This is a genomic window from Pseudothioglobus sp. nBUS_23, assembly GCF_051201565.1.
In the GTDB taxonomy this organism is placed as follows: Bacteria; Pseudomonadota; Gammaproteobacteria; order PS1; family Pseudothioglobaceae; genus Pseudothioglobus.
The window spans coordinates 1-57,375 of record NZ_CP179200.1 but is presented as its reverse complement, the minus strand read 5'-3'; the positions used below and the strand labels follow the sequence as shown (position 1 = coordinate 57,375).

Below are 57,375 nucleotides of genomic sequence, written 5' to 3'. Positions count from 1 at the left end.
AATATCATCCTGGATTAAGGTATCTTCAACAGTTTCCTCATTACTAGCGATAGGAGTATGGCCCATCTCTTCTACCACTAAGATTGCTGTATCTTGATCTATAACATCATTCAGAGTTGCCATGACACCCATACCCATCATAACTTTTAAAACCTCTCCAGCTTTGGTAGTCATCTTGAGGGCAAGTTCAGAGATCTTAATTTGTTCCGGTATCAGTATCTCATGCTTGATTGGCTCAACTGGCATATGGAAGCCGTGTTGTGCTTGCTCATCTTGAACTTTTTGAGATATTTGAGTTCTCTCTTTCTTCTTAAGCTTTCTATTCGGGTTGTGCTTTGCAACATGAAGCTCTTTTCTTTTCGGCGCAGTCTCTGGAGCAGATCTTAGTCTCTTTGGCCCCTTCTTCTTGTCTTTTTCCTTATCAGCCTCAATCTTTTCTTTTTCTCTTTTTTCCTTCTCTTCTTTCTCAGCTTGCTCTTTTAAAGTTTTCTGAGCTTGCAATTCTTCATTTTTAATTTTTTGTTGGCGAACCATATCGTTTCGCTTTGCGTCATGCTCTTCATCTTTTTGCTCAGCAATTCTGCCTGCTTCTAGAGCCTCTTTGGCTTTCAAAACAGCTGCATCATCAACCTCTATCGACTGGTTAGTTTGAGGAACTTCGCGCTTCTTTTTAACTTGGATTTTTACTCCTCCAGTGGAGGCGCTTGAGGAAGGCTTTGTAGTTTTTCTGGAAACAGAGATACTAGACTTTGTTGCAGATCGTTTGCTCAAACTCGACATTAAAACCTGTCTTTCCTCAGCAGAAATACTTGAATCTGCAGTCTTTCCATCAATTCCTGCTGCTGACAAGATAGTAATAACCTGATCAGGCGACTTTCTAAGTAATTTTGATAAAGTTTCAACTGTATGTGCCATATTCCTACCTATATTTGAGTATCGATTACTAAAACTATCCTGAGTGATTAGTCGAACCAGCCCTCTTTTTCTCTGGCTGCCATGATAACAGCAGATGCACTGTCATTTCCAATATCTTGAATCTCTAATAATTCAACAATTGAGAGCTCTGCTAAATCATCTACGGTACTGATTTCAGCGCCAACAAGTGCTGACGCAAGTGAATCATCTACTCCCTCAACCCCTAGTAATAATTCAGTAGCCTCTGCATCATTCAGAGCTTTGACGAGCTGAGCATCCTGAGCCCTCTCTTGGAGCTCATCAACCATCTCAGAGTCAAACTCCTCAATCTTTGAGAGAGTCTCAGCTTCTGCCTCAGCAATATCATCTAAGCTGGTGTATCCCTCATCAATCAAAACGCCGGCCACCTCTGCATCCACACCAAGTTTTTCAGCGAGTTTTTCGCCCGTTTTTTGAATCTCTTGAGCTTGCATTTCATCAGCGTCATTTAAAGACATGACATTAAGCTTCCATCCTGAGAGTTTGCTCGCAAGCTTGATATTTTGGCCACCTCTTCCAATAGCAAGCGCTAACTGATCTTCCTCGACAGCAATGTCCATAGATCTTTTGTCTTCATCCACAACAATTGAACTCACCTCTGCAGGAGCCATAGCGTTAATCACAAATTGTGCTGGATCATCATCCCAAAGAATGATATCAACGCGCTCACCATTAAGCTCATTAGAAACAGCCTGCACTCTTGCCCCTCTCATGCCGATACAGGAGCCAATCGGATCAATACGCTTATCTTTTGCTTTCACAGCGAGCTTTGAACGAAGGCCTGGATCTCTCGCCCCAGCCTTGATCTCAATAACTCCCTCACTGATTTCAGGAACCTCCATCTCAAATAGTTGAACCATCATGTCATTAGCAGTTCTACTTAAGAAAATTTGTGCGCCTCGTGGCGTTGACTTGACCTCTTTAATGAAGGCTCTCAGACGGTCATTTTTTCTTATCGACTCATTAGGAATCAGGTCATATTTTGAAATCATGCCATCAATTCCGCCCATATCAACATAGACATTTCCTCGATCAACTCTCTTAACAGTCACCATCACCACTTCGCCAACTCTTTCGGAATAGTTATCAACTACAACCGTTCTCTCTGCCTCACGAACCTTTTGAATAATGACCTGTTTAGCCACCTGGGCTGCAATTCTTCCAAACTCAAGAGACTCCATTGGCTCCTCAACAAACTCATCTACATTCAATCCGTTTGCATCAGCCTGATATATGTGTAACTCAGGATCAAACATGTTTCCATCATCATCAACAAATTCTTCTCCATCTTCAATGACCTGCCATTGCCTGAAAGTTTTAAACTCACCTGTGTGCCTATCAACCTCAACACGTACTTCTATATTGCTGCGCTTTTTCGTTGCAACCGCTAACGCCTCTTCCAAAGATTCCAGAACATCCTCTTTGGTGATATTCTTTTCATTTGAGATTGCCTCAATCATTAAAAATAATTCTTTGCCATCCATCGGCTTCTCCTAAAAATGAGCAACTAAATTTGCTTTTTCTATTAAATCTATTTCTAAGGTAACAGGGCCTAGCTCTGTCACCAACTCTATTGCATTACTTTTTTCGCTAACGCTTCCAATTGCACCAGTAAAGCTTCTTCTTCCATCTATTGGTCTATATGTTCTTATTCGAACATCATGCCCCAAAAAACGCATGTAATGAGAAACACTAAAAAGGGGTCTTTCAATTCCTGGGGAAGATACCTCAAGATTATATTGCCCACTAATTGGATCCTCAACATCCATTATCGAACTGACTTGACGGGAAACAACCTCACAATCATCAACCCCAATGCCTTTCTCTGAGTCTATATAAAGCCTCAAGACAGAGTGCTTACCACTAGGCACATATTCAACGCCCAACAACTCGTACCCCAGGGCATGGACACTAGGGTTAAGTATTGAAAGCACTTTGTCTGCTATCTTAGCCACAAAAAACTCCTAATAAAAACCCCCAAAAGAGGGGGTCTAAATTGGTAGCGGGGATAGGATTTGAACCTATGACCTTCGGGTTATGAGCCCGACGAGCTACCATGCTGCTCCACCCCGCACTAAAGAGGCGAAATTATACGCCCAAAACCTCGTCAATTCAACATTTTTTGCCCGTCATGCTCATTATTATTCAATCTGATTGCATTATAATATGCCGATGAAGCGAATTAGACTCGGCGTATTGATGGATGATATTTCCAATATTAAGCCAAACAAAGACTCGTCATTTGCAATGATGCTAGAAGCGCAGGCTCGTGGCTGGGAAATTCATACCTTTGATAGCCCTGATATGTATTATTCGGATGGCAAGGTTTTTGCCTCAACAAGAATTACAGAAGTTCAAGACTCAGAAATAAGCTGGTTCAGCTCAAAGCCCTCAAGCGTGGTCAATTTAAGCACCCTGGATGTGGTCTTTATGCGCAAAGATCCGCCCTTTGATATGGACTATATATATTCTACATACCTGCTTGAACAACTAGAATCAGAAGGAGTTTTGGTCATAAATAAACCAAGCTCACTAAGGGATGCCAATGAAAAACTATTTGCATTAAACTTTCCTGAGTGCATACCTAAAACGCTGGTGAGCTCAAAAATTCGTGAACTTAATAATTTTATTGATTCGTTAAGAACAGTTGTGGTCAAACCTCTTGATGGCATGGGCGGAACAGATATCTTTAAGCTCTCAAAAGGTGACAATGATATTGATGACATTCTCAAAAGGATCACCAACAATGAATCTCGCTACATCATGGCACAAGAGTTTTTGCCAGAGATTAAAGATGGCGATAAACGAATCCTTTTGATTAATGGAAATCCAGTTGACCATGCTCTTGCCAGGCTACCTGCAGAAGGCAGCTTTAAAGGAAATCTTGCGGCTGGTGCAAAAGGGGTGGGTCAGCCACTATCCGATAGAGATCGGTATCTATGCACTCAAATTGCTCCAACATTAATTGATAAAGGGCTTATCTTTGTTGGTCTCGATGTCATCGGTGATTTCATCACTGAGATTAATGTGACCAGCCCGACCTGCATTAGGGAACTGGACAAACAATATGGAATTAATATCTCTTCATCACTCTTGGACGAAGTTGAAAGAAGACTAGCCTTAAGCTAAATTAAATAAATATTTTGAAGCAACAACTCCCAAACTTGCAGCCATAAGAGAAAGCAGCAAGTTTAAAAGAATATTGATCAAGGCTTGAGAATAATGGCCTACACTTATCATTTCAACAGACTCTATTGAGAGTGCTGACATTGTCGTTAGTGAGCCTGCCAAGCCAACAAGCAGCATAAGCCTGTGGGTTTCACTCAGAAGGAGCTTTTCTAAAACCAAAACAATCAAAACGCCAGCTATAAAAGAACCAATAACATTTGAAATTAGGGTTCCATAAGGGAGGCTTTTGCCAAGGTATTGAGCAGAAATTATCCCAATATAGTATCTGCAAGATGCCCCAACCGTAGCGCCAATTCCAATACTTGCTATAGATAAAAATGTACTCATAAGACAGATCTAAGCTGCTCTAGTTTTTCTTTAATTTTAATCTCTAAGCCACGATCAGTCGGCTCATAGTAGATTTTTTCTCCCATCTCCTCAGGAAAGTAGGTTTGTCCCTTGCTGAAGGCATCTGGCTCATCATGGGCATAACGATAGTCCTTGCCATGCCCGAGCTCTTTGAGAAGTTTTGTAGGGGCATTTCTGAGATGAATGGGCACTTCAAGATCATTGCTCTCTTGTGCTGCCTCCATTGCAGAATTAAAAGCCCTATAAACAGCATTCGACTTAGGTGCGCACGCACAAAAAACTGCCGCCTGTGCGATAGCACGATTACCCTCTTTGTCGCCCAAGCGCTCATAGACATCCCAAGCATTAACACAAATCTGGAGTGCTCTTGGGTCAGCATTTCCTATATCTTCTGAGGCTATTGCGAGCAGCCTTCTAGCAATAACTTTGGGATCACATCCTGACACAATCATTCTTGCCATCCAGTAAAGCGCACCATCTGGAGATGAGCCTCTGACAGATTTATGAAAGGCTGAGAGCTGTTGATAAAAAATATCGCCCCCCTTGTCAAAACTGCCAAGCTTCTTTTGCAGAGTTTTAACTACGTCTGTTTTTTTAAGGGCCTTGCCTGAGCTGGTCGTCAACTGTTCAATTATATTGATCAGTCTTCTCGCGTCTCCGTCACTATTTTCGATGACTAGAGCCAAAGACCCATCATCTTCTAGGCTTATCTGCTGAGCTTTCATTGCTCTTAGAGCAATTACCTCAAGCTCTTCATTGCTGAGCTTTTTGAGAACATACACCCTTGCCCTTGAAAGCAATGCAGAATTAATTTCAAAGGACGGGTTTTCAGTCGTTGCACCAATCAAGGTTAATAGTCCAGACTCTATATGAGGCAAAAAACCATCCTGTTGCGCTTTGTTAAATCGATGAATCTCATCGACAAATAGAATTGTACTTTTATTGTTTTGTTTATAAAGCTCCGCATGTCTAATGATATCTCTGAGCTCTTTTACCCCATCAAGTACGGCTGACATTTGCTCAAAATGAGCGCCCATCTGGCTACAAATAATTCTCGCTAGAGTCGTTTTTCCAACACCTGAAGGCCCCCATAAAATCATGGAGTGGAGCTGATTGTCTTTTATTGCCTTCCCTATTGGCTTGTCAGAGTCAAGTAAATGTTGTTGGCCAATAAAATCACTCAGATCATCAGGCCTTAATGTTTCAGCAAGAGGCTTATAGGTCGACATCTCTTGCTAGATTAATTAAAATAAGAATGAATTTACTCATTATAATTCTCTCATGTTTTTAAGATTTTTTTGTCTAGTTTTTCTAACAACAAGCGTTTTTGCAAATTCAGATTCATTTGATGACTTTTTAGACCAAGTTCGTCAATCTGCAATCGAACAAGGCGTCTCCAAATCAACAATTGACCAAGCATTTTCAGGCCTTACCGCCCCTGACCCGTCAATTATTTCTAAAGATAGTGCCCAAGCTGAGTTCAGTCAAAACTTTTGGCGTTATTTCAATAAAAGAGTTAGCAAAACGCGCATCAATAATGGAAATGATACATTAAAACAAAACGCCTCATTGCTTAACAAAGCCTCCCAAAAATATGGCGTACCGGCTTATGTGATTGTAGCTTTTTTAGGGTTAGAGAGTAATTATGGAAACTATATGGGCAATGAACGCTTAGTACAGTCTTTGGCAACACTCGCCTATGACCCTAGGCGCTCTAAATTCTTCACACGAGAATTAATTGCTGCGTTAAAGCTTATGGATAACAAAACCATTCCAATCGATGCAACGGGCTCTTGGGCTGGAGCTATGGGTGCCGTTCAGTTTATGCCAACCAATGTTCTTGCTTACGGCGTTGATGCGAATAAAGACGGCAAGGTGAATCTCTGGGATGACAAAGAAGACATCTACGCTAGCGCCGCAAACTTTCTAAGTGAGCTGGGATGGAAGAAAGGAGAAAAATGGGGTCGAGAGGCACTCATACCCAAAAATTTTGACTATCGATTGACTGGCCTAAAAAATGAAAAAACAGTTAATGAGTGGGCTGCACTTGGAGTTCTGAGGGGTAATGGGGCAGCCCTTCCAAAATCTAACTTCAAAGCCTCGTTAATTGTTCCAATGGGTCACAAAGGCCCTGCTTTTCTTGTTTACAGAAACTTTGATGTGATTATGGGTTGGAATAGGTCAATTTTATATGCGCTTTCAGTTGCCCACTTATCCGACAGACTGAATGGGGCAGGTAGGCTTTCTGCAAAGCCGCTGGATGAGCCACTTCTGAGCAAAGAAGATATTATTCAAATTCAAAATACACTTAACTTGCTGGGTTATGATACGGGGACTCCAGATGGTATGGCGGGACCTAAAACACGTGAAGCGACCAGAAAATTTCAGTCTGACATTGGATTCGTTGCAGATGGGTATGTGGGATATGAGCTCTTTCAACAGCTCCAATGACAATTAAAACCTACCTTGGTTTTGATGTAGGCACAAAAAGAACGGGCATTGCTATAGCCAATAGTCTTACTACTCAAGCAAATGGATTAGCTACAGTTACCCACAACAAGGATGGTTCAACCAACTGGGTTCAGCTTGAGGAGATTATCAAGCAGCATAGCCCAAATAAGTTTATTGTGGGACTCCCATTAGACCAAGAGAATAAAGAACAAGAGATGACCTTCATCGCGAAATCGTTTGGCAGAAAACTTGAGAAACGATTTAGTATAGATGTTGTTTTTGTGGATGAGCATTTATCCTCTTCAGAAGCAAAAAACCAACTAAAATGGCACTACGCTCATAAGAACGCTGATAGAGGCGCAGTAGACAAAAAATCAGCTGAATTAATTTTGCAGACATGGCTCAATGAAACCACATACGATTAGCAATGATGCTCAACTTAACTCGAACGGACGTCTAATCCATCTTTTAGGGCTAGAGGGTCTTCCTAAAAATCAAATCGAAAAAATTCTTAATGTTGCTGATGATCTTATAGACTCCAAAGGAAATCTTCAAAAGTCGAAAATTTTAAGGGATATGTCTGTTGCAAATCTCTTCTTTGAGCCTTCGACTCGAACCAGAAACACTTTTGAGATCGCGGCAAAGAGAACCAGCGCCAAAACAATTAATGTTGACCTTGCAAACTCAGCTACCAAAAAGAATGAAACTCTTATGGACACCATGCATACCCTAAAGGCGATGCAGATTGATATGTTTGTTATTAGGCATAAACAAAACGGATTGCCTCATCGGGTCGCTGAAAATATAGAAGGAGTCGCAATACTCAATGCAGGCGATGGAATTAATGCGCATCCGACCCAAGCATTGCTAGATATGCTGACGATCAGGCAGCACAAAAAATCATTTGACAACCTTTCTGTAGCTATAGTTGGAGACATCAGGCATTCTAGAGTTGCTCGCTCTGGAATTCAGGCCATGAGAACTCTGGGCACAACTGATATTAGACTTATTGCACCAGAAACACTTCACTACAAAGAAGAAACTCCGGGCTTAGAGCGCTTTGACAGCCTAGAAAAAGGTATTGAAGGTGCTGATGTTATTATTTCGCTTAGACTTCAAAAAGAGAGGATGATTGCAGCTGACATTCCAGATGAACAAACCTACTTTGATGGATTTGGTCTCACTTCTAAAAACCTTAAGCTTGCAAAACCAGACGCCATCGTGATGCATCCTGGTCCAGTTAACAGAGGAATTGAACTCAGCTCTGAAGTTGCAGATGGACCTCAATCTGTCATATTGCAACAAGTCACCAACGGAATCGCTGTGCGAATGGCGGTGATGGAAATTTTGGCAGGGGCGTTTTAAATTAATGAGTCAATCTATCAATTATGAGCTCGCTAAAGACGCGCTCCATAAGCTCAATACTGATGACACTATCTCCTCTGCTCATGGCTTATTGTGTGGCTTTTATTGCGTCAAACAAAATATAGATCTTGATGACTGGCTCAATGAAATCCTAGTTAGCATTGATCTTAACAATCTGCTTGAAAAGGAAGCACATCAAATCCTTGCTGAAATATTCAATAACACAAGCGAACAACTTGCTGACCCAACGTTAAACTTTTGGCCAGTGATAGCCGACGATGATACGCCGCTCAGAGAGCAGGCGAATACTCTAATCGAATGGTGCCAAGGGTTTTTAGTTGGCTTAGGTCTGAGCTCAGTTGAAACCTCTGATGAAGAGGTAACAGAGATGATTAAGGACATCAGTGAGATATCTCAACTTGATGCAGACCTTCTAGATACTGATGACAATGCGGAGGATTTTTATGAAATCGTTGAGTTTGTTCGAATAGGCGTTCTCTTTATTCAAGAAACGCTACAGCCCTCAAAGCAAGACTTTATAAGCCCTACTCAACTGCACTGATAAAACCCTGATTGGCTAATAAATAAATATTTCACCATCTACAAACCTTATAATTATATTCGGCTTAACTTATTATGTTTGTTATAGCCAAAGAGAGCTACTTTAAATAATAACAAGGAGTATAGAATGAATTTAACAATTCTATTTAAGATACAAGCTGTTTACGTATGGTTTTATGCAGCAATGTTGTGGTTTGCGCCTGAATTTGCGGCAACTGGTCCTGGCTGGTATGTTGAGGGAACTGATATGGCTAGTAACTTTAAGGCCTTTGGGCAAGTTACTGCTGTCCCACTAATTGGTCTAGGTATTTTTGCTTGGATGTCACCAAGCTGGGTAGGAGATAATTTAAAGAAAGTCGCCATGATATTTGGTATTTATCTTAATATTGGTTTTCTTTTAATACAGGCTTATCAAGTTTATATTGCTGGAACAGCAAAACTTGACCCTATTGGAGTTGCTCCAACAGTTATTTTAATTGCTTTATTTTTCTGGCAAATTCGCGCTTCCGATTAAACGATTATCTACAAAAAAGCCGAATTAAACACTGGTCTAATTCGGCTTTAAAAATGGTGGCCACACCTAGAATTGAACTAGGGACACAGGGATTTTCAGTCCCTTGCTCTACCAACTGAGCTATATGGCCAAATCGCGTAATTATACACAAGGCAAATCAAAATTGAGTTTGAATTTATGCTCTGAAAGCCTTGTCTAATCTAGGAGTTGTCTAAAAACCTCTCAGCATCCAAAGCTGCCATACATCCGGAGCCTGCTGAAGTAACAGCCTGACGATATATGTGATCTGCAACATCGCCAGCAGCAAAGACACCTTCAACACTTGTTTGGGTCGCATTGCCCTCTAGACCTGCCTGAACCTTTATATATCCATTATTAATTTCAATCTGCCCTTCAAATACGCCAGTATTGGGAGTATGTCCAATGGCTATAAAGACTCCATGCACATCAATTTCCTTCTTGCTGCCGTCATTACCCCTTATTCGAAGCCCAGTGACTCCCATATCATCTCCCAAAACCTCTTCTAAATTATGATCCCACTCAATAGTAACGTTGCCATTTTTTGCTTTTTCCATGAGCTGATCTGACAAAATTTTCTCCGACCTAAATTTATCTCTTCGATGTACAACTGTAACGTGATCCGCTATATTTGAAAGATAGAGGGCTTCTTCAACAGCAGTATTGCCACCCCCAATAACTGCCACTTTCTGTCCTCTGTAGAAAAAACCATCGCAGGTTGCACAGGCAGAAACTCCCTTTCCCTTAAAAGCCTCCTCAGAGTCTAGTCCAAGATATTGAGCGGTTGCGCCAGTTGAGATAATCACTGCATCAGCAGTATAAGTTGTGTCACCGCCCTTTAATGTGAAAGGTCGTTTCGAGAAGTCAACACTTGTAATGTGATCATTAATTATTTCAGTATTAAATCGCAAAGCATGGTCTTTCATACGCTCCATCAAATCTGGACCTTGAAGCCCATCATGGTCACCGGGCCAGTTATCAACGTCGGTTGTTGTCATCAGTTGGCCGCCTTGTTCTAGTCCACTCACCATAACTGGATTTAAGTTGGCTCTAGCCGCATAAACCGCAGCAGAATAGCCGGCAGGGCCTGAACCAACAATCAAAACTCGGCAATGTTTGATATCACTCATAATGAAATACTTTATACTAATTAATCAAATGAGTATTATAAGCTGTCTTGAAAAAAAATAATAAACGAACCACTCAAAATACCCCTGTAAATAATCCGCGCTCTAAACTTGCCAGTGAGTCAATTTTTATTTTGCTTATAACAATTGGGGCTGTTTTCTTTGTTTCTCTTATGACGGGCTCAGCTTCTGAGGATCCGTGGACAGGGGGAGCTGAACTATCTAAACCAGTTGAAAATAGTGCTGGAATCTTTGGTGCCTACTTAAGAGATATAAGCTTTGGAGTCCTGGGCTATGTCTCGTATGTTGTTCCAATCTCGATAATTTGGCTAGGCTACAACTTTCATCGTGACGCCAATAAAGAGCGCCAAAATCAGCTGACCTTCCTCATTCGCCTCATTTCATATCTTGTTATGCTTTTTTTTCTTGCAGCACTTGCTCATCAATACGCTCCTGAAATAAAGGTAATGGAAGGCCTAAAAGAAACTTTTTTAGCTGGAGGAATGATTGGAAAGTCGATGCATGAACTGCTTTTTTATGAGCTTTTTGGAAGCTCATCAACTCTAATTTACATTGGAATTATTCTCGTTAGCTTCAGCATAGCATCTAGAGCCTCATGGAAAAATATTAGTGTTGCCTTATTTAAAAGGCGACCTCGTTTAGAAAAAACGCCCAAAAGCACTAAAAAAGAAAAAGTCAAACCAGAAATTATTAGTCCCAAAGTATCTTCAGCTCAAGAAACAGCAACAGCAAAACCTCTAAAAAATGAAGAGGCTGAAAAGCCAAAAAAAGTCATAAAACCTGAAAAGCAAAAAAAAGCTGAGAAGTCTCAAAAAGAACAAAGCAGCAATCTTTTTAAATCAGGTGCTTCAGCAGGACTTCCCGATTTAAAGCTTTTAGATGATGTTGATAATTCTGGGCTGGGCTACACAGAAGAACTCCTAGTAGAGATGGGTCAACAAGTTGAAATTAAGCTGAAGGACTTTGGTTTTGATGTGACGATAACTGCTGTTACGCCAGGACCTGTTGTTACTCAGTTTGAAATTTCTCTTGCGCCAGGAATCAAGGTGAGTCAAATTATGAACTTGAACAAAGACCTCGCCAGGGCACTTCTAGTTGAGAGCGTGAGGATTGTTGATGTTATTCCTGGAAAGCCGGTCATTGGTCTTGAGATACCAAACAATACGCGTGAGATGATTGGGCTTAAAGAGATACTCTCCAGCGACGCCTTTGCGAAGGCAAAGTCAACACTGTCAATGGGCCTTGGAAAAGATATTAATGGGCAGCCTGTTGTGGTTGATTTGGCTAAAATGCCTCATCTACTAGTTGCAGGTGCAACTGGAATGGGTAAGTCGGTTGGACTCAATGCAATTATATTAAGTATTCTCTACAAAGCCTCTCCAGAGCAAGTAAGGCTCATTATGATTGACCCTAAAATTGTAGAGCTTGCCTCATATGCGGACATACCTCATCTATTAACACCAGTGGTCACCAATATGAATGAAGCCGCAAGTGCGCTTTGGTGGTCAGTTAACGAAATGGAGCGGCGCTACAGCCTTTTGGCAAAGTTTGGCGTTCGAAATATTGAATCCTTTAATGAAAAACAAAGTCTAGCCAAAAAAGCTGGAAAACCTCTTTTGGACCCTTCATTTGATCCAGATACTGCTAAAGAAGGCGAGGAGCATCCTGAGCTTGAGGCTCTCCCGCTAATTGTAATAGTGATTGATGAGTACGCTGATATGCTCGGCGCTTTAGCACAAGAAGACAGAGCCAAATCAAAACGGGTCGAGGGCCTCATTGTAAGAATTGCACAAAAAGCGCGCGCAGCGGGCATGCACCTTATTGTTGCTACCCAAAGACCAAGCGTTGATGTAATTACCGGGCTAATTAAATCTAACATCCCCACAAGGGTATCTTTCAAAGTTTCATCAAAAACTGACTCAAGGACAATTCTTGATCAGGCTGGTGCGGAGCAGCTTCTAGGTATGGGCGATATGTTATATATGGCTCCAGGAATTGCTCACCTGACAAGGGTTCATGGCGCATTTGTTGAGGATAGCGAGATCTTAAGAGTCGTCAAACATCTTAAAAAGAATTCAAGCCCTAACTATCTCGATGGCATATTAAATCCAAAATCGGAGCCGGTTGGCGACAAGGATTCAGCTCAAAACACCGGTGAACTAGATCCACTTTTTGATGAGGCCGTCCAGATAGTGACATCAACTCGAAGAGCATCAATATCTAGCCTTCAGCGCAGGATGCGAATTGGTTATAACCGCGCTGCACGAATTATTGAAGACATGGAAGCCAGCGGAATTGTAAGCGCAATGAATAGCGCTGGAAATCGAGACGTCCTAGCACCAGAGCCTATTGAGCCTGATGATAATTAACCCATGAATAATCTATTCAAATGTCATGCCATGTAAGACTTGAGTCAAATTAATGAGGCCTTTAGAATTCCAATGATTGACTATCTTTCAGTTTTTTTATTATTGGATCTTGTTTTTTTTATAATCAAATTTAATAAAAAACTACAATAATAAAGCACTCAAAAAACGTTTGTAACACCTTTAAAATGTGTATTATTTGCAAATTCTGATAATCACGCATTGCCTACCATGAAAAAAGAATTTAGTTTCGGAACTCAAGTAAGAAAGTCACCCTATTTCGATGCAACTGTTCGCTGGGGAGCCCAAGGCTTTTCGGTCTACAATCATATGTATATACCCAGAGACTTTGGTGACCCAGTTCAAAACTTTTGGAATCTAGTCAACGATGCAATACTCTGCGATGTTGCAGTAGAGCGTCAAGTTGAAATTACTGGACCCGATGCTGCTCAATTTGTACAATTATTAACCCCTAGAAATCTTTCTGAATGCGCTGTTGGCCAATGCAAGTATGTTCTTATTACTGATGAGAATGGAGGTGTTCTTAATGATCCTGTTTTATTAAGACTTGCAGAAAATCACTTCTGGCTTTCTTTAGCTGACAGCGATATTCTGATGTGGGCTAAGGGAGTTGCGGTTAACTCAGGTCTCAATGTAAATTTATGTGAGCCTGATGTTTCACCGCTTCAGCTTCAAGGTCCAAAATCAGGCGAGATTGCTAAAGCCATCTTTGGTGACATAATTGATGATTTAAAGTATTACTGGCTTGAGGAATTTGAGCTTAATGGAATTCCGCTCATCATCTCAAGAACAGGCTGGTCAAGTGAGTTAGGCTATGAAATCTATCTTCGTGACGGTAGTCGTGGAAACGAGCTATGGGACCACATTATGAAAATTGGAGAGCCTATGGGATTAGTCCCCGGACATACCTCAACTATTAGAAGAATTGAAGGTGGAATGCTCTCATATCAGGCAGATATGGATTATACTGTAAATCCTTTTGAGCTTGGACTAGGCAGGCTAGTTGACCTTGAAATGGATGCAGATTATATTGGTAAAGAAGCGCTTAAAAAAATCAAATCAGAGGGTGTTAGGAGAAGCCAGGTTGGACTTGAAATATCATGTCCTCCTCTTGAGCATCCAAATACAACCTATTGGCCAATAATGTCTGACTCAAAAGAAGTCGGCTATGTAACTTCTGCAGTGTATACGCCGCGGCTTGATAAAAATATTGCGCTTGCTATTATGGATTTTGAATTTTCAACCCTGGATACAACTGGAGAGGTTAAAACACCTGGTGGTAGTTATCCCATCAAGATAGTGCAAAAACCATTCTATGATCCTAAGAAAAAAATCGCCTCTAAATCATAAAATTTCATTATTTATCCTGGAGAACATGAATGTCAGAACTGTCAGTTGATTTAACCTGGAATAGAAAAGAATCTGAACTCTTGCCTGGAAAATTTTCTAGTGAGCATGAAGTAAGTTATAACGTAAATTTTAAAGTGACTGCAGATACTGCTCCAGACTGGGGCGGCTCTTCAAGCAACACAAACCCTGAACAAGCACTTGCTGCATCACTAAGCAGTTGTCACATGATGACATTTCTCGCACTTGCAGCAAAAACAAAGTGGCCGGTCTCTTCATACAACGATCATGCCGTAGGTCACTTGGGCAAGAACAGTAAAAAACAAATGGTTGTTAATCGTATAGATTTAAATCCAGTAGTCTCATTTGATGCTGGGTTTGAAGTGAGTAGTGATGAGCTTGATAAAATGCATGATAGAGCTCATAGGTATTGCTTTATTGCCAATACATTAGACTCAGAGGTAGAAGTCAGCATTAACATTTAACAAGCTAGCGATCTGATTCTGCTAATATGTAGCTTAAATTATGAGCATCAGAAAAAATAACAATTCAGATATAGCGATTTTGCTTGAAGATACTCCTGCTGATGCAGTCCTTCGATTGACGCTTAATGACTCAAAAAGAAGAAACGCGTTGTCAGAAGAAATGATGGCCATACTCAGCTCTGCTCTAAAAAAAGCGTCCAGCAATAAAGATGTAAAGGCAATTGTCATTTCCGCCAATGGGCCTGCTTTCTGTTCAGGGCATGACTTGAAGCAAATGTCAGCAGGAAGGCAAAATGACGATGATGGGAAATTATACTTTACAAAGGTATTTGCATCATGCTCTGCCCTCATGCAACAAATTGTTAACCATCCAAAGCCTGTCATTGCTGAGGTTTCAGGGGTTGCTGCTGCAGCTGGGTGTCAACTAGTTGCATGCTGCGATCTTGCAATCGCAGCGGATTCTGCTCTATTTGTCACTCCTGGGGTAAATATTGGCCTGTTTTGTTCAACCCCGATGGTTGCCCTTTCAAGAAATGTGTCTAACAAGGCGGCAATGGAAATGCTACTCACAGGTGAAATGGTTGACTCAAAGAAAGCGGAGAAGATTGGACTGGTTAATCGAGTTGTTGCAGATGATGCATTGGACCAAGAAACTATAGATTTGGCCAGACTTATCGCATCTAAATCAAGTATGGTTCTAGAGACGGGCAAAAAAGCTTTCTATAGCCAAAAAGAAATGCCTTTATCTGAGGCTTATGAGTTTGCCTCAAAGGTTATGGTGGATAACATGCTAAAGCATGATGCCAAGGAGGGCATAAATGCCTTTATTGAAAAACGGCAACCAGAATGGAAAGATAAGTAATACTTAGTATGAGCAATCCATATAACACTGACTTAGATCGTAACCCCGCCAATTACCAACCACTCACCCCTCTTAGCTTTCTTGAAAGGGCAGCAGAGGTTTATCCTGAGCATACCGCTATAATTCATGGGTCCATAAGACGAAGCTATCTTGAGTTTTATAAGCGCTCCCTGAGACTAGCATCAGCATTATCAAAACAGGGCATTATTAGAGGGGACACTGTTTCAGTTGTTTTGCCAAATACTCCTGCTATGCTTGAGTCTCACTATGGGGTTCCAATGTGTGGCGCCGTTTTGCATAGCATCAACACGCGCCTAGATCCTGAGACAATTGCTTATCAGTTAGACCATTCCAATTCCAAAGCTCTTATTGTCGATCGTGAATTTCTAGAGACTGCCAAGTCTTCACTCAAGATAGCGAAGGTTAACCCAATACTGATTGACTATAATGATAGCGAACACCAGATAAGCGACTCGCTACCTAATGCAATCGAGTATGAATCCTTTTTGTTAGAGGGCGATGAAAGCTTTGAGTGGGTTATGCCTGCAGATGAGTGGGATGCAATTTCACTTAATTATACCTCTGGAACAACTGGCAATCCTAAGGGTGTTGTCTCTCATCATCGTGGAGCTTACCTTCTAGCTCAAGGCAATGCCATGATTGCTTCAATCAATAAACATTCTGTATATCTTTGGACACTTCCCATGTTTCACTGCAATGGCTGGTGCTTTCCATGGACCATGTCGGCCATAATTGGAACACATGTTTGTTTGAGGCAAGTGCGAGCTGCGCCAATCTGGGAGTCTCTGTATAGGAACAAGGTGACCCATTTATGCGGCGCACCAATAGTCATGTCAACCATTCTATCGGCAAGTGATAGTGAAAAAAAATTACTAGAAAACACTGTTGAGTTTTTTACTGCCGCAGCCCCTCCACCTGAGTCAGTTCTGACGAACATGAAAGCTGCTGGCTTTAATATTACCCATCTGTATGGCCTTTCAGAAACCTACGGCCCTGCTGTAGTCAATGAATGGCATCAAGACTGGAATCAGCTCAATGAAAATGATCAAGCATCCCTAAAGGCAAGGCAAGGGGTTCGTTACTTACCACTTGAGTCTTTAGATGTAATGAATCCCGAGACCATGCAGCCCGTGCCACGTGATGGCAAGACAATTGGTGAGGTTATGTTTAGGGGCAATGTAGTCATGAAAGGCTATCTAAAAAATAAGTCGGCTACCGAAGAGTCTTTTAAGGATGGCTGGTTTCACTCTGGAGACCTTGGCGTCATTCATGAGGACGGCTATATCCAATTAAAAGATAGGTCAAAAGATATTATTATTTCAGGCGGTGAGAACATATCTTCAATAGAAATTGAAGAGGTTTTGTATAAGCATCCAGCTGTAGAGGCCGTTGCTGTAGTTGCCATGCCAGATGAAAAGTGGGGAGAAACACCTTGTGCTTTTGTTCAGATCAAAGAGCACTCTGAAGCTAGTAAAGATGAATTAAGCCAATGGTGTAGAAAAAATATGGCATCCTTCAAAATCCCCCGTAAGTTTATTTTTGACAACATTCCAAAAACATCAACCGGGAAAGTTCAAAAATTTATACTCAGAGAACTGGCAATAAAAAAGCGGTCCTAATAAGACCGCTTAATCCCATAAAAATGGTGCCGACACACGGACTCGAACCGCGGACCTACTGATTACAAATCAGTTGCACTACCAACTGTGCTATGTCGGCTTAGAGCGAAATTATACAGTAAAGGATTTTTTTTCAGCAATATTTTATTTGCCTTAAAACAGGTTTATTTTTTACGCTGCTTGAGTCCTATTCGAATCCCTATAATTCCTAGGACTAATGCCATTAAAAACCACTGAATTGCATAGCCAATGTGCTTTTCTATACTGCCAGTATAAGGCTCCCATTTTCTAACGAATCCATCAGCTGAAGAAGGATCTAAGAGCCCTATAACATCAACAAAGCTGGTGCTTGAAATTTCTTCTATGACATCAAAGTCAATTGCTTGAATTAAGACTGGAAACTGATTGCTTATATCACTGGCCTTCAGCTCAATTCTTTTAATGGGCTTTGAGACTTGGATCTTGATCTCCCTGGAGGCGGAATCAACTGCAATATCGGCCAACTGATCTCTCCTGCCATTCCAGGGAATAAAACCACGATTAATCATAATAGCATTTGATTGGCCTGTTAATACAAAAGGGGTTAACACATAATAACCAGATGCTTGGTCAACAATCTGGTTGTCATAAATAAACTGCTTATCGCTGAGATAACTGCCCTGAAGCCTTACCTCGTAATACTCTTTATTCAAGAGTTCATTTTGATTCACAATGAGTTCAACAACTCCGGTATTCGCCTTTTGAATAGACGCCTCAATTGTGCGCTTTTGGTCAGCACGATCTAGCTGCCAAAATCCAAGCGAGGCTAAAAAAGCCATTGTCGCAAGGACAAGGATAGAAGGAACTAAAAGCCTATAGCTCATTACTGCGTTGGCAGAAGATTAAAACCGTTTGGCTCAATCCAGCCAAGTAGTCCCGCCAGCAACAAGAATACAAATAGAAGCACTGAAAGAATAATTCGCATTCTAAGTGCTTTAAACATTCTATCAGATCCTGCCTTGCCGCCTCTTAAAAGACCAATAACAGCTGAGCCTAAAAAAACAAATATTAGAGCCAGTATAACAATAACAAATAAACTCATAATTTTCCTTAAATCATTGAAAAAAAGGCCCCTTGATAGGGGCCTTTGTCATAACCTCTATTTAAGCATTATATCCAGTAAACAAAAATAAATAATCCAAGCCAAACAACGTCTACGAAGTGCCAATACCAAGCAACGCCTTCAAACGCAAAATGATTTTCCAGGTTAAAGTGCCCTTTCTGAATACGGTAAAGGATCACTGTCAACATAATTACACCAATCGTTACATGAAAACCATGGAACCCAGTCAACAAGTAGAATGTTGAACCATAAATACCTGATGTTAACTTAAGTCCATCATGGTATGCATGCCCATACTCAGTAATCTGAAACCCTAAGAACACAACTCCTAAAGCAATTGTTGCAAGCATCCAACCCATGAGCGCATCTCTGTGTCCAGCTCTAAGCGCATGATGCGCATAAGTCAACGTCACACCAGATGTCAACAACAGAGCAGTATTAATTGCTGGAAGACCCCATGTATCAACTAGTTTGAAGTTGGTAGAGAAGGCCACTCCATTTTGCCCAACCTCTCCAGGCGTAGAAATTAATGGCCACGTCGCTTTAAAACCTTCCCAAAGCTCGGGAGTAAACATGTTGTTATCTGCTCCCCCAAGCCATGGAACGCTCAAAACTCTTGCATATAGCAAAGCACCAAAGAAGGCAGCAAAAAACATGACTTCTGAGAAAATAAACCAGCTCATTCCCCATCTAAAAGACTTATCCACCTGAGAATTGTACATGCCGCCAACACTCTCAGCTACAACTGTTCCTAGCCACCCAAACATCATAAAAGCAATAATTGCAAACCCTAAAACCATCACTGGCCATCCCCAGCTCACATCATGCATTTGATTAGCAAAACCAATAAATAGCGTTGAAATACCAATTGATCCAATTATTGGCCAGTATGTTCCGTGTGGGACATAATATTTTTCGTTGCTCATTTCTACTCCCTTTTTTAACTATCTAACTTATAAAAATTATACGACAAACTAACATCTTTAATCCATTCTGCCATTTCAGGCTCAACCACAAACCGAAGCGACATTTCTACTTCCTCTCCAGGCTGAAACTCTTGCTTCACAAAACAGAAGCACTCTAATTTTTTAAAGTGAAGAGCCGCATCTGTTGGCGCTACACTCGGTATTGCTTGACCAAAGATTACCTCATCAGTCGTATTTTTAGCAATATAACTGGTGTTATAAAACTTCCCAGGCACAACCTCCATTGAGTTCTCTTTTGGCGAGAACTGCACTGGGAATCCAGGACTCGTTGACGCAAAAAAACTCACGCTCACCAAACGCTCTTCATCCACTAGGTACTCTTGCTCTGTTTCCACAGTACCCGTCTTACCATTAAAGCCTGTTAGGTCGCACAACACATCATATATTGGCACCATTGCATAGGCAAAGAAGAACATTAAAACCGGCACCGATACAAGCTTTATCCAAAAGCCTTTCGTAATCTTTTTTCTTTCCATATCAGCTGTTAAGCACTATGGTCGCTGCATATAATCCTATTGCTACTATGGCCACTATAAGCGCTGTTCTTCCAACGCCTCTATTCCCTTTATCTGCCATTAGCTGTGCTGAGACTCAGCCAAAATTTCGGCTCTTGTCGGTGGCTCATCAAACGTATGATAAGCGACCGGCGCCGCCAAAGTCCACTCTAGCCCCTTTGCGCTGCCCCAAGGCCTTGCCTCTGCAGGCTTACCATTTCGAATACAGTCAACAAGAATATAGGTAAACAAAATAAATGAAAGGCCAAAAGCGAATGAGCCAATTGATGAAATATAGTTAAAATCAGCAAATTGCAATGCATAGTCTGGAATACGACGAGGCATACCCGCCAGCCCTATAAAGTGTTGCGGGAAAAACGTTACATTAACTGAGATCGTTGCAATCCAAAAATGGATTTTTGCTAGTCTTTCGTTGTACATTTTTCCTGTCCACTTTGGCAGCCAATAGAAAACTGCTGCAATAATTCCCCATAACGCACCAGTTACAAGAACATAGTGGAAGTGAGCAACAACAAAGTAAGTGTCGTGATACTGAATATCTGCAGGAGCTATTCCAAGCATTAAGCCAGAGAAGCCGCCAATGGTAAACAAGAACACAAAAGAAAGCGCCCAGAGCATTGGGGTTTCAAATGTCATTGAGCCCTTCCACATCGTTGCAACCCAGTTGAATACTTTCACCCCAGTTGGCACAGCAATCAGCATTGTTGCATACATAAAGTAAAGCTCTCCTGCAACCGGCATTCCTGTCAGGAACATATGGTGAGCCCATACGATATATGATAAGAATGCAATTGATGCCGTCGCATAAACCATTGAAGAATAGCCAAATAGTGGCTTTCTAGCAAAGGTAGGAATAATATGAGAGATAATACCAAAAGCTGGCAAAATCATAATATATACCTCTGGGTGTCCAAAGAACCAGAAGATATGCTGAAACATTACTGGATCTCCACCGCCAGTTGCATCAAAGAACGCAGTTCCAAAGTTACGATCTGTTAGCATCATGGTTACAGCTCCAGCCAATACAGGCATTGCTCCAATTAACAAGAACGAAGTAATTAACCAAGTCCAAACAAAAAGAGGCATGTCCATCAGCCTCATTTCAGGCGCCTTCATATTAAGAACTGTTGCAATAATATTGATTGCTCCCATGATTGAAGAGAACCCTAGCAAGTGAATTGCAAAAATAAAGAAGTCTGTTGAGTCTGGTGCAAATGTTGTTGAAAGCGGAGCATAAAAAGTCCACCCAAACGCAGGTGCGCCGCCTTCCATAAAAAATGTGCTAAGCAGAATCGTTCCAGCGAAAGGCAGAATCCAAAAGCTCCAGTTATTCATTCTTGGAAGTGCCATATCAGGGGCGCCAACCATCATAGGAATAAGCCAGTTAGCCAAGCCCACAAAGGCGGGCATAATCGCTCCAAAAACCATAATAAGGCCATGCATCGTTGTCAGCTGATTGTAGAACTGTGGCTCAAACAATTGCAGTCCAGGCTGTAATAGCTCAGAACGAATGCCCATAGCAAACGCACCTCCAACCAAAAGCATTGCAAAAGAAAACCATAGATAGAGCGTTCCAATATCCTTATGGTTAGTTGTCTTAACCCATCTTAGTAGGCCTTTTTCAGGGCCATGATGGTGATCGTCGTGTGCTGCTGCCGCTGTAGTTGAGCTCATGTATTTCTCCTTAAATTAACGTGCAGATGTAACATCTGATGGTTGAACAACTGACCCATTGTTGCCAAAGGATCTTCTTTCGTAGGTAATTACCGATGCAATATCTGTGTCACTAAGCATCTTAAATGCTGGCATACCCCTTAAGCCATTTAAAACCATGCCTATCTGATAATCTGCAGGTCCGTTTGTTACTTCTGACCCTATCATTGCTGGGAATACTCCCGGAATGCCCGAGCCATCCTTCTGGTGACAGCCAGAACAGTTGGCGTTGTATACTTCCTCGCCCCTGGCAACCAGATCAGCCTCTGTCCATTCTTTTGTAGCGCTAGCTAGTTCAGCAACTTTTTCTGCCTGTTTGCTCTCAACCCAGGCTGCGTAATCTTCTTTTGAGACAACATCGACCACTATTGGCATAAAGCCATGGTCTTTTCCACAAAGCTCAGCGCACTGCCCTCTGTAAGTTCCAATTTCATTGGGCCTTGCCCAAGCATCATTAATAAAACCAGGGTTAGCATCTTGTTTCACACCAAAAGCTGGCACCCACCAATTATGGATTACGTCATTAGAAGTGATTAAAAATCTAATTGTAGTATCGACTGGAAGCACTACCCTGTTATCAACTGACAGCAAGTATGTGTCGTCGCTATTAACTGCTGCACGCTCCTCAGGAGACGCGCTAATAACATCTCTTGATGATTGGGAAAGATTTGAAACGAAGGTTATACCCTCTTCAGGATAATCGTATTGCCACTTCCATTGAATGCCTGTGACCTTTAGGGTCATGTCTGCCTTATCTAAAACCTCAATATCAACCAAGGTTTTTGAGGCAGGTATTGCCATAGCAATAAGGATCAAGATTGGAATTCCAGTCCAAATAAATTCTACTGTTGTGCTTTCATGAAAATTTGCTGCTTTTACGCCCTTAGATTTTCTGTGAGCAATGATTGAATAAAACATTGCGCCGAAAACCACAACACCGATTGCAACACAAACCCAAAACGCCATCATATGAAGCCAATAGATATCTTGACTGATGTCAGTAATCCCCTTTGTCATATTGAGTGTGTACTCTGCGAAAGCAGACTTAGAGCCAATCAATGCTGCAATAGCGCCAGTAAAAGTCAACAATAATTTCATAGATTCTCCGAATTAAATCTTAATCGTTTTTGTATAATAACCACTGTAAAATTGTGGTTATTATAAGTGTTCATAATTGTCATGTATATAGGTGCCTTTATATTAATTACAAGCGCAATCAAAAAAAGCAACCAAATGATACCTGTTTCTGCCCGTTTTACCAAGTATTTATTGCTATTTATTCTCAATATTGGTTGAACTTTTTTCACGATTAAAATAATTAGAAAAAAAAAGAGCAATAGATATTGAAAAATTAGTTTTAAGACCCAAATAAAGCATGCATTTTTTAAAGTTTTGTATTTTTTTTCAAGCAGCTATTTAATTCCTTAAAATAGCATGCCTCAAATAATAGGATTTACATGTACTCTAAAGCTCTTAATCTTTCATTTATTTTGGCCCTAATAGTTGTCATCCTAGGAGCCTATACTCGACTTGCAGACGCAGGCCTCGGATGTCCTGATTGGCCCGGATGCTATGGTCAACTCTTAGTGCCTGATGTTATATCTTCAGAATATGATAGGCCTCTTGATATTGGTAAAGCCTGGAAAGAGATGATTCACAGATATGCCGCCTCCATTCTAGGCCTGTCTATTGTTGTCATCTTTTTGTTGGCGATCTTTAGAAGGCCAGAAACGCTCCGCTCTGTAAAGCTTCCAACAGCGTTATTATTATTGGTTGGCTTTCAGGGGGCCTTGGGAATGTGGACAGTTACAGAGCTCGTTCACCCCGGGATAGTTACAATGCACTTATTAGGGGGCTTTTCGACAACAACTCTTCTATTTTGGCTGCTGCTCAACGAGAGAAAGCCTCTTGAGTTAGACCAGCCTGTTTTGAAGAAGCACAAAATTATGCTTGCCATTGTGACTGTCCTTCTAGTTTTTCAAATTTTTCTTGGAGGGTGGACCAGCACTAACTATGCCGCCCTATCATGTGGAGACTATTTTCCTACCTGTCTAGGAGAAATGTGGCCTGATAACATGGACTTTAAAAACGCCTACTATTGGGGGCCTCTTGGAATTGACTATGAATTTGGTGTGCTTGAAAATCAAACAAGAACTGCGATTCAGGTGGTACATCGTATAGGCGCTCTAGTTGTAACCGCAGCTATTCTTGCTTTTTCATTTGCTCTTAAAAATTATAAATCGCTGAGAAAGAGTGTGCTTATAGTTCTTGCACTTCTAACAGTTCAGGTTGCGCTGGGGATTATTAACGTGGTGATGTCTCTTCCAATGTTTGCAGCCACAATGCATAACGTAGTTGGACTTGCACTGCTCTTAAGTCTTGTAAACCTTGCTCACAAAATATTTACAAAAGAAAATGCTCTTAAAAACTAATTCCCATATTTATTAATCTTGTTATGACAAAAACTACTCAAACTTATCTTCTCATTCTTGTAGCTGTTATTAGCGCTGCCGCTTTCTTCTTCCTTGGGGGCAAGCCCAATATGGACGAACTCAAAAAATCTGTCGCTCCTGCTGCTTCTCTATATCCTGAAGCAAAATCAGTTTCAGATAAACTCAACTTTATCGACGATGCATCAAATAAAACTCATTTATCAGATGTGGTAAATGGTAAATGGGCGCTTCTCTATTTTGGCTACACTTCGTGTCCAGATGTTTGTCCTATTGATCTTTCTAAAATAAATCAAGCCGCTCAGTTAATGGAAAATAGCAACCAACTTCAAGTTGTTTTTGTCTCTGTTGATCCTGATAGAGACATTGGAAACCTTGATAACTTTGCTAAAGCTTTTAATCAATCATTCAAGGGCTTGACTGCAAAACAGGATGAGCTAATGTCTATTAGCAAAACTCTTGGTGTTTATCACGAAGTAGTTCAATCTCAAAAGACAGCTCAAGAGGATCATAGCAATCATAATCATGCTCACGATAATCATGCCGAAAGTCACGATAATGATTTTAACATTCACAAAATGATCAACAATGCAACGGGGGATATCCAAAACGTTGAAACTCATGAAAAGCATTTGGAGCTTATGAAGCTAGGTTATGTTCATTATGAGCATGATTCGCATGATTCGCATGATTCGCATGATTCGCATGATTCGCATGATTCGCATGATTCGCATGATTCGCATGATTCGCATGATTCGCATGATTCGCATGATTCGCACAAAATGGTAACAGACGAGAAACCAAGTTCTACAAAAGTTGCTCATTATGATGTTGATCACACTAGCAGCTATTTGCTCTTTAATCCAGAACTGGAGCTCGTTGCACTATTGACAAATCCACACGAGCCTGCGCCTATGGCCAAAGCCCTTGACAAGATCATAGAGGCTTTAGGAAAGCACTAGCCTTACAGCAAGAATTAAAGAACCAATAAAAAGCACTGTCATTATAAGGCCTACAATGATGTATGGCCATGGGCCTGTTTTTTCTGTAGCATCAAAGTCTTGTGCAAGATTCTTTTTTTTTCCAACTCCAATCATTGCTGAGGCGACAGCCCTAAAAACCTGAAGCAAAGACTTCATGACTACGCAGCAACTCCAAAATTCATTAGCAGGTAATGGTCTATGAGCAGTCCCACGAATAAAACCATCAAATAATTAATTGAATACTTAAAAGTCTTAAATGCAATCTTAGGATTCTCAGGTTCACGAAAAATCTTAACTGAGTAGCCTAAAAAAAGAGCGCCAAGAGATACTGCACAAATTAAATATATCAAGCCACTCATTCCTGTTAGAAAGGGCAGCAAAGTTACAAGAAACAAAAGGACCGTATACAAAAGGATCTGCACTCTAGTAAATTCTAGACCATGCGTCACTGGCAGCATGGGAATTTCTGCTTTTTTGTATTCTTCGCTTCGATGAATCGCCAGAGCCCAAAAATGTGGTGGCGTCCAAATAAAAACAATCAAAAAAAGCAGGAGTGCATACTCAATGCCATTAGATCCAGCAACAGCTGTCCAGCCTAAAACTGGTGGAGCTGCACCAGCTGCACCACCGATAACGATATTTTGAGGCGTTGCCCTCTTCAAATACATTGTATAAAAAACCGCATACCCTATTAACGAAATTAAGGTTAGCATTGCAGTCAAAAGATTAACAAATACTATCAAAAGTGCGATGCCAACGATGCCTAAAAAGGCGCCCCAAACTAGGGCCTGTCCCCTTGTAACCTTCCCTTGTGGCAGTGGACGACGATCTGTTCTAGACATTTGAATGTCAATTTTTTCATCAACAACGTGATTAAAAACTGCAGCGGACATTGCTGCTAATGAAATGCCTATAGACGCTAGGCAAACAATAAACAGATTGGGCAAATAAGGCACCGCCAAAAGCATTCCAACTATAGCAGTTAATAATATTAGCGAAACAACCTTAAGCTTACAAAGACCCAAAAGATCTGTTAATGATGGATAGCTGTTCATTAACCTATCCTGGAATATTTAAGAAGGCGCTTGAGATCCTTCAGAACAAACTTGACATTAATGTCTATTGGATTGTAGTAGAGCATAAAGTTTCCAATTGGATCAATTAAAAAAATCGAGTTTTTAGGAAAGCTTGCGAGCTTTGAAGATAGCTCTTCGCTATTTATGCTGGCAAAAATAAGCTCTTCATCTTCTTGAGATGGACTTGAGCCATCCTTAGTTATCAGCGCTCTTTGTATTCGACGCATATCCATGTTAATAAGTGTGCGGATAGTTTTAATATCCTCAACTGCCTTATCGCAAAGAGAGTCACAGCTCTCAGTTACATAGGCAAAAGTCCAGATCCCATCTAATGTGGCATCTCCATTTAGCTCGATATCAGACTCTTCAGTCACTATGACTGGGCTAATCAGCTGACCATAATTAACCGTGTTTTGACTGAAGTAACCAGGATTCAAATAAAAAAACAAAGTCCCGAGGATAATTGGCAGCAGAAATATCGATAAAAGAGTCCAAAATTCTTTTTTAAACGTCATGTGTTTCCCAGAATTAAAAGTGCGTAATGATACGCTTAAGAAATTGAAAACTCAAATTTCTAAAGCCTTACTTCTATGCCTTTCTGTTGCATTGTTTTTTTGGCCTCTTCTACTGTGTATTCAGCAAAATGAAAAATGCTTGCAGCTAGAACAGCATCAGCGCCTCCATCAATAATGCCCTCTACAAGGTGCTCTAGGCTTCCAACTCCTCCTGAGGCTATAACTGGAACATCTACAGCATCTGAAATAGTCTTTGTTAGCTCAAGATCAAAGCCAACTTTTGTTCCATCTCTGTCCATTGAGGTAAGCAGGACTTCTCCAGCACCAAACTCTCCATTAGTCATTTTAACTGCCCAATCTACCGCATCTATCCCTGTTGGCTTTCGCCCTCCATGAGTATAGATTTCCCATCGGGAGGGGTTGCTTGAAACTCTTTTAGCATCGATCGCGATGACGATACACTGCGACCCAAAAATACTACAAAGCTCATTAATTAAACTTGGATTAAAAATAGCTGCTGAATTAACAGCCACTTTGTCTGCCCCTGCTTTTAGCATTGAACGCACATCCTGTGCTTTTCGTATGCCTCCTCCGACCGTAAGAGGAATAAACACCTGCTCAGCAATTTTTTCAACCATAGCAACTGTTGTATCTCTTCCCTCATGAGAGGCCGTGATATCAAGAAAAGTAATTTCGTCTGCTCCCTCTCTGTCATATCGCTTGGCAACCTCAACAGGATCGCCGGCATCCTTGATGTCGACAAATTTAACGCCTTTTACGACTCTTCCATCTCGAACATCTAGACAGGGAATTATTCTTTTAGCTAGGCTCATTACTCAATTTTACCGCATAAATCCTTGATAACCCGCAGGGAAGAATCACTATTTATTATTAGAGCTCAGATTGAATTGCTTTAGGATGGGTAATCTTACTGCCAGTGGGTATAATTGCGCTCTATGAGCTCAAAAAATGACAGCGGCAATATCTCTGGAATGCCTCCCCCTCAACATATAGCCATCATTATGGATGGAAATGGAAGGTGGGCGAAGTCAAAACACCTTCCTCGCTCTAGAGGGCATCAAAAAGGAGTTCAAACGGTAAGGAAAGTTGTAAAACACTGCGCAAAACTTGGCGTTAGTTCGCTTACCTTATTTGCATTTAGTAGTGAGAACATGAAGCGCTCAAGCGAAGAGGTTGGCCTTTTGTTTAAGCTCTTTCTGTCTGTTTTAAAGACAGAAACAAAAAAACTGAAAGAAAACAATATTAGGCTTAAGATTATTGGTGATTTGTCTGCGTTTACTCCGGAAATTATTAGCTTGGCGAATGAAGCTGAGGCCAGCCTTCAAAAAAATACTGGCTTAACGCTTGTTATTGCTGCAAACTATGGGGGCCAGTGGGACATTACAGAATCAGCCAAAAAGATTGCCATAGATGTTTCAAAAGGACTTATTGCTCCAGATAATATCAATACAGATTTGTTTGGGAGATATACATCACTTTCAGAGCTGCCTAGCGTTGACCTTTTGATTCGAACCAGCGGAGAAGTCAGGCTCAGCAATTTTCTTCTTTGGGATATTGCCTATAGCGAGTTCTATTTTTGCAAAACCCTTTGGCCGGACTTTAATGAGAAGTCTCTAGATGAGGCTATTAAGAATTTCCACAGTAGAGAGCGAAGATTTGGAGAGCGTAATGGAGAATAACAATGCTTGCTAAAAGAATTGCAACTGCATTGGTATTGGTGCCAGCAGTTATTCTGGGCGTTCTTTTTTTGAGCCCGTCATGGTTCTCATTAATCATGGGGCTAATGGCTTGTATTGCCTCGTGGGAGTATTGTAAGCTTATCAAACTAAACGGATTTTCAAACAAATCTTTTTATATTATTGTGGTGTTGTCCGGCGCCTTTCTATTAGCGATTAGCCCATCAATTCTAAAACCGGCGTTATTTCTAGTGTGTGCCTGGTGGCTAGGCGCGTTGCTTGTTGTTGTAAACTTCCCAAAAAGCGCTCCTCTGCTCAACAACAACATCGCTTTAAGTCTTGTTAATGGGCTTTTTCTTTTGGCCCCAATGTTGGCATCTTTAGCAATCCTTCAATCACAAGAGAAGTTTCTTATGCTGCTTCTATTGTTTTACATATGGGCGGCCGACATAGGAGCTTATTTCTCAGGAAGGCACTTTGGTAGAAAAAAACTCTGTCCAGAGGTTAGCCCAAACAAAACCTTTGAGGGGGTTTATGGTGGGATTTTGCTTGCACAAATTGTTGCTATTTTGTATGTAGTTTTTGCTGTACAAGGACCAAAAATAAATGATTTTTTTGTGTTCTGTTTTTTAGCGCTAGTCGTATCCTTAGTCTCAGTACTTGGCGATCTTTTTGAAAGCGCCCTCAAACGAATGAACAATCAAAAAGATAGTGGCAGTCTTCTCCCGGGCCATGGCGGCTTACTTGACAGAATTGATAGCCTTACAGCATCTGCGCCGATGTTTTTGTTGCTTGTTGTTTTTGTGCTATGAAAAACATAACAATTCTTGGCGCAACTGGCTCTATTGGATTAAACACCCTGGATGTCGTCTCACGCCATCCAGATCAGTTTAGCGTTTTTGCTGTAAGCGCTAACTCAGACTGGAAGAGCCTTATTCAGATTTGTAAAGACTACCAGCCCTCTTTTGCAGTGCTTTCTGATGAGGCCTCGGCAGAAAAACTCAGAGCGGTTGTATCGCCCGGAGTCCAAGTGCTGTGTGGCGAAGACTCTTTGGATGAAATAGCGGCACATCCAAATACAGACTTTGTAATGGCAGCGATCGTTGGAGGGGCGGGCATGTCGTCTACTTTTTCGGCGGCTAAGGCTGGAAAAAGAATCATGCTGGCAAACAAAGAGTCTCTAATTCTAGGCGGTAATCTTCTTATGGGCTTAGTTAAAAATTCAGGTGCCGAGATCATCCCTGTTGACTCCGAGCACAGCGCTATTTTTCAATGCCTAAAAGGAGGCAGTGATGGACTTTCTAAAATACAGCTTACTGCTTCAGGCGGACCATTTTTAAAAACTTCGTTTGAAAATCTAAAGTCAGCAACTCCTGAACAAGCATGCAACCATCCTAACTGGAAGATGGGAAAAAAGATTTCTGTTGATTCAGCAACCATGATGAACAAGGGTCTTGAAATTATTGAGGCAAGTTTTCTATTTGGACTGAGCGCTAGCCAGATTGAAGTTGTTATTCATCCTCAAAGCATTGTGCATTCGTTTGTTTATTTTGACGATGGGAGTGTTCTCTCTCAGCTTGGGTTACCAGACATGAGAAGCGCAATAGCCTATGCGCTTTCCCACCCCGGAAGAATCAAATCTGGCGTTAAAGCGCTTGACCTAACACAACAAGAGTCGCTGGAGTTTCATCAGCCAGACTTGAAAAAATACAAGTGTTTAGAGCTTGCATATTTGGCTTTGGAACAAGGGAAAAGCGCGCCTGGCACCCTTAATGCAGCTAATGAGGTTGCGGTTAATGCTTTCTTAAAAAATAAAATAGGGTTTTTAAACATTCCTGAGATTGTAGAGAAAACCCTTCAAGAGGTCTCTTGCCAGAATCTTGACACATTAGAGAGTGTTGTGGAAAATGACCAACTTTCCCGAAAAATAGCTCAGTCGTTTGTAAAATCTAGCGACTAAAATCACACACTGATGCAAAAGTCTTTTTTACCTTCCTTTTTTTTGGCGTTGCTGTTGCTATGCGGCTCCTCATATGCCGGTGGCAAACACGACTTTAGCTTCAAAGTATCTAGGGGCGATGCTTTCTATAAATTCTTTTTTAGTACAGGCCTTTCTGGAGAGCTGTTGACCAGGCTTATGAGCTCGGATAAGAGGGCTCAAAGACTAAACAATATTTTTCCAGGGGATAAGTTTAGAATCATCCTAAATGATGATCACTCGCTCAAAGAAATAGTGTTTAGTCCACTTACCGAAAACCCGCTAAATATCTATTATGATGGTAACAATTTTACATACGAAAAAAATGATGCTCGCTCTAATAGTGGGCTTGCCTACACCATTGTTAACATTCAAAAGTCTTTGAACTTTGATGCAAAAAAAGCGGGAGTTGATGCTGAAGTTGTAAAAATGATGGTTGATCATTTTTCTTGGGAGCTTGACTTTAGTCGTGATCTGAGAAAAGGAGACCGGTTTGTTTTGTCTTGGAATGGAGGCAAAACGCCAGAAGCGATGATTTATATTGGTGACAGGAAAACGATTGCGCTTTTCTCCCACACAGACACACAAGGCAGAAAAAAATACTACACAGCAAACGGCTTGACGATTAATGATACGTTTGCTTTTGCGCCAGTAAAATATAACAGAATAAGCTCTGGATTTTCAAAAAGGCGATGGCATCCAACGCTCAAAACTTATAGGCCTCACCGTGGAACTGATTTTGCTGCCCCCACAGGAACGCCTGTTTATGCGCCAGCAAAAGGCCTGGTGAAATATGTAGCAACATTATCAGGCTATGGAAATGTAATCTACTTGAAGCATGGCTCAGAATTAGTTACTGTTTATGCTCATCTGTCTAGGTTTGCAAAAGGCCTTAAAGCAGGAAATCGAGTTAAAAAAGGTGAACTAATTGGTTATGTTGGCAGCACAGGCATGTCTACGGGGCCTCACCTTCATTATGAAATAAGGATTAATGGCATTCACAAAGATGCTGAAAAAATTAGCCTAGAAAAAAGGTCTGCTGTCCCTAATAGCAAAATGTCTGGCTTTCAAAAACGAGCGAAAAGAATTCTGTTTGAATTAAATATTAAATAAGCTTTTCAAACTAGCAACTAGACAAACGCCAGCCTCAATCGATTAAAATAAGGGTTTCAGACTTTGATTTATAGCCATGGCTGAGAGCCCATACAAAGCATTGTCTCTTTCGCTGATTCACCAGGGCAAGGTAAGAGATATTTACGATATTGACGAGCATCACATGCTAATTGTCGCCACTGATCGACTTTCTGCTTTTGATGTTATCTTTGATCAGCCCATACCAGATAAAGGAAAAATTCTCACCTCAATCGCTAACTTCTGGTTTGATAAAACGAGCCATATCATTCAAAATCACCTCACAGAGCTTTCACTTACCGAGATTCTTTCTGCAGCAGAAGCAGAAGCACTTGATGGGCGGGCAATAGTAGTCAAAAAACTCAAGCCTCTTCCAATTGAAGCTGTTGTTCGAGGGTACATTATTGGCTCAGGCTGGAAGGAATACTTAAACCTTGGCTCTGTTTGTGGCGTCGACTTGCCCTCAGGCCTTCAGCTAGCTGAAAAACTTGCAAGTGCTATTTATACGCCTTCTTCAAAGGCTGCTGCTGGAGAGCATGATGCTAATATTTCTTTTGCCGAAACCGCGTCTTTGGTTGGCACAGACCTAGCAAAACAAATTAGAGATAAAAGCCTTGAGCTTTATGGCTATGCAACTAGGCATGCATCGAATCGAGGCATTATTATTGCTGACACAAAATTTGAGTTTGGGCTGGACTCAAACAATGAGCTTACCCTGATGGATGAAGTGTTAACACCAGACTCATCAAGGTTTTGGTCTTTGTCTGATTATTCGCCTGGACAAAGCCCAACAAGCTTTGACAAACAAATAATTAGAGACTATCTAGAAACACTCGATTGGAATAAGGCTCCTCCTGCTCCATTAATTCCTGACGAGATTATGGCTAAAGCTGCTAGTAAATATAGTGAAATTCAAACAATTCTATGCAACTAGACGGTCAAATCCATATGATGAAAACCTCTCTGGTTGAGGGTAGGGCAAATTATTCTCTAACCATTGGGGAAGATACTGTTGATATGAACTCACTCATAGGGAGTCCTATCAAGCTGGCCTTTGCTGGCCATATAGCCTGCTCGAATTGCGGCAACAGAACCAGCAAAAGCTTCTCTCAAGGATACTGCTTTCCTTGCGCCAGATCTCTTGCAAGGTGCGACATGTGCATCATGAGACCTGAAACATGTCATTATCACCTTGGAACCTGTCGTGAACCCGAGTGGGGCCTATCAAACTGCTTTTCCCCTCATATCGTTTATTTGGCAAACTCGTCTGGACCAAAGGTTGGAATAACTCGAGCATCGAATATGCCTGGAAGATGGATTGACCAAGGGGCAATTAGTGCGTTACCGATTCTAAAGGTAAATTCAAGAATTGATTCTGGCAAGATAGAGTCTGCTCTAAAGCCCTTTATAGCAGACAAAACAAACTGGCGCAAAATGTTAAAAAATGAAGTAGAGTTAGTGGACTTGCTTGCAATAAGAAATGATCTGCTCATGAAGATACCTGGACTTTTAGAACAGCTAGAAGCTCAACATCTTGACGATGAAACGTTAAATATAAACTACCCTGTGTTAAAATATCCTTCAAAAATTGTGTCCTTAAACCTTGACAAGACACCAGTTGTTTCAGGGGTTTTAGATGGTATTAAAGGCCAATATTTATTGCTTGATAGTGGTGTGCTCAATCTGCGAAAATTTAGCTCATATCACGTTGAGCTATCTGTGTGAATAACTTAGAATAATGAACGAAAATTTTGCAAGAATAGACCGACTACCCACTTATGTTTTTGCAATTACAAACGAACTAAAGGCAAAAGCACGGGCCAAAGGCGAAGACATTATTGACTTTGGAATGGGCAATCCAGACCAGCCTACACCAGCTCATATTGTTGAAAAAATGGTCGAGGTCGCTAGGCGAACAGATACTCACCGCTACTCTGCTTCAAGAGGCATCCCTCGCCTTCGCCGCGCAATCACCAATTGGTATAAAGACAGGTATGGCGTAAAGCTTGACCCTGAAACGGAGGCTATTGTTACCTTGGGCTCAAAAGAAGGGCTTGCTAATCTAGCACAGGCAATCGTAAGCAAGGGAGAAACGGTTCTTGTTCCAAGTCCTGCCTATCCTATCCATCCTTATGGGTTTGCTATAGCCGGAGCAGATATTAGGTCAGTTCCATGCGGTCCTGAGCATGATTTTTTTTCTGAGCTAGAAAAAGCCATTCAAGACACGTGGCCTAAGCCAAAGGCAATAGTTCTTAACTATCCGTCAAATCCAACATCTGAATGTGTTGAGCTGGATTTTTTTGAACGTGTAATCAAAATTGCAAAAGACCATCAAATTTGGGTTATTCAAGACTTAGCCTATGCTGATATTGTTTTTGATGGATACAAGGCTCCAAGCATTTTCGAGGTCGAGGGGGCAAAGGAAGTGGCAGTCGAGTTTTTTTCTATGTCAAAAAGCTACAATATGCCCGGCTGGAGAGTTGGCTTTATGGTCGGCAATAGCTCCCTAGTTTCTGCTCTTACTAAAATAAAATCATATTTAGATTATGGAATATTTACTCCAATTCAAGTGGCTGCCATTGAAGCTCTTGAGGGAGATCAGAACTGCGTTCAAGAAATATGTCAAATGTATCAGTCTAGGCGTGATATCCTTTGCTCGGGACTTGAAAGCATTGGGTGGAGCGTTGATAAACCAAAAGCAACGATGTTTGTGTGGGCAAAAATACCTGAGTATTATCGAGCCATGGGTTCTTTGGAATTCAGCAAAGAGCTGATTAATCGTGCCAAGGTTGGAGTTTCTCCAGGTGTTGGATTTGGAAACTATGGGGATGAGTATGTGCGCATTTGTTTAATTGAAAATGAGCATAGGATCCGCCAGGCAATTAGGGGCATCCGAAACATGTTTAAAGAAGACGGGCTTATAAAATGACCTTAGCCAAAGACTTTCTGGAAGCTAAAAATAAACGCATCACGCTCTTAGGGATGTCTGGTGTTGGAAAAACACACCTTGCAAAACTTATAGGCGAAGAGGGTGATTGGTTCCATTTTTCTGGTGACTATCGAATTGGCGCCAAACACCTCAAGGAAGAAATCATTGCCAATATTGCCAACAAAATGAGCTCCAATAATTGGCTTAAAGTGCTTTTAGAGAACAAATCTATTAGTGTCAACAGCCAAGTGACTTTTGACAACCTCGAACCGATATCGGCGTTTCTTGGAAAGGTTGGCAACCCCGAAGAAGGCGGACTTCCTATCAGTGAATTTATTCGCCGCCAAAGTCTTTTTTTTGAAGCAGAAAAAAAGACAATGCATGAAGTGCCAGAATTTATTGCAAAATCCCAAGCAAAAGGGTTTAGCCACTTTATAAATGATGCTGGCGGAAGTCTTTGTGAGCTTGAAGACCCGAAACTTTTTAAGTTGCTCTCTGCTAATACCCTTATTATCTATATTAAAACTAGCAAAGAAAACGAGCATGCGCTTATTGAGCGGGCCAAAGAAAACCCGAAGCCAATGTATTACAATCCTGTTTTTTTTCAGCGCTCAATAAAGAACTACCTGACCGAAAACAATTTAGAGTATGCTGCAGAAATCAGCCCAGACTCATTCGTTAGCTGGGTTTTTCCAAAGCTTATTGAAGACAGGCTTAAAAAATATTCTAAAATTGCAAACAAGTATGGCTGCACTATTCAAAGCGACGACCTCCATAGCTGCAGCTCTGCAAATGATGTGATTGATTTAATCTCTAGCGCACTCTGAAACCATGCCACTTATAGCAAACACCAATCTGCCTTCCTTTGAACGCCTTGAAAAGCAAGGGGAAACAATACTCTCCGAAGAAAGGGCCTCTCATCAGGCCATTAGAGCTCTTCATATAGGCCTGCTGAACATGATGCCAGATTCTGCACTCGAGGCGACTGAAAGACAGTTCTTTAGGTTGATTGGTCGCTCTAACCAAGTGCTTCAGCTCTATATTCATCCATTCTCAATTCCTAGCATCAAACGAGGCAAAAAGGCCTCAGAGCATATTGACAAGCATTACAAAACCTTTGATGAAATAAAGGACCATGGTCTTGATGCTCTAATTATTTCTGGGGCAAATGTATCTCATCCAGACCTTGAGAAAGCGCCTTTTTATAAAGAGCTTCGCCAAGTAGTTGACTGGGCCTACGATAATGTTACCTCAACGCTTTGTTCTTGCCTTGCTACTCATGCTGTTTTAGAGTTCATGTACTCACAAAAACGCACCCCAAATGGCAAAAAACACTGGGGGGTTTTTCCTCATCAGGTCGTTGATAGAACTCACCCGCTGGTCAAAGGCGTGAACACGCGTTTTGATATTCCACACTCCCGCTTCAATGGAATTTCTGAAGCTCAGTTTAAAAAAGCAGGAGCAAAGGTTTTAGCTACCAGCTCGGTTGGAGTTCATTTAGCTGTGAGTCAAGACCAGTTTCGGCTTGTTTTTTTTCAAGGGCATCCAGAGTATGACTCAATTAGTCTTCTGAAAGAATATAAAAGGGAGGTCTCTATATATTTGGAGGGAGGTCGCCCAGACTATCCGCCTTTTCCAACCAACTATTTATCGTCACAAAACTGCGCCATTCTAGATGAATACAGGTCAAGATTAGAAAACAATTCGGCCACTATCGCAGACTTTCCAGAGGCGCTTATTATGAAAACAATAGACAACACATGGCACGACAGCGCTAGCGCCGTTATCAACAACTGGATTGGTTGCTTTTATCAAGTAACCAATGTAGAAATTAAGTTGCCATTTATGGAGTCAGTAGACCCACAAAACCCACTTGGTTTATAAAAGTGACAGAACTGGCCAAGGAGCTATTAATTTGGTTTAAGAGCCATGGAAGAAAAAACCTTCCATGGCAGTCTTCTCCGCCAAACATTTATCATGTTTGGCTTTCTGAAGTGATGCTCCAACAAACCCAAGTATCCACCGTTAAAGATTACTTCAATGACTTCATTAAGGCATTTCCAGATATACATGCACTGGCTTCAGCTGGCGAAGACAAAGTAATGGCGCTTTGGGCGGGACTTGGGTATTATAGCCGGGCTCGAAACCTTCACAAAACTGCAAAGATAGTATCTGCTAAGTATAAAGGGGTGTTTCCTAAAAACGAGTCTGAGTTGATCTCATTGCCTGGAATCGGCCCATCAACTGCTGGGGCAATCTTGTCTTTAGGAAGCAACCTAAGGTCGCCAATACTTGATGGCAATGTTAAAAGAGTTCTTACGAGATATCACATGTTAGATGGCCATTATTCAGAGGCGCCTGTGATGAAGAAACTTTGGAGTCTTGCCAACTTTCACACCCCCTCAGAGAAAAATGCAGAGTACACTCAAGCAATAATGGACATTGGAGCAACAGTTTGTGTTCCAAAAAACCCTTTTTGTGACAAATGTCCAATCTCAACCGGCTGTGAAGCATTCATCAACAATGCGCAACTGCTTTTCCCGAAGAAAAAAACAAAAACAGCCCCAAAGCCTGAAAAAAAAATAGTTTTTCTGATTTATCTTAATGAAAAAAAAGATGTTTTTTTGATGAAGAGGCCAAGTCCAGGGGTTTGGGGCGGGCTTTGGTGTTTTGAAGAGTGTCAAGAGACAAAAACAATGATTGAAAAAACAATAAAAATACATAACAGCAGAGCAACAGTTATTCGTCGCCTCGAAAAATTTAAACACGCCTTTACTCATTATAATTTATGGATTACCCCCATAATAATTAACTCTCCAGGTGGCAAAAAAAATTACTTTAAAACAAACACTCTTTTAAAGGGAGTGCCTGCGCCTGTTAAAAAAATAATTCAGTCACTTTAATGATAAATAAAGAATGTTATCGACAGTAAAATACGCTTATGGAATTAATTAGGGGACTTCACAATCTAAAAAGCCTGTCTGGGTGCGTTTTAACTATTGGTAATTTTGATGGGATTCATGTCGGCCATCAAGAAATACTAAAAAAACTTGTAAAAAAAGCCGAAGAACTTGGGCTTCCTTCTCTAGTCATTTCCTTTTCAGTAACCCCTGAAACCTTTTTTGGCAGACCTAAGGCCAGAATTAACAACTTCCGAGATAAGCACCTACTGCTTGAATCCCTTGGAGTTGATAAGCACCTTTTAATTAGATTCAATAAGTCTTTTTCTGAGCTAAAAGCTGCTGACTTCGTTAATAAAGTGCTTGTTGAAAAAACAGGGGTGCGATACTGCCTTGTTGGTGATGATTTTCGCTTTGGAAAAGGCCGAGAGGGTGACTTCTCTATGCTCAAACAAATGTCTTTAGAGCATAACTTTGAATTACAAAAAATTAAAGGTGTTTCAATAGAAGGCCTTCGTGTCAGCAGCTCTGAAATAAGGAATATGCTCTCAAAAGGAGACTTTAAAAGCGCCGAAATCTTTTTGGGAAGACCTTTTTCAATAAGTGGAAAAGTAGCACATGGAGACCAAATAGGAAGAACGATAGGCTTTCCTACAGCAAATATAGGCATAAAAAGAAAGCTTAGCCCGGTGTTAGGGGTTTATAGCGTAAATATTGTGCATAATTCTGACACCTACGCTGGAGTTTGTAATGTCGGAAGGCGTCCTACACTTGGCGGCACAAAAACACTTCTAGAGGTTTTCATTTTTGACTTTGACCAAGAAATCTATGGTGAGTATGTTAACGTTATTTTTAGACAAAAGTGCCGAAACGAAATCAAGTTTGGGTCGTTTGATGAATTGAAAAAACAAATAGAAAGGGATGTCGAAAAGAGCCAGGGATACTTTAAAACCCCCACAAACTAGAGCATAAGCCTCCATGAAAGCTGCTCTTCAGCTAAAAAAGGAATAACTTTAGAGTCAGAAAAACTATAGCTTTTTGGAACCATCCATGGCCTTTTTTCAAGCGTGATTATTTCTGTATTTCGCTTCAAACCATAAAAATCTGCCCCGTAGTTCGAAGCAAAGCCTTCTAACATATCAAGCTTGTTTGCTTTTTCAAAGGCATCAGCATAGAGCTCGATTGCGGCATGAGCACTAAAAACTCCCGCACAACCGCAAGCTGACTCTTTTTCATTTTGATAATGAGGGGCTGAATCTGTCCCAAGAAAAAATTTAGGATTTCCAGAGGTTGCTGCTGCAATTAAAGCGTCTTGATGAGGGACTTTTCTTTTAAGAACAGGCAGGCAATAATAGTGGGGTTTGATTCCACCAACAAGCATATGATTTCTATTGGCTAGAAGGTGGTGGGCAGTGATTGTCGCACCTATGGTATCCCGAGACTGTGTAACAAAGTCAACCGAGTCCTTTGTTGTAATATGCTCCAAAACTACCCTTAGCCCTGGAAACTTATTAGTAAGAGGCTCAAGTATTGTTTCTATAAACACAGCCTCCCTGTCAAATATGTCTATATCATCATGAGTAACTTCGCCATGAACTAAAAGAGGGATGCTTTCTTTTTGCATTTGTTCTAAAGCTGGATAGACATTTGGCAAGCTTGTCACCCCGCTCTCTGAGTTTGTGGTTGCCCCAGCAGGGTAGAGCTTTACAGCATAGACATGCTCTTCATTGCTTGCATTAATGATGTCTTGTTTAGTCGTATTATCAGTAAGATACAAAGTCATCAGAGGGTTAAAGTTTGAGCTTTTTGGCAGCGCGCTAACAACCTCCTTTCGATAATCTAGTGCCTGTTTGACTGTTTTAACTGGAGGGGAGAGGTTTGGCATTATAATTGCCCTACCCATCTGTCTAGCTGTCATACCAACAACTGATCTCATAGCCTTTCCCTGCCTCAAATGAAGGTGCCAGTCATCAGGCCTAGCAAGTTTAATTTGCTTAATCAGCGGCTTAGCTAGCATAGAGTTAAATCATTACCCATGACACTGCTTGTATTTTTTACCCGATCCACATGGGCAAGGATCATTTCTGCCCACCTTAACATTTCTTTTTGCTGTTTGTGGGGTTGCTCTTCTGGAGGGAGACGCCTTTCTTTGGGGCGGCTCAGGGCTGTCTGCCCGCGCCCTCTCCTCAATAATTTCTTTTTGTTGCGCGCTAACTTGTTCAAGATTTACACTACTCAGTGCCTTCACAATTTCAATATTAATTGTGTCAAGAAGCTGCGTAAACATATCAAATGACTCTCTCTTATACTCTTGCACTGGGTTCTTTTGGCCATATCCACGAAGGTTTACGCTTTGTCTAAGCTGGTCCATTACGGCTAGGTGCTCTTTCCAGTGATGGTCTAGAGCTCTGAGCATAACAGCTTTTTCAAATGTCCTCATAGTATCAGCGCCAAGATTTTTTTCTTTGGCTTCATGAGATGCTGCAAAGCCAGACTGAATCATTTTAAGAATTTCATCAACATCCATTCCTTCATCAATCATTCCTTTAAGAGGAATATCAGTACCATATGACTCTAATAAAGCGCGCTGAAGTCCGTCAACGTCCCAATCCTCCTCGAGTACTTTTGGCGAGATATGTTGTGCAAAGAGGTCGCTTATAACCTCATCTCGAATTGTTTCAAAACGATCCTTAACATCTTCTTTGCCCATTAGCTCGTCTCTTAACTCATAGACAACCTTTCGCTGGTCGTTTGCTACGTCGTCATACTCTAAAAGGTGCTTTCGGGCATCATAATGCATCCCCTCGACTTTTTTCTGCGCATTGGCGATAGTTTTATTCAGCCAACTGTGCTCTAAAGCCTCTCCCTCTTTCATACCTAATTTTTTCATCATGCTTGCTGTCTTTTCAGAAGCAAATATTTTCATTAAGCTATCTTCTAAAGACAAGTAGAATCGGGTAGATCCAACATCCCCCTGTCTAGCAGCCCGGCCTCTTAGTTGATTATCAACTCGGCGAGATTCATTCCTTTCTGTTCCAATAATATGAAGGCCTCCTGCCTTAATTACGGTATCATGATTTTCAGCCCAAGATTTTTTGTCTGACTCACTAGCGCCTTCTACCGGCCTCCCTCCAAGAACAATGTCTGTTCCACGACCAGCCATATTGGTCGAAATTGTTACAGCGCCAGGGGCTCCAGCATTTGCAACTATCTCAGCCTCGCGCTCATGTTGTTTTGCGTTGAGAACTTCATGCTTAATTTTGTTTTTCTTGAGAATGTCAGAAACACTCTCTGAACTTTCAATACTACTGGTTCCAACAAGAACTGGTTGCAGCCTTTCTTGACACTCAACAATGTCTTTAAGCACTGCATCAAGTTTTTCATCCATGGTTCCGTAAATCAAGTCCGAGAAGTCTGTCCTGGCTGAGGCGGTGTTAGGTGGAACAACAACAACCTCTAGGCCATAAATATCTTGTAGTTCAGCAGCTTCTGTCTCAGCAGTTCCAGTCATACCAGAAAGCTTGCCATACAGCCTAAAATAATTTTGATATGTTATTGATGCTAAGGTTTGGTTTTCTTGCTTAATGCTGACATTTTCCTTAGCCTCTATTGCCTGGTGAAGACCTTCTGACCACCTTCTACCTTCCATTGTTCTTCCAGTAAACTCGTCCACGATTATTACTTCATCATTCTTAACTATGTAATGTACGTTTTTTTGAAAGAGTACATGCGCCCTTAGCCCAGATATAAGATGCTGCAGCAAAATAATATTGCTTGGATCGTATAGAGTAGATCCTTCAGTCAATGCGCCTGCCTCAATAAGCATGTTTTCTGCTTTTACATGGCCATCATCGCTCAAAAATACTTGCTTATGTTTCTCGTCAACCGTATAGTCTCCAGGTGTTATGATTTCTAATTCTTTTCCCTGGCCTCTCTCTATTTGGAGGGTAAACCTTGGAATCATTGTGTTGATAGCCTTATAAACTTGGCCATGATCGCCACTTGGTCCTGATATGACCAAAGGGGTTCTGGCCTCATCAATCAAGATTGAATCAACTTCATCGATAATTGCAAAAGAAAGGTCTTGGAGCATTTTTTGATCACTTGAAAAAGCCATGTTATCTCTTAGATAATCAAAACCAAGCTCATTATTTGTGGCGTATGTGATGTCGCACGAATATGCTTTTTGCTTTTCCTCTCCAGACATGCCTGATATTGAAGTTCCAACAGTGAGGCCCAGGAAAGAAAAAATCTTACCCATCCACTCTGCGTCCCTCGACGCCAAATAGTCATTAACTGTAACAACATGAACCTTATTGCCAAATATTGCATTAAGATAAGCTGGTAGCGTAGCAACCAGAGTCTTTCCTTCTCCTGTTCCCATTTCAGAGATGCACCCTTCATGAAGAACCATTCCGCCAATAAGCTGAACATCGTAATGCCTTAATCCAAGCGTTCTTTGACTAGCCTCTCTAACCGCTGCAAAAGCCTCAGGAAGAATATCTTCTGTAGTTTCATTATTTTTTGCTCTTTGCTTGAGTCTGGCAGTTATTGAAGAAAGCTCATCGTCACTCATAGACTCCATTTGTGACTCTAGGGCATTGATCTTTGCTACCTGGCCGCTATATTTTTTGATAAGGCGATCATTGCGAGAGCCAATAACCTTTGATAAAACATTATTTATAATACTCATTGAAGAACAAAACATTAGTTGACAAAACTGTGGTATTTTCTCACATATGCAGGATAAAACTAAAGAAAACCCGACAAATTTTACCCCTGGTGGCAGCCTTGGCCTTTTGTTTGAAAAGGCTAAGTCTCACAACCACTTTAATGAACTTTTGAAGAAAGAGCTTCCTCGAGAGCTTGCTGGACTCTCTTTATGTTTAATTGAAAACAACAAAGTCTTTCTTGCAGCAAAAAACCCCTCAACTGCTTTTCGAGCAAAGAAGCAAAAAAATAAACTTTTGTCGATCATTAACAAAATCGATGGGCTCTCAAATATTGAATTGTTATCGATCAGTGTTGATGAAAAAAATACTAGTTAAGTTGAATCATTTTTGCTTTTAAATTTTGCCTCTATACATTATAATAGTGCGGTTTTAAAACTTAACATCGCCTAGAATTTATATGTCTGAACAAACTATTGATTTAAAAAAGAGACGCTTTTTGACACAAGCAACTGGTGTTGTTGGTGCTGTTGGGGTTGGCTTCGTAGCCTGGCCCTTCCTGTCAACATGGAAACCATCAGCCAAAACTAAAGCTGCAGGAGCTCCAGTTGATGTCGACATTTCAAAGCTTGAATCAGGTCAACTTGTGAGAGTTTTGTGGCGAAAAAAGCCTGTTTGGGTTTTTAAAAGAGATAAGTCTGCTCTAGACGCCCTTACATCGGAAGAATTAATGAGCAAGCTAGCAGACCCAAGTGGAACCGGAAATTCAAAAAATCAACAACCAAAATATGTGTCTTCAAGTTTTCGCTCAATAGAGAACAAAGAAGAGGTTGCTGTGATAGTTGGTGTTTGCACACACCTTGGCTGCTCTCCTACATATAGACCAGAGCCAGGCGCTTCTGACCTAGGTGGTGATAGCTGGAAAGGTGGGTTCTACTGTCCGTGTCATGGCTCTAAGTTTGACCTTGCTGGTCGTGTTTATGCGGGGGTCCCAGCACCAACAAATCTTGAAATACCGCCATATCAGTATGTGACTGATTCACTTATTCGAGTTGGCATTGATCATAAAAATACATAATTAATCAGTATGAAAAAAAATCAAAGCTGGATAGACCAAAGGTTCCCTCTCTCAAAAGTTTGGAACGAACATTTAGCAGAATACTACACGCCAAGAAACTTTAATTTTTGGTATTTCTTTGGTGGGCTTGCCGTGCTAATGCTTGGTATGCAACTAATTACAGGGATATTTTTAACAATGTACTACAAGCCAGATGCGGCTAACGCATTTGCCTCAGTAGAATACATTATGAGAGATATCGAATGGGGCTGGCTAATTCGCTACCTTCACTCTACAGGCGCATCAGCATTTTTTGTAATTATTTATCTTCACATGTTTAGGGCTCTTCTTTATGGCTCTTACAAGGGTCCAAGAGAATTTCTATGGATTTTAGGAATGCTTCTTTACGTTTTGCTTGCTGCAGAGGCGTTTTTTGGGTATGTCCTTCCTTGGGGGCAGATGTCTTTTTGGGGTGCTCAAGTAATTATCTCTCTGTTTGGCTCTGTGCCAGTTATTGGGCCAGACCTATTGGTATGGATACTGGGTGACTATGCTGTTGGAGACGCCACCCTGAATCGCTTTTTCTCTCTTCACGTAATTGTATTACCATTGCTTTTAGTGGTTCTAGTTTTTCTTCATTTGGTTGCACTTCATCATGTTGGCTCTAACAACCCTGATGGTATTGAAATTAAAGAGAACAAAGATAAAGATGGCATCCCTAAAGATGGTATTCCTTTTCACCCATACTTTACAATCAAAGACAGTATGGTTGTTGTAGGCTTTATATGGATTATGTGCGCGGTGATTTTCTATGCGCCTGCTCTTAATGGTTATTTCTTAGAGCATGCCAACTTTGTCGAAGCAAATCCTCTTAAAACGCCTGAGCATATTGCCCCTGTATGGTACTTAACTCCTTTTTATTCAGTCTTAAGGGCGATACCACCAATGTTTGGCTCTCAATTTCCAGGTGTTTTGGCTATGTTTGCTGCAATTCTTATCTTTTTTGCATTGCCATGGCTGGATCGAAGCCCAGTTAAATCAATACGCTATAGAAGCCCTATTTATAAGTGGGCTCTAGGCATTTTTGTTGTTAGCTTTGTTATGCTTGGCTGGTTAGGACTAAAACCTGTAACCCCAACATATGCTTTATTGGGGAGAATTGCAACAGTACTATATTTTGCCTATTTCATTTTAATGCCTTGGTACACTTCAATTGGAAAAACAAAAGAAGTGCCATTAAGAGTTACGGAGTAATATATGAAAAGTTTGAAAACTCTAGCTCTTGTCTTTTCTTTATCGCTTTTATCATTGAATGGGTTTGCTGCGAGCAAAGTTCACCTTGACCACGCTGATACAGACATTATGGATAGAGCCTCTCTTCAAAACGGTGCTAAGCTTTTTATGAATTATTGCTCGGGTTGTCACGCAATAAGCTTTATGCGCTACAACAGAATAGGTAGTGATTTGGGCTTGTCAGATGAGTTGATTGCCCAAAACCTTATGTTTGCAGGCAATAAACCAGGCGAACCAATGGTTACTGCAATGCCAGAAAATGCCGCATCGAAGTGGTTTGGAGGAGTGCCTCCAGATCTTTCTCTAGTTGCAAGATCAAAAGGAACAGACTGGATCTATACTTACCTAAGAAGCTTCTATGAAGACGAATCAAGAATATTCGGCGTAAATAACAAGGTTCTAGTCAATGCATCAATGCCTGATGCGCTCTGGTCCCTCAGAAAAGATCAGTCTGAAGCTGAATTCGACAATAGTGTTCGTGATATTACAAACTTCTTAGATTATGTCGGCGAACCAGCAAAGCTCATTCGCTTGCAGCTTGGCAAGTGGGTTCTCTTGTTTTTAGGTGTCTTATTTATTCTTGTTTATATGCTTAAAAAAGAATACTGGAAAGATGTCAAGTATGGCGTTTGGAGACGTCGCGACTAATTTCTGTTACAATCTTTCATCGCTTCTGTCTTCTGCTGTGCTGACTGAATATTAAACTAAACTGGTAAAAATATGCTATCAAAACCTAACCCCGCTTCTACAACACTATACTCTGCATCGCAAGAACTTGAGTCTCACGCTGTAAGATTCATTATGGCGCACAAATCGATTGAAAGAGAAGTGGTAGAAGTCAGCTTTGAGGAAATGCCTGAAGAAGTTCTAGAACTCAATCCATGCGAAACACTGCCCACTCTTTTTGACAGAGGCATGGTTCTGTACGACCTTTCTGTGATCATGGAGTATCTCGATGAGCGTTTTCCCTTCCCCCCTCTTTTGCCGGTGGACCCAATTGAAAAAGCTGAAAAGCGCCTTCTAATCTATCGCTTTACAAGAGCAGATGGCTGTTGGTATGAGTTAGTTAACACTATCCTTAACGGAAACAAAAAAGAGGCGGACGCAGCAAGAAAAACTTTGAACGGAAACTTGTTAGAGTTGCTCCCTCTTTTTGCTCATAAGCCATATTTCAAAAGTGACACAATGACTCTAGTTGATGTTTGTATTGCACCAATTCTTTGGAGGCTTGATGTTTTAGGAATATCACTGGGTGAAAAAGCTAAGCCAATCAAAGATTATGCAAATAGGCTTTTTGAAAAAGAAGGCTTTCATGACAGTCTTACTTTTGCTGAAAAAGACTTCAATTAATTAGCAAATGTCAGGAGTTATTCCCTATCTTATTCGCGCTTATTGTGACTGGATAGAGGATAACAAGCTTACGCCATATTTGCTTGTAAATACAAAAAGTGTTGGCGTAGTTGTTCCTGAGGGGCATGATGCAAACGGAAAAATGGTCTTAAACATTAGCTCTTCTGCAACTGTTGGTCGTACTATTAATAACGAAGCAATAATCTTTAAAGCGCGCTTTCAGGGCAAGTCGCAAAAAATTGTTGTGCCGTGTAATGCGGTTCTATCAATTTATGCTCATGAAAATGGTGAGGGCATGATGTTTGATATGCCAAAATCTGATCAAGAAAAAAACGACAAAAAACCAAGCCTTAAAATTCTAGATTAGTTTCTCTATCTCAGCGCAAAAAGGCTTTTGCTTGTTTTTTGAATATTCTAAGACTGGGGCTTTAGTATAAGCCCTTAATGCCTGAGCATTAGATAGATGATTTGGCGTCATTTCATTAAGAACAACACAGGCTATATCCAAATTATTAGTTTGAGCGGCATTGATTGATAAAAGCGCCTGGCCAATTGCACCAAGCTCATCTTTAACCACGATGATGATTGGCATTTTTAGCTCAATCGCTAGGTCAGAGTTGAGCGCATTGTTTGCGATAGGGGAGTATATGCCTCCAGCCCCCTCAACGAAAACAAATTGCTCTCCTATCTTTGATTGGCAGGCTTTAACAAGGTCAAAAAGCCCTAGGGGCCTATCAGCGAAGACGCTTGCCTCTTCGGGGCTCGCCTCAAGCTCATAACAAAATGGGCACACTACATCTATATCCTCTCCAGAAGCACATGCTTCATTAAGCTTAATAGCATCTTTTGGAACATAAGAGCCGTTTACCATTTCGCAGTCTGTTTCTACTGGTTTTCTTACAACAATTTTTCTTCTTTTTCTAAGATGCTTTATTATTTCGACTAAAACGGTTGTTTTTCCAACCTCTGTGTTGCTTCCAGTGATAAAAACTCCATTCATAAAGACATTTTAGACCAAGTTGCTGACTCCAAAGTCGTCATAAAAGTATAATGTCGTCAATGCAAAATAATCTTAAAACAAGCTTTTGTGGGATCACTCTTAACTCCCCAATCATTTTGCTCTCAGGATGTGTAGGGTTTGGCGAGGAGTACACTAGAATCAAAGGTTTTTCCAATTCTGATGTGGGTGCTGTTTGTTTAAAAGGAACCACTCTGGCTCCGCGACTTGGAAACAAAGCGCACAGAATTGCAGAAACCCCAAATGGTATGCTGAATGCCATTGGACTTCAAAATCCAGGAACAGATACTGTGATTAATGATATCTTGCCTGCTCTAGACAAAGATGAAACTCGTTTTATCATTAATATCTCTGGATCTAGTGTTGAGGAATATGGGGAAATTGCAAAACACTTTGATGACACCGATATAGATGCTATAGAAATTAATATTTCTTGCCCTAATGTAAAAGAGGGTGGTGTTGCTTTTGGAAATGACCCCGATATGTCATTTCGTGTAGTAGAAATATGTCGCAAGAACACTAATAAACCCATAATCACCAAACTATCGCCCAATCAAACTGATATTGCTGGGAATGCTCTACGCTGCATTGATGCTGGTAGTGATGGACTCGCGGTCATAAATACGGTTATGGGAATGGCTATAGATATCGAAAAAAAACAACCCGTTATTGGCAACAACCAAGGTGGGCTCTCTGGTCCCGCTATCAAGCCAATTGCACTTCTTAAAGTTCACCAGGTATACGAGGTTAGCAAGAAACACAACATACCCATAATTGGACAGGGCGGCATTGTTACTGCTGAAGATGCAATAGAGTTTATAATTGCAGGCGCTGACACAGTGGGCATTGGCACTGCATTGTTTTACGATCCACTTATTTGTAAATCAATTAACGACGGAATAAGTAGCTATTTAGACGCACACAAACTTGACAATGTGAGTTCTCTTGTCGGAACACTAAGCTTAAATTAATTAATCACCGATCAACAATGCAATACGAATACAACGCCAAAAATATTGAAAAAGAAGCTCAAGACTATTGGGCAAAGAATAACTCATTTGTTGTAACTGAGGATCCAAAAAAAGAAAAGTATTACTGTCTATCTATGTTGCCATATCCTTCAGGAAGGCTTCACATGGGGCATGTTCGCAACTATAGCATTGGCGATGTGATCTCACGATACCAAAAAATGCTGGGTAAAAATGTGATGCAGCCCATTGGCTGGGATGCTTTTGGACTGCCAGCAGAGAATGCGGCCATTAAAAATAAAGTGCCGCCAGCAGGCTGGACATATGAAAACATTGGCCACATGAAAGAGCAGTTGATTGAACTAGGCTTTGGTTATGACTGGTCAAGAGAGTTGGCAACATGTCATCCTGAATATTACAAATGGGAGCAATGGTTTTTTATAAAACTCTTTGAAAAAGGCTTAGTTTATAAGAAAAAAGCAATTGTTAACTGGGATCCTGTTGATCAAACTGTTTTAGCAAATGAGCAGGTAGTAGAGGGTTGTGGTTGGCGCTCAGGCGCACCTGTTGAAAAGAAAGAAATCTCGCAATGGTATATGAAAATAACTGATTATGCTGATGAGCTTTTAGCAGACATTCAAAACCTACAAGGTTGGCCAGATGCGGTTAGGATGATGCAAACAAACTGGATAGGAAAATCAGTCGGTCTAGATATAAATTTTAAGATTGGTACTGCAAGCTCTCTAACAGTTTATACAACAAGACCTGATACACTTTTCGGTGTTACCTATCTGGCCATTGCTGCAGAGCACCCTATTGCAATTGAGGCAGGAAAAAATAACCAAGAAATCCAAACTTTTCTTGATGATTGTAAAAAAATGGAAACGGCCGAAGCCGCCATGGAAACAATGGAAAAGAAAGGGATTGATTCTAAGCTGAAATGCATCCATCCTCTAACAGGCGAAGAGGTATCAATCTGGATTGCTAATTTTGTCCTTATGGGATATGGCACCGGCGCAGTCATGAGCGTTCCCGCACACGACCAAAGAGACTATGAGTTTGCAAAAAAATACGACATACCTATAGTGAATGTTATTTCTGATAAAAACGGTTTTGTAGACACATCAAATGAGGCCTACGTTGAAAAAGGTGTGCTCATTAACTCAGGTGAATTTACTGGCCTAGGTTTTGACGAAGCATTTGAGGCCATCAGCAAGAAACTATCCAGCCTTTCAATGGGCGAGGAAAAGACAAACTACCGCCTTAGGGATTGGGGAGTATCTAGACAGCGATACTGGGGTTGTCCTATACCAATAATACACTGTTCAGAGTGCGGCGCTGTTCCTGAAGATCTTGATAGGCTTCCTGTCAGGCTGCCAGAAAATGTCTCTATAGATGGTGCAGGATCACCACTTAAACAAATGTCAAGCTTTGTTAAAACTAAATGTCCAAACTGTAAGGGCGAAGCGCAGAGAGAGACTGACACCTTTGACACTTTTTTTGAATCATCGTGGTATTTTGCGCGATATACCTGTGTGGATCAAAAGGAAGCGATTTTGGATGAGAGGGCAAATTACTGGCTGCCTGTAGACCAATACATTGGTGGAATAGAGCATGCTATATTACATCTTTTATACTCTCGTTTTTTTACGAAACTCTTGCGCGATGAGGGCATTGTAAAAACTAGCGAACCATTTACAAACCTACTGACTCAAGGCATGGTTTTAAAAGATGGTGCAAAAATGAGTAAATCCAAAGGGAATACGGTTGACCCCCAAGAGATGATTTCAAAGTATGGTGCAGACACTGCTCGTCTGTTTATCTTGTTTGCAGCTCCACCAACTCAAGACCTAGAGTGGTCCGACTCAGGAATAGAGGGGGCTCATAGGTTTATTAATAAATTCTTTAGATTAGTAACCGGCTTTATTAAACTAAAAGAGGGTGTGGAGATTTCCAAAATAGATGATTTAAATCTAAATGAAGAGCAGAGGTCTATTCGTCAAAAGACTCACTTGGCACTGAAAAAAGTTGGCGATGACTTTGGAAGAAGGCATTCGTTCAATACTGCTATTGCAACTATGATGGAACTTAACAACTTGGTTTCTAGGTATGCGGACACTTCCCAACAAGGTATAGCAGTAAAACAAGAGGCTATTGAGATAATGGTCAAATGTTTAAGCCCTGTGATGCCTCATGTTTGTCATCATTTGTGGTTTTTATTAGGCGGAAAAAATGCTGTAGTAGATTCGCAGTGGCCCGAAGTTGATGAGTCTGCGCTGATTCAAGAAAGAGTGCAAATCATTGCTCAGGTTAATGGAAAGCTAAGATCTAAAATCATGGCGCCTCTTGATTCGGACAACCAGGCTGTTCAAGAAATTGCACTTTCAGATGAAAAAATTGTTAAATTCACAATGGATAAACAAATAATTAAAGTAATTGTAGTGCCAAATAAACTAATAAATATTGTGGTCAGAGACAAGTGAAGAAGGATTCATTGGTCTAGCATTTTCTCTATTTGCTCTCTTAAAATTAATTCCATTACAAACCCCATCTTGCCTCCTGGCACAACCAATGTGTTTGGTCTAGACATAAAGGATCCTGCAACCATATCTTGTAGATAAACAAAGTCACAGTATTTATGATCTTGAAACCTGACAACAACAAAACTCTCGTCCTGAGTGGGTATATCCCTTGCAATAAAGGGGTTTGAAGTATCAACGGTTGGAACGCGCTGAAAATTAATGTGTGTTCTTGAAAACTGAGGAGTGAGGTAATTTATGTAGTCCCACATTCTTCTGTGAATTGTATCTACCGTTGCCTCAGCAGAATACCCTCTATGCTCTTTATCTCTATGAATTTTTTGAATCCATTCAAGATTAACAACTGGAACAACCCCAATCAAAAGATCTACAAATTTTGCAGCGTCAATTGGTCCATCTTTAACGCCTCCATGAAGCCCCTCATAAAACAAAAGATCACTCTCTCTTCCAACCTCCTTCCACTCTGTGAATTCACCCGCGCCTCTTCCAAACGGAATGCCCTCTTCATCTGTGTGAATATAGTAACGTCTTTTACAGTATCCGTTTTCACCATAATCTTTAAAGGTTTTTTCTATAAGATCAAAATGATTAGCCTCGGGGCCAAAATGACTAAAATGTTTATTTCCTATCTTGTTTTTCTTTTCCATGGCAGCTGCCATTTGCTTTCTATCGTATTTATGGAAGCTGTCCCCTTCTATCACAACTGGTTTTGCACCCACTCTTTCAAAAATATGGTTGAACGCATTTTTAACTGTAGATGTGCCTGCTCCTGAAGAGCCGGTGATTGCGATCACAGGATGTTTCTTTGACATAACCCTACCATTTGTAAGTAATTAGATTATTATCATACAAAGGGGGTTGGCTAGTTGGTAATAAAATTCATTGCCCTAATTAGCTGAATTCAAGTTATTAGAGCAACCAAAAACTAAAAATCTAGGTTGTCAACTTTGAGTGCATTGTCCTCAATGAAGTTCCTTCTTGGCTCCACTTCATCTCCCATAAGGGTTGTAAAGACGTCGTTTGAAGCAATCGCATCCTCAATCTTAACTCTAAGCATAACCCTAGTCTCAGGATTCATTGTGGTATCCCAAAGCTGGTCTGGATTCATTTCACCAAGGCCTTTATATCTTTGGAAGCCCTGACCTTTCCTTGCTTCGTTTAAAAGAAACTCAAGTGCAGTGGTGAAATCTGGTGTCTTTAGTTCTTTTGCGCCTTTTTGAATATATGACTCATCATTAAACATACTCTCTACTTCGCTAGAATAGCTCTCAATGTTATGATAGTCCTTAGACCCAAAAAAAGCCTCATCTAGAACCGATGTGTCTGTTTCAACCCCATAAGTTCTCATGGTGTAGCTAATCGCATCACCGGAGTAATTAAGTGTATGGCTTTCAGCCATAGAGCTATTTTGGTTCATTTTTTCTTGAAGGTTTTGACACCACTCCTTGGCAGAATTAGCCTCTTTCAAGTTCAGTTTCGGCATACCCAAAATAGACTTTAAGAGCAGTTCATTGTATTTTTTTGACAGCCTATCAATAACACCGATGGTTTTATAGTATTTGTTTACAACTTTCTCTAACGCAACGCCTTGAATAGCGGGCGCATCTGAAGATACAAATAAGCTTGCATCATGGATAGCTTCTTGTTGCAAATATTCATTGAGTTCAGCATCGTCTTTTAAATAACGCTCTTGTTTTCCTTTCTTAATTTTATAAAGAGGGGGTTGAGCAATAAACAGGTAGCCATTCTCAATCAGCTCTGGAAAGTGCCTATAAAAAAACGTTAAAAGCAAAGTTCTTATATGTGCCCCATCAACGTCAGCATCTGTCATGATAACAATCTTATGGTATCGTAATTTTTCAAGATCGTATTCCTCCTTACCAATGCCACATCCTAGCGCAGTAATGAGTGTACCAACCTCTTGAGAAGAAAGAATTTTTTCAAACCTAGCTTTTTCTACATTTAAGATCTTACCTTTAAGTGGAAGAATTGCTTGGGTTCTTCTATCTCTTCCTTGTTTGGCAGAGCCACCAGCAGAGTCACCCTCAACGAGAAATATTTCTGACTCGGCAGGGTCTTTAGTTTGACAGTCACTGAGCTTTCCAGGAAGGCCTGCAATGTCTAAAGCCCCTTTTCTTCTTGTCATTTCACGAGCTTTTCTGGCCGCGTCCCTTGCCCTAGATGCCTCAAAAATTTTACTAATGATTATTTTGGCTTCGGCTGGGTTTTCTAAAAGATACTCACCTAGTTTTTCGTTAACCGAAGATTCTACGGGCGCCCTAACCTCAGAAGAAACAAGCTTATCTTTGGTTTGAGATGAAAACTTAGGGTCGGGAACTTTAATAGATAAAATTGCAGTTAGTCCCTCTCGAGTGTCTTCGCCTGTAATGGCTGCTTTTTCTTTTTTTGCCAACCCTGAGGCATCAATAAAACTATTGAGTGTTCTTGTCAGCGCTGCTCTCAAACCAGCCAAGTGGGCTCCACCATCTCTTTGTGGTATGTTGTTAGTAAAACAATAGACGCTCTCCTGATAGGAGTCGCTCCACTGAAGAGCAACATCAACAGCGATGTCGTCTTTTTCGGTGGCAATTGAAATTATGTCACTATGGATAGGGTTTTTTGATTTATTAAGATGCTCAACAAAAGCTGTAATACCCCCCTCATAAACAAAAACATCTTTTTTATCACTTCTTTCATCAATAATTTCAATATGGACACCTGAATTTAAAAAAGAAAGCTCACGAAGTCGGTTTGATAGTGTTTCAAACTTATACACTGTTTCTGTAAAAATTTCTGCGCTAGGCTTGAAATGAATGATTGTTCCAGATTTATCGGTTTTTCCTGTTGTTTTGATTGGTGCTGAAGGCACACCAAGCACATAATCTTGCTCATAAACATCGCCATCCCTGTGAATGGTTAAATGAAGGGATTCTGATAAAGCATTAACTACGGAAACTCCTACACCATGCAGCCCTCCAGAAACTTTGTATGAATTATCATCAAACTTTCCACCAGCGTGAAGAACTGTCATAATAACTTCAGCAGCAGATATTTTTTCTTCAGGATGAATGTCAACAGGAATTCCTCTGCCATCGTCTGTAACAGATATAGAGTTGTCATCATGAATGATCACCTCTATTTTTGAACAATGGCCAGCTAGTGCCTCATCTATTGAGTTGTCTACAACCTCAAAAACCATGTGGTGTAAACCAGTGCCATCATCCGTGTCACCAATGTACATTCCTGGGCGCTTTCGAACGGCGTCCAAACCTTTTAAAACTTTAATATTTGAGGCTTGGTATTCTTCGGCCATATTTGCCCTTTTTAAATAAAATTTATTATACCACGGCTAATAACTTAGGCATTAAATCATCTACTTATTTTAAGGTTTTATAAATAATTGTTTATTGCTCTTAAAGCCCAGTAATGACGCCATTTTCGATATTATAAATAGCAGACGCTTTTTCTCTTAAAGGAAGTTTTTTGTTGCCTATATCAGTCATAAAAATTTGAACTTCTAAATCAGTCAGAAAGTCTAGTATTGATTTAATTTTTATATTGTCTAATTCGGAAGAAATGTCGTCTATAAGTACAATTGGTTTTTTACCTTTTTTAACCAACGCTAAAACTTGAAGCGCCCAAAAAACGATAGACATTTTCTTTTGTTCCCCTCTTGAAAGATAGTTTTCGCTTTGTCCGTTTAAGGAAAAATCAACACTGGCTCGATGCGGGCCATAATTTAAGTATTTGTTTCTCTCCAATGTTCTTTTGTTGTTTAATAAAAATGAGGTTATGTTTTGTTTGTTAAGAGGGTCAGTCTCCTTTGACCACCCATTTTGAAGCTCAAATATAAAACTAGAAGATGAGTCTAATAAATTTACAAAACTTTTAGATTTATTTTCGTTAAATATTGAAGAAAGTTTTTCTATATAGGTAATGCGATCCTGTGTAATATCTACTGAAAGACTAGCAAGTTGGGTTAGCCATTCATCAAGATGTATTTTTTCTCCATTACTCAATATGATGTTAATGTTTTTCAGTGTTTTTTTATATGAAGCGTAGGTTTTAAGTGTTTTGTCGTTTCCGTGGTATACACCCCAATCGAGATAAGATCTTTTAAGCTTTGGGGTTCCACCTACAACAAACCCACGATCAGGAGATATAATTTGAATGGGTAGAAGTTGACTTAAAAAACTATTACTAGGGATTTTTTTTCCATCAACTAAAACACGGCTCTTTTCTCGGCTTTTGCTCAAACTAATCTTTTGTTCATCCACAATTGCAGTGATTTGAATTTGACGATCATCAAAAGGAATAATGTCTTTAAGGTTTTTGGTTTTAAAAGACCTTCCGTGTCCCAAGTAATATAAAGACTCGATAAAGTTAGTCTTTCCCTGGCCATTTTTTCCAACAACTAAGTTGGTTGTAGCTATGGGATTAAAATATTGATCTGATAAGTTTCTAAACTTTAGAATATGGATCTTTTCGATAGTTGCCATTTGGCTTGATATCTAGATTCTCATCGGCATAATAATATATTGATAACTCTCATCATCTATAGCGCTGAGCAAGCAAGATTTGTTTTCACCGCCAGGTATCACCATGTTCACGCTCTGAGAAGAAAGCTTTTCTAAAACAGAAATTAAGTAGTGAATATTAAATGCTATTTCAAGCTCTTTTTCTTGTTTTGTAACCTCAATTTGAGTTTCAGCCCTTCCTCTTTCTGAGTGAGAAAAAATACTTAATTTGTCTTCCCTAAATACAAGCTTGACTCCCTTTGTTCTCTCGTCAACAAAGATTGAAGCCTGTTGAAGACTTGATAAAAAATCCTCCCTATTGATAACAATTGTATTGCTGAAATCTGTTGGCATTACTTGCTTATAGTTTGGAAAGTTCCCATCAATAAGGCGACTGATGATTTTTGTATTGCTGTCAATTAGTGAAAAGTAGTTGTCTGATAAGTGTATTTCAGCAATATCCTGAGAGCTTTTATTTAAAAGCTTAGTAAGCTCTAAAACTGCTTTCCTTGGCAAAATAACTGTCTTTTTTTCATCTAAATTATTAGTTTGACTGACCTCACCTATTGATAATCGGTGACCATCTGTCGCTACAACAGTCAATGAGTCTATGTTTAATTCAAAATACAGCCCATTTAAATAGGCCCTAATGTCTTGGTTTCCCATCGAGAAACTTGTATTTTCAATCAGCTCCTTTAAGGCTTCTTGTTTGATTTTTATAATACTAGTATTTTGTGTTTTTGGAAGCGCTGGAAAATCTAAATGGTTGAAGGTATTTAGCTCAAAAGTGTTTTTATTTGCGTTTAAATAAACTTTGTTTTCTTCAATTTTGAACTTAATTTGAGTTTTTTCAGGCAGCTTCCTAACAATATCGATTAGATCTTTGGCGTAAATAGTAAAAGTAACTTCTGAGCTGCTTTTGATTTTAGATGACGCACTTATTTCTAACTCCATATCTGTTGTTGTTAGTGTAAGTATGTTCTCACTTAATTGAATTAATACATGAGAAAGTATTGGGAGTGTTTGTTTTTTCTCCACAACACCGATGACAGTTTGAAGTGGCTCGATTAACTCTTCAACGCTTAATTCCGTGTTCATAATTTACCTTTCTATATAAATTAATTATTGTTACTATTAGTCTATGGGTTTCTTGTTAGTTTCTTTCATTTAATAATTAAAATCAATAACCTATCTTGTGATTATTTTGTTAGTATCTTTGCTGATTAGTTCTTAAGTTGTTAGTTATTAAACTAATTATAAAATGTTTTCATTCTTGCTAACAACACAACTAATAATTATTTTGTTTATAAGTTAGTAATTTTAATTTTAATGTTTTCTATGTCGTTTTTTATTTCCTCGTTTGTTTCAATTAGTGCTTTCAGTTTTTCACAAGAGTACAGTACAGTAGAGTGGTCACGATTTCCAAAATTTTGACCAATTTTTGCTAAAGACAAAGAAGTAAGCTCATGACATAGATATATAGCCATCTGCCTAGCCTTGACCAGGTGTTGCTTTCGAGAGTTTGACACCAAATCTGAGACGGTAATACCATAATATTTGCTGACAGTTTTTTGTACCTCATTAACCTCGATAAATAATTTTTTTGGTTTAATTAAATCACCAAGTGCGCCCTCTACAACATCTTTGGTTATAAGTGAGTGGTCGATTTGAGAGAAGTCAACAAAGGCTTTAAGCTTTAACAGCGCCCCCTCTAAATCCCTCACATTTGAAACAACATGACTTGCAATAAACAAGGCAACGTCTTCGGTAAGACTAAGAGAAATTTGTGGGTTTTGTGATTTTTTAAGCAATATTGCAGCGCGCATCTCTAATTCTGGTGGAGATAGTTGTAAATTTAGGCCTTGTGAAAACCTTGTTTTTAGTCGGTTCTCAAGATCTTTAATGTTTTTAGGAGGCTGATCACAAGTGAAGATGATTTGTTTTTTGGTGCTAAAGAGAAAATTAAAAACATGAAAAAACTCTTCTTGAGATTTGTCCTTTCCCGCAATAAGATGAATGTCATCAACTAACAAAAGGTCAGCAGACTGATAAAAAAGCTTCACGTTTTCAATTGTGTTGTGTCTAAGGCTTGTCGTAATGTTTCTAACAAAATCCATAAGAGGCACATAGATTATTTTAGCGCTAGGATTTTTTTCAAGCGCAAGGTGTCCTGCTGCTTGCATGAGATGTGTTTTTCCCAAGCCTGATTCCCCATAAATAATAAATGGATTGTAGGGAGAGGCACCAATTTTTTCAGCGATTTGTCGGCTAGCTAGAGCAGCCACTTGATTTGCTGTTCCTAAAACTAAATTATCAAAGGTATATTCTGGAAAAAGCGGTGTTGTATGATGTTTTGTTTGGCTGTTTAATTTTTTTTTGGACTCTGTTACCCCAAACCGAACTTTAATTTTTCTGTCTTGTTCTGAAACGGCAAGTACAATTGCCGACTCTAGGTTTTTGTGATTTTGAATATACTTAAGCGCTGAAGCGCTAGGTGCATTAAGATAAAGAATTTCATTTCGTTCAGAAGCTTGCAGTGGCTTGACCCACACACTATACTCGCCAAGGGGTAGAGAGCTTTTAAGAGAGTCTAAACATTTGGCCCAGGTCTGTGACATTGGAGACTAAAAAATTTGGAATTAAAATTCTAATGATACCTGTAATGACGTTAAATTTGATTAAAGCATTAATCTAGAATAGTTGGATTTAAATCCCTAA

General features: G+C 40.3%; 56 protein-coding genes and 3 tRNA genes (1 of these 59 only partly in view). 32 read left to right on the top strand and 27 right to left on the bottom strand.

Annotated elements, in window-relative coordinates; genetic code table 11:
• The 4 genes from infB to ACMAZA_RS00280 form a co-directional block, all read right to left on the bottom strand.
• Positions 1-915 carry the 5' end (the start) of a translation initiation factor IF-2 gene (infB, locus tag ACMAZA_RS00295; RefSeq protein ID WP_435189016.1) on the bottom strand. Its footprint begins 1,524 nt before the window's first position, so 915 of the gene's 2,439 nt are visible here — the first part of the coding sequence; the start codon lies at positions 913-915; its stop codon lies beyond the left edge, outside the window.
• Between the two features lie 47 nt (positions 916-962).
• Positions 963-2,438, bottom strand: a complete 1,476-nt coding sequence (gene nusA / locus ACMAZA_RS00290) for a transcription termination factor NusA (RefSeq protein ID WP_435189015.1) — start codon at positions 2,436-2,438, stop codon at positions 963-965.
• Positions 2,439-2,447: 9 nt separating this feature from the next.
• Positions 2,448-2,909, bottom strand: a complete 462-nt coding sequence (rimP, locus tag ACMAZA_RS00285) for a ribosome maturation factor RimP (RefSeq protein WP_435189014.1) — start codon at positions 2,907-2,909, stop codon at positions 2,448-2,450.
• 42 nt (positions 2,910-2,951) lie between these two features.
• Positions 2,952-3,028: transfer RNA gene (locus tag ACMAZA_RS00280), tRNA-Met, on the bottom strand.
• Positions 3,029-3,126: 98 nt separating this feature from the next.
• Here ACMAZA_RS00280 and gshB point away from each other — a divergent pair.
• Positions 3,127-4,083, top strand: coding sequence for a glutathione synthase (gene gshB, locus ACMAZA_RS00275; RefSeq protein WP_435189012.1), 957 nt, complete (start codon positions 3,127-3,129; stop codon positions 4,081-4,083).
• On the opposite strand, the gene crcB is transcribed toward gshB, so the two are convergent.
• Positions 4,075-4,470 (bottom strand): fluoride efflux transporter CrcB, encoded by a 396-nt coding sequence (crcB, locus tag ACMAZA_RS00270; protein ID WP_435189010.1) that lies wholly within the window; start codon positions 4,468-4,470, stop codon positions 4,075-4,077. The genes gshB and crcB overlap by 9 nt on opposite strands.
• Positions 4,467-5,720: a replication-associated recombination protein A gene (locus tag ACMAZA_RS00265; protein ID WP_435189009.1), complete on the bottom strand. Its 1,254-nt coding sequence runs from the start codon at positions 5,718-5,720 to the stop codon at positions 4,467-4,469. Before ACMAZA_RS00265 ends, crcB begins: the two co-directional genes overlap by 4 nt.
• A gap of 52 nt (positions 5,721-5,772) precedes the next feature.
• Between ACMAZA_RS00265 and ACMAZA_RS00260 the strand changes: the two genes are divergently transcribed.
• From ACMAZA_RS00260 to ACMAZA_RS00240, 5 genes are all read left to right on the top strand, one after another.
• Positions 5,773-6,942 (top strand): lytic murein transglycosylase, encoded by a 1,170-nt coding sequence (locus ACMAZA_RS00260; protein WP_435189007.1) that lies wholly within the window; start codon positions 5,773-5,775, stop codon positions 6,940-6,942.
• A complete protein-coding gene (ruvX, locus tag ACMAZA_RS00255; protein WP_435189005.1) occupies positions 6,939-7,367 on the top strand; it encodes a Holliday junction resolvase RuvX in 429 nt (142 codons plus the stop codon). Before ACMAZA_RS00260 ends, ruvX begins: the two co-directional genes overlap by 4 nt.
• Positions 7,348-8,307: an aspartate carbamoyltransferase catalytic subunit gene (locus tag ACMAZA_RS00250; protein WP_435189003.1), complete on the top strand. Its 960-nt coding sequence runs from the start codon at positions 7,348-7,350 to the stop codon at positions 8,305-8,307. Before ruvX ends, ACMAZA_RS00250 begins: the two co-directional genes overlap by 20 nt.
• 4 nt (positions 8,308-8,311) lie before the next feature.
• Complete coding sequence (locus ACMAZA_RS00245) at positions 8,312-8,869, top strand: UPF0149 family protein (RefSeq protein WP_435189001.1); 558 nt, start codon at positions 8,312-8,314, stop codon at positions 8,867-8,869.
• Positions 8,870-8,995: 126 nt separating this feature from the next.
• The gene (locus ACMAZA_RS00240; RefSeq protein ID WP_435188999.1) at positions 8,996-9,382 is read left to right on the top strand and encodes a hypothetical protein; all 387 of its coding nucleotides are present in this window, start codon (positions 8,996-8,998) and stop codon (positions 9,380-9,382) included.
• A gap of 54 nt (positions 9,383-9,436) precedes the next feature.
• On the opposite strand, the gene ACMAZA_RS00235 is transcribed toward ACMAZA_RS00240, so the two are convergent.
• A tRNA-Phe gene (locus ACMAZA_RS00235) sits at positions 9,437-9,512 on the bottom strand.
• Between the two features lie 70 nt (positions 9,513-9,582).
• Positions 9,583-10,530, bottom strand: a complete 948-nt coding sequence (trxB, locus tag ACMAZA_RS00230; RefSeq protein WP_435188998.1) for a thioredoxin-disulfide reductase — start codon at positions 10,528-10,530, stop codon at positions 9,583-9,585.
• Between the two features lie 47 nt (positions 10,531-10,577).
• Here trxB and ACMAZA_RS00225 point away from each other — a divergent pair, with 47 nt between their 5' ends.
• From ACMAZA_RS00225 to ACMAZA_RS00205, 5 genes are all read left to right on the top strand, one after another.
• A complete protein-coding gene (locus ACMAZA_RS00225) occupies positions 10,578-12,917 on the top strand; it encodes a DNA translocase FtsK 4TM domain-containing protein (protein ID WP_435188996.1) in 2,340 nt (779 codons plus the stop codon).
• A 228-nt stretch (positions 12,918-13,145) separates the two neighbouring features.
• A complete protein-coding gene (locus ACMAZA_RS00220) occupies positions 13,146-14,285 on the top strand; it encodes a glycine cleavage T C-terminal barrel domain-containing protein (RefSeq protein WP_435188994.1) in 1,140 nt (379 codons plus the stop codon).
• A 29-nt stretch (positions 14,286-14,314) separates the two neighbouring features.
• Positions 14,315-14,767, top strand: a complete 453-nt coding sequence (locus ACMAZA_RS00215; protein WP_435188993.1) for an OsmC family protein — start codon at positions 14,315-14,317, stop codon at positions 14,765-14,767.
• A gap of 40 nt (positions 14,768-14,807) precedes the next feature.
• Positions 14,808-15,629, top strand: a complete 822-nt coding sequence (locus ACMAZA_RS00210; protein ID WP_435188992.1) for an enoyl-CoA hydratase — start codon at positions 14,808-14,810, stop codon at positions 15,627-15,629.
• An 8-nt stretch (positions 15,630-15,637) separates the two neighbouring features.
• Entirely contained in the window at positions 15,638-17,269 is a 1,632-nt protein-coding gene (locus ACMAZA_RS00205; RefSeq protein ID WP_435188990.1) for an acyl-CoA synthetase, read from the top strand.
• Positions 17,270-17,293: 24 nt separating this feature from the next.
• Here ACMAZA_RS00205 and ACMAZA_RS00200 read toward each other — a convergent pair.
• The 7 genes from ACMAZA_RS00200 to coxB all read right to left on the bottom strand — a co-directional run bounded on the left by ACMAZA_RS00200 (position 17,294) and on the right by coxB (position 22,683).
• A tRNA-Thr gene (locus ACMAZA_RS00200) sits at positions 17,294-17,369 on the bottom strand.
• A gap of 64 nt (positions 17,370-17,433) precedes the next feature.
• Positions 17,434-18,132, bottom strand: a complete 699-nt coding sequence (locus tag ACMAZA_RS00195; RefSeq protein WP_435188988.1) for an SURF1 family protein — start codon at positions 18,130-18,132, stop codon at positions 17,434-17,436.
• Positions 18,132-18,350 carry a DUF2909 family protein gene (locus tag ACMAZA_RS00190; protein WP_435188987.1) on the bottom strand — a complete coding sequence of 73 codons (219 nt, stop codon included), beginning with the start codon at positions 18,348-18,350 and terminating at the stop codon, positions 18,132-18,134. The genes ACMAZA_RS00195 and ACMAZA_RS00190 overlap by 1 nt, the downstream gene beginning before the upstream one ends.
• Before the next feature lie 68 nt (positions 18,351-18,418).
• Positions 18,419-19,297 (bottom strand): cytochrome c oxidase subunit 3, encoded by an 879-nt coding sequence (locus tag ACMAZA_RS00185; RefSeq protein WP_435188985.1) that lies wholly within the window; start codon positions 19,295-19,297, stop codon positions 18,419-18,421.
• Between the two features lie 14 nt (positions 19,298-19,311).
• Positions 19,312-19,833 (bottom strand): cytochrome c oxidase assembly protein, encoded by a 522-nt coding sequence (locus ACMAZA_RS00180; protein ID WP_435188983.1) that lies wholly within the window; start codon positions 19,831-19,833, stop codon positions 19,312-19,314.
• A gap of 99 nt (positions 19,834-19,932) precedes the next feature.
• Positions 19,933-21,546, bottom strand: coding sequence for a cytochrome c oxidase subunit I (ctaD, locus tag ACMAZA_RS00175; RefSeq protein ID WP_435188982.1), 1,614 nt, complete (start codon positions 21,544-21,546; stop codon positions 19,933-19,935).
• A 15-nt stretch (positions 21,547-21,561) separates the two neighbouring features.
• Positions 21,562-22,683: a cytochrome c oxidase subunit II gene (gene coxB, locus ACMAZA_RS00170; protein ID WP_435188980.1), complete on the bottom strand. Its 1,122-nt coding sequence runs from the start codon at positions 22,681-22,683 to the stop codon at positions 21,562-21,564.
• Positions 22,684-23,042: 359 nt separating this feature from the next.
• Here coxB and ACMAZA_RS00165 point away from each other — a divergent pair, with 359 nt between their 5' ends.
• Both ACMAZA_RS00165 and ACMAZA_RS00160 read left to right on the top strand, forming a co-directional pair.
• Positions 23,043-24,017 (top strand): COX15/CtaA family protein, encoded by a 975-nt coding sequence (locus ACMAZA_RS00165; protein ID WP_435188978.1) that lies wholly within the window; start codon positions 23,043-23,045, stop codon positions 24,015-24,017.
• Positions 24,018-24,040: 23 nt separating this feature from the next.
• Positions 24,041-24,997 carry an SCO family protein gene (locus tag ACMAZA_RS00160; RefSeq protein WP_435188976.1) on the top strand — a complete coding sequence of 319 codons (957 nt, stop codon included), beginning with the start codon at positions 24,041-24,043 and terminating at the stop codon, positions 24,995-24,997.
• Here ACMAZA_RS00160 and ACMAZA_RS00155 read toward each other — a convergent pair.
• The 4 genes from ACMAZA_RS00155 to hisF are packed head-to-tail and all read right to left on the bottom strand — an operon-like array spanning position 24,983 to position 27,442.
• Positions 24,983-25,174, bottom strand: coding sequence for a DUF2970 domain-containing protein (locus ACMAZA_RS00155; protein WP_435188974.1), 192 nt, complete (start codon positions 25,172-25,174; stop codon positions 24,983-24,985). The genes ACMAZA_RS00160 and ACMAZA_RS00155 overlap by 15 nt on opposite strands.
• A 2-nt stretch (positions 25,175-25,176) precedes the next feature.
• The gene (gene cyoE, locus ACMAZA_RS00150) at positions 25,177-26,073 is read right to left on the bottom strand and encodes a heme o synthase (protein WP_435188972.1); all 897 of its coding nucleotides are present in this window, start codon (positions 26,071-26,073) and stop codon (positions 25,177-25,179) included.
• Positions 26,073-26,609, bottom strand: coding sequence for a hypothetical protein (locus ACMAZA_RS00145; RefSeq protein ID WP_435188971.1), 537 nt, complete (start codon positions 26,607-26,609; stop codon positions 26,073-26,075). The genes cyoE and ACMAZA_RS00145 overlap by 1 nt, the downstream gene beginning before the upstream one ends.
• A 59-nt stretch (positions 26,610-26,668) precedes the next feature.
• Complete coding sequence (gene hisF / locus ACMAZA_RS00140) at positions 26,669-27,442, bottom strand: imidazole glycerol phosphate synthase subunit HisF (protein ID WP_435188970.1); 774 nt, start codon at positions 27,440-27,442, stop codon at positions 26,669-26,671.
• 123 nt (positions 27,443-27,565) lie between these two features.
• Between hisF and uppS the strand changes: the two genes are divergently transcribed.
• The 11 genes from uppS to ribF all read left to right on the top strand — a co-directional run bounded on the left by uppS (position 27,566) and on the right by ribF (position 38,209).
• Complete coding sequence (uppS, locus tag ACMAZA_RS00135) at positions 27,566-28,309, top strand: polyprenyl diphosphate synthase (protein WP_435188968.1); 744 nt, start codon at positions 27,566-27,568, stop codon at positions 28,307-28,309.
• A 2-nt stretch (positions 28,310-28,311) separates the two neighbouring features.
• Positions 28,312-29,118, top strand: coding sequence for a phosphatidate cytidylyltransferase (locus ACMAZA_RS00130; RefSeq protein ID WP_435188966.1), 807 nt, complete (start codon positions 28,312-28,314; stop codon positions 29,116-29,118).
• Positions 29,115-30,266 carry a 1-deoxy-D-xylulose-5-phosphate reductoisomerase gene (locus tag ACMAZA_RS00125; RefSeq protein WP_435188964.1) on the top strand — a complete coding sequence of 384 codons (1,152 nt, stop codon included), beginning with the start codon at positions 29,115-29,117 and terminating at the stop codon, positions 30,264-30,266. The genes ACMAZA_RS00130 and ACMAZA_RS00125 overlap by 4 nt, the downstream gene beginning before the upstream one ends.
• A gap of 12 nt (positions 30,267-30,278) precedes the next feature.
• Complete coding sequence (locus ACMAZA_RS00120; protein WP_435188962.1) at positions 30,279-31,397, top strand: peptidoglycan DD-metalloendopeptidase family protein; 1,119 nt, start codon at positions 30,279-30,281, stop codon at positions 31,395-31,397.
• A 76-nt stretch (positions 31,398-31,473) separates the two neighbouring features.
• Positions 31,474-32,349, top strand: coding sequence for a phosphoribosylaminoimidazolesuccinocarboxamide synthase (locus ACMAZA_RS00115; protein WP_435188960.1), 876 nt, complete (start codon positions 31,474-31,476; stop codon positions 32,347-32,349).
• Positions 32,340-33,140: a DUF2797 domain-containing protein gene (locus ACMAZA_RS00110; RefSeq protein WP_435188959.1), complete on the top strand. Its 801-nt coding sequence runs from the start codon at positions 32,340-32,342 to the stop codon at positions 33,138-33,140. Before ACMAZA_RS00115 ends, ACMAZA_RS00110 begins: the two co-directional genes overlap by 10 nt.
• Positions 33,141-33,153: 13 nt before the next feature.
• Entirely contained in the window at positions 33,154-34,344 is a 1,191-nt protein-coding gene (gene alaC / locus ACMAZA_RS00105) for an alanine transaminase (protein WP_435188957.1), read from the top strand.
• Positions 34,341-35,171 carry an ATPase gene (locus ACMAZA_RS00100; protein WP_435188956.1) on the top strand — a complete coding sequence of 277 codons (831 nt, stop codon included), beginning with the start codon at positions 34,341-34,343 and terminating at the stop codon, positions 35,169-35,171. The genes alaC and ACMAZA_RS00100 overlap by 4 nt, the downstream gene beginning before the upstream one ends.
• Before the next feature lie 4 nt (positions 35,172-35,175).
• Positions 35,176-36,228: a homoserine O-succinyltransferase MetA gene (gene metA / locus ACMAZA_RS00095; RefSeq protein ID WP_435188954.1), complete on the top strand. Its 1,053-nt coding sequence runs from the start codon at positions 35,176-35,178 to the stop codon at positions 36,226-36,228.
• A 2-nt stretch (positions 36,229-36,230) separates the two neighbouring features.
• Positions 36,231-37,247: an A/G-specific adenine glycosylase gene (gene mutY, locus ACMAZA_RS00090; RefSeq protein ID WP_435188952.1), complete on the top strand. Its 1,017-nt coding sequence runs from the start codon at positions 36,231-36,233 to the stop codon at positions 37,245-37,247.
• Positions 37,248-37,285: 38 nt separating this feature from the next.
• Positions 37,286-38,209, top strand: coding sequence for a bifunctional riboflavin kinase/FAD synthetase (gene ribF, locus ACMAZA_RS00085; protein WP_435188950.1), 924 nt, complete (start codon positions 37,286-37,288; stop codon positions 38,207-38,209).
• On the opposite strand, the gene pyrC is transcribed toward ribF, so the two are convergent.
• Positions 38,206-39,261: a dihydroorotase gene (gene pyrC / locus ACMAZA_RS00080; protein ID WP_435188948.1), complete on the bottom strand. Its 1,056-nt coding sequence runs from the start codon at positions 39,259-39,261 to the stop codon at positions 38,206-38,208. The two genes, ribF and pyrC, sit on opposite strands and share 4 nt — an antisense overlap.
• Positions 39,262-39,273: 12 nt before the next feature.
• Entirely contained in the window at positions 39,274-41,952 is a 2,679-nt protein-coding gene (gene secA / locus ACMAZA_RS00075) for a preprotein translocase subunit SecA (RefSeq protein WP_435188946.1), read from the bottom strand.
• Positions 41,953-41,983: 31 nt separating this feature from the next.
• Between secA and ACMAZA_RS00070 the strand changes: the two genes are divergently transcribed.
• From ACMAZA_RS00070 to ACMAZA_RS00045, 6 genes are all read left to right on the top strand, one after another.
• Positions 41,984-42,292 (top strand): hypothetical protein, encoded by a 309-nt coding sequence (locus ACMAZA_RS00070; protein WP_435188944.1) that lies wholly within the window; start codon positions 41,984-41,986, stop codon positions 42,290-42,292.
• 82 nt (positions 42,293-42,374) lie between these two features.
• On the top strand, positions 42,375-42,992 hold the full coding sequence (petA, locus tag ACMAZA_RS00065) for a ubiquinol-cytochrome c reductase iron-sulfur subunit (RefSeq protein ID WP_435188942.1): 618 nt from the start codon (positions 42,375-42,377) through the stop codon (positions 42,990-42,992).
• Positions 42,993-42,995: 3 nt separating this feature from the next.
• Positions 42,996-44,225, top strand: a complete 1,230-nt coding sequence (locus tag ACMAZA_RS00060) for a cytochrome b (protein ID WP_435190505.1) — start codon at positions 42,996-42,998, stop codon at positions 44,223-44,225.
• A gap of 3 nt (positions 44,226-44,228) precedes the next feature.
• Positions 44,229-44,912, top strand: coding sequence for a cytochrome c1 (locus tag ACMAZA_RS00055; RefSeq protein WP_435188940.1), 684 nt, complete (start codon positions 44,229-44,231; stop codon positions 44,910-44,912).
• Between the two features lie 72 nt (positions 44,913-44,984).
• Entirely contained in the window at positions 44,985-45,614 is a 630-nt protein-coding gene (locus ACMAZA_RS00050) for a glutathione binding-like protein (RefSeq protein WP_435188938.1), read from the top strand.
• 7 nt (positions 45,615-45,621) lie between these two features.
• Positions 45,622-45,981, top strand: coding sequence for a ClpXP protease specificity-enhancing factor SspB (locus ACMAZA_RS00045; protein ID WP_435188936.1), 360 nt, complete (start codon positions 45,622-45,624; stop codon positions 45,979-45,981).
• Here the strand turns inward: ACMAZA_RS00045 and bioD are convergent.
• Positions 45,973-46,614, bottom strand: coding sequence for a dethiobiotin synthase (gene bioD, locus ACMAZA_RS00040; protein ID WP_435188935.1), 642 nt, complete (start codon positions 46,612-46,614; stop codon positions 45,973-45,975). The genes ACMAZA_RS00045 and bioD overlap by 9 nt on opposite strands.
• A gap of 50 nt (positions 46,615-46,664) precedes the next feature.
• On the opposite strand from bioD, the gene ACMAZA_RS00035 reads away from it, so the two are divergent.
• Entirely contained in the window at positions 46,665-47,603 is a 939-nt protein-coding gene (locus tag ACMAZA_RS00035) for a dihydroorotate dehydrogenase (protein ID WP_435188933.1), read from the top strand.
• 17 nt (positions 47,604-47,620) lie between these two features.
• Positions 47,621-50,083, top strand: a complete 2,463-nt coding sequence (leuS, locus tag ACMAZA_RS00030) for a leucine--tRNA ligase (protein ID WP_435188931.1) — start codon at positions 47,621-47,623, stop codon at positions 50,081-50,083.
• Between the two features lie 8 nt (positions 50,084-50,091).
• Here leuS and ACMAZA_RS00025 read toward each other — a convergent pair whose 3' ends face one another.
• From ACMAZA_RS00025 to dnaA, 5 genes are all read right to left on the bottom strand, one after another.
• Positions 50,092-50,952, bottom strand: a complete 861-nt coding sequence (locus ACMAZA_RS00025; protein ID WP_435188929.1) for a phosphoribulokinase — start codon at positions 50,950-50,952, stop codon at positions 50,092-50,094.
• 113 nt (positions 50,953-51,065) lie between these two features.
• The gene (gyrB, locus tag ACMAZA_RS00020) at positions 51,066-53,453 is read right to left on the bottom strand and encodes a DNA topoisomerase (ATP-hydrolyzing) subunit B (RefSeq protein WP_435188927.1); all 2,388 of its coding nucleotides are present in this window, start codon (positions 53,451-53,453) and stop codon (positions 51,066-51,068) included.
• Between the two features lie 100 nt (positions 53,454-53,553).
• Complete coding sequence (gene recF / locus ACMAZA_RS00015) at positions 53,554-54,639, bottom strand: DNA replication/repair protein RecF (RefSeq protein WP_435188925.1); 1,086 nt, start codon at positions 54,637-54,639, stop codon at positions 53,554-53,556.
• 12 nt (positions 54,640-54,651) lie between these two features.
• On the bottom strand, positions 54,652-55,755 hold the full coding sequence (gene dnaN, locus ACMAZA_RS00010) for a DNA polymerase III subunit beta (protein ID WP_435188923.1): 1,104 nt from the start codon (positions 55,753-55,755) through the stop codon (positions 54,652-54,654).
• Positions 55,756-55,961: 206 nt separating this feature from the next.
• Positions 55,962-57,275: a chromosomal replication initiator protein DnaA gene (gene dnaA, locus ACMAZA_RS00005; RefSeq protein WP_435188921.1), complete on the bottom strand. Its 1,314-nt coding sequence runs from the start codon at positions 57,273-57,275 to the stop codon at positions 55,962-55,964.
• Between the last annotated feature and the right edge of the window lie 100 nt (positions 57,276-57,375).

Bases quoted from the DNA above. Each gene is read 5' to 3' on its own strand.
- nusA (WP_435189015.1), bottom strand. From the start codon at position 2,438: ATGGATGGCAAAGAATTATTTTTAATGATTGAGGCAATCTCAAATGAA.
- gshB (WP_435189012.1), top strand. From the start codon at position 3,127: ATGAAGCGAATTAGACTCGGCGTATTGATGGATGATATTTCCAATATT.
- crcB (WP_435189010.1), bottom strand. From the start codon at position 4,470: ATGAGTACATTTTTATCTATAGCAAGTATTGGAATTGGCGCTACGGTT.
- ACMAZA_RS00265 (WP_435189009.1), bottom strand. From the start codon at position 5,720: ATGTCGACCTATAAGCCTCTTGCTGAAACATTAAGGCCTGATGATCTG.
- ACMAZA_RS00260 (WP_435189007.1), top strand. From the start codon at position 5,773: ATGTTTTTAAGATTTTTTTGTCTAGTTTTTCTAACAACAAGCGTTTTT.
- ruvX (WP_435189005.1), top strand. From the start codon at position 6,939: ATGACAATTAAAACCTACCTTGGTTTTGATGTAGGCACAAAAAGAACG.
- ACMAZA_RS00250 (WP_435189003.1), top strand. From the start codon at position 7,348: ATGAAACCACATACGATTAGCAATGATGCTCAACTTAACTCGAACGGA.
- ACMAZA_RS00245 (WP_435189001.1), top strand. From the start codon at position 8,312: ATGAGTCAATCTATCAATTATGAGCTCGCTAAAGACGCGCTCCATAAG.
- ACMAZA_RS00240 (WP_435188999.1), top strand. From the start codon at position 8,996: ATGAATTTAACAATTCTATTTAAGATACAAGCTGTTTACGTATGGTTT.
- trxB (WP_435188998.1), bottom strand. From the start codon at position 10,530: ATGAGTGATATCAAACATTGCCGAGTTTTGATTGTTGGTTCAGGCCCT.
- ACMAZA_RS00220 (WP_435188994.1), top strand. From the start codon at position 13,146: ATGAAAAAAGAATTTAGTTTCGGAACTCAAGTAAGAAAGTCACCCTAT.
- ACMAZA_RS00215 (WP_435188993.1), top strand. From the start codon at position 14,315: ATGTCAGAACTGTCAGTTGATTTAACCTGGAATAGAAAAGAATCTGAA.
- ACMAZA_RS00210 (WP_435188992.1), top strand. From the start codon at position 14,808: ATGAGCATCAGAAAAAATAACAATTCAGATATAGCGATTTTGCTTGAA.
- ACMAZA_RS00205 (WP_435188990.1), top strand. From the start codon at position 15,638: ATGAGCAATCCATATAACACTGACTTAGATCGTAACCCCGCCAATTAC.
- ACMAZA_RS00195 (WP_435188988.1), bottom strand. From the start codon at position 18,132: ATGAGCTATAGGCTTTTAGTTCCTTCTATCCTTGTCCTTGCGACAATG.
- ACMAZA_RS00190 (WP_435188987.1), bottom strand. From the start codon at position 18,350: ATGAGTTTATTTGTTATTGTTATACTGGCTCTAATATTTGTTTTTTTA.
- ACMAZA_RS00185 (WP_435188985.1), bottom strand. From the start codon at position 19,297: ATGAGCAACGAAAAATATTATGTCCCACACGGAACATACTGGCCAATA.
- ACMAZA_RS00180 (WP_435188983.1), bottom strand. From the start codon at position 19,833: ATGGAAAGAAAAAAGATTACGAAAGGCTTTTGGATAAAGCTTGTATCG.
- ctaD (WP_435188982.1), bottom strand. From the start codon at position 21,546: ATGAGCTCAACTACAGCGGCAGCAGCACACGACGATCACCATCATGGC.
- coxB (WP_435188980.1), bottom strand. From the start codon at position 22,683: ATGAAATTATTGTTGACTTTTACTGGCGCTATTGCAGCATTGATTGGC.
- ACMAZA_RS00165 (WP_435188978.1), top strand. From the start codon at position 23,043: ATGTACTCTAAAGCTCTTAATCTTTCATTTATTTTGGCCCTAATAGTT.
- ACMAZA_RS00160 (WP_435188976.1), top strand. From the start codon at position 24,041: ATGACAAAAACTACTCAAACTTATCTTCTCATTCTTGTAGCTGTTATT.
- ACMAZA_RS00155 (WP_435188974.1), bottom strand. From the start codon at position 25,174: ATGAAGTCTTTGCTTCAGGTTTTTAGGGCTGTCGCCTCAGCAATGATT.
- cyoE (WP_435188972.1), bottom strand. From the start codon at position 26,073: ATGAACAGCTATCCATCATTAACAGATCTTTTGGGTCTTTGTAAGCTT.
- ACMAZA_RS00145 (WP_435188971.1), bottom strand. From the start codon at position 26,609: ATGACGTTTAAAAAAGAATTTTGGACTCTTTTATCGATATTTCTGCTG.
- hisF (WP_435188970.1), bottom strand. From the start codon at position 27,442: ATGAGCCTAGCTAAAAGAATAATTCCCTGTCTAGATGTTCGAGATGGA.
- uppS (WP_435188968.1), top strand. From the start codon at position 27,566: ATGAGCTCAAAAAATGACAGCGGCAATATCTCTGGAATGCCTCCCCCT.
- ACMAZA_RS00130 (WP_435188966.1), top strand. From the start codon at position 28,312: ATGCTTGCTAAAAGAATTGCAACTGCATTGGTATTGGTGCCAGCAGTT.
- ACMAZA_RS00125 (WP_435188964.1), top strand. From the start codon at position 29,115: ATGAAAAACATAACAATTCTTGGCGCAACTGGCTCTATTGGATTAAAC.
- ACMAZA_RS00120 (WP_435188962.1), top strand. From the start codon at position 30,279: ATGCAAAAGTCTTTTTTACCTTCCTTTTTTTTGGCGTTGCTGTTGCTA.
- ACMAZA_RS00115 (WP_435188960.1), top strand. From the start codon at position 31,474: ATGGCTGAGAGCCCATACAAAGCATTGTCTCTTTCGCTGATTCACCAG.
- ACMAZA_RS00110 (WP_435188959.1), top strand. From the start codon at position 32,340: ATGCAACTAGACGGTCAAATCCATATGATGAAAACCTCTCTGGTTGAG.
- alaC (WP_435188957.1), top strand. From the start codon at position 33,154: ATGAACGAAAATTTTGCAAGAATAGACCGACTACCCACTTATGTTTTT.
- ACMAZA_RS00100 (WP_435188956.1), top strand. From the start codon at position 34,341: ATGACCTTAGCCAAAGACTTTCTGGAAGCTAAAAATAAACGCATCACG.
- metA (WP_435188954.1), top strand. From the start codon at position 35,176: ATGCCACTTATAGCAAACACCAATCTGCCTTCCTTTGAACGCCTTGAA.
- ribF (WP_435188950.1), top strand. From the start codon at position 37,286: ATGGAATTAATTAGGGGACTTCACAATCTAAAAAGCCTGTCTGGGTGC.
- pyrC (WP_435188948.1), bottom strand. From the start codon at position 39,261: ATGCTAGCTAAGCCGCTGATTAAGCAAATTAAACTTGCTAGGCCTGAT.
- secA (WP_435188946.1), bottom strand. From the start codon at position 41,952: ATGTTTTGTTCTTCAATGAGTATTATAAATAATGTTTTATCAAAGGTT.
- ACMAZA_RS00070 (WP_435188944.1), top strand. From the start codon at position 41,984: ATGCAGGATAAAACTAAAGAAAACCCGACAAATTTTACCCCTGGTGGC.
- petA (WP_435188942.1), top strand. From the start codon at position 42,375: ATGTCTGAACAAACTATTGATTTAAAAAAGAGACGCTTTTTGACACAA.
- ACMAZA_RS00055 (WP_435188940.1), top strand. From the start codon at position 44,229: ATGAAAAGTTTGAAAACTCTAGCTCTTGTCTTTTCTTTATCGCTTTTA.
- ACMAZA_RS00050 (WP_435188938.1), top strand. From the start codon at position 44,985: ATGCTATCAAAACCTAACCCCGCTTCTACAACACTATACTCTGCATCG.
- ACMAZA_RS00045 (WP_435188936.1), top strand. From the start codon at position 45,622: ATGTCAGGAGTTATTCCCTATCTTATTCGCGCTTATTGTGACTGGATA.
- bioD (WP_435188935.1), bottom strand. From the start codon at position 46,614: ATGAATGGAGTTTTTATCACTGGAAGCAACACAGAGGTTGGAAAAACA.
- ACMAZA_RS00035 (WP_435188933.1), top strand. From the start codon at position 46,665: ATGTCGTCAATGCAAAATAATCTTAAAACAAGCTTTTGTGGGATCACT.
- leuS (WP_435188931.1), top strand. From the start codon at position 47,621: ATGCAATACGAATACAACGCCAAAAATATTGAAAAAGAAGCTCAAGAC.
- ACMAZA_RS00025 (WP_435188929.1), bottom strand. From the start codon at position 50,952: ATGTCAAAGAAACATCCTGTGATCGCAATCACCGGCTCTTCAGGAGCA.
- gyrB (WP_435188927.1), bottom strand. From the start codon at position 53,453: ATGGCCGAAGAATACCAAGCCTCAAATATTAAAGTTTTAAAAGGTTTG.
- recF (WP_435188925.1), bottom strand. From the start codon at position 54,639: ATGGCAACTATCGAAAAGATCCATATTCTAAAGTTTAGAAACTTATCA.
- dnaN (WP_435188923.1), bottom strand. From the start codon at position 55,755: ATGAACACGGAATTAAGCGTTGAAGAGTTAATCGAGCCACTTCAAACT.
- dnaA (WP_435188921.1), bottom strand. From the start codon at position 57,275: ATGTCACAGACCTGGGCCAAATGTTTAGACTCTCTTAAAAGCTCTCTA.